Origin of the sequence: Dyella choica, assembly GCF_003977665.1 — a bacterium.
Lineage (GTDB): Bacteria > Pseudomonadota > Gammaproteobacteria > Xanthomonadales > Rhodanobacteraceae > Dyella_B > Dyella_B choica.
In genome coordinates this window covers 287,855-345,525 of sequence record NZ_RYYV01000004.1, presented here as the reverse complement: position 1 = coordinate 345,525, position 57,671 = coordinate 287,855, and the positions used below count along the sequence as shown (strand labels likewise).

The window sequence follows — 57,671 nt, the reverse complement described above, 5'->3', positions numbered from 1 at the left end:
AAAAACGCGTGATATCCGCCATGCGCCTGCGCGACTGCGTGGCGCGAGACATTTCCTGGCTGCTCAATTGCGTGAATCTGGGCGCGGACGACCAACTGGCCGACTACCCGGAGGTGGCGCGCTCGGTGGTGAATTTCGGCATTCCCGATCTCACCGGTGTGGCCGTGGCCGGTGTCGACGCCAAGGCGCTGCAGCGGCAGATCCGCGAGGCCATCCTGGCGTTCGAGCCGCGGCTTACGTCGACCACGCTGCGCGTGATAGTCAATTCCGACCTCAAGCGCATGGATCGCCAATCGCTCACTTTCAACATCGAATCGGAGATGTGGGCGCAGCCGATTCCGCTGAATCTTTATCTCAAGACCGAAGTGGACCTGGAAACAGGCAAGTTCAATGTCTCGGAGAGCTTCGGCTGATGGACCCGCGACTGCTGCGCTACTACAACCGCGAGCTGCAACACGTCCGGGAAATGGGCGCCGAATTCGCGCGCGAATACCCCAAGATCGCCGGCCGTCTCGGCATGGAAGGCTTTGAATGCGCGGACCCTTACGTGGAGCGCCTGCTGGAAGGCTTCGCCTTTCTGGCGGCTCGCATCCAGCTGAAGCTCGACGCGCAATATCCGGTGTTCACGCAACATCTGATGGAAATGATCTACCCGCACTATCTCGCGCCGATTCCATCGATGGCCGTAGTGCAATTGCATCCGGACCAGAAGGAAAGCGCGCTGGCCACCGGCTACACCGTGGCACGCAATACTGCGTTGCGCAGTTTGATCTCCAATGACGACCGCACCGCCTGCGAGTATCGCACCGCCCACGACGTTACTTTGTGGCCGCTGGAACTGGTCGAGGCCAAATATTTCGAAACACCCGCTGCCATTGCCGCAGCGAGCGTGCCGATTCCGCCCGGCAAGACGGTGCGCGCCGCGCTGCGCCTGAAATTCGTCATTACTGCCGGCGCGCAAGCGAACATGCTGGCGATGGACGAGTTGCCGGTGTTCATTGCCGGCGCCGACGAGTTGCCCAAGCGGCTGTACGAGCAACTGCTTGGCAACGCGCAGGGCTTTGTGGTGCGCATGCCCAGCCCAAGCGGCATGCTGGTCGAGCACTTCGACGCTTCGGCCATCCGCGACAAGGGCTTTGCCGACGACGAGGCACTGCTGCCCTATTCCGACCGATCCTTCAGCGGCTATCGCCTGCTGCAGGAATACTTCGCCTGCCCGGAACGCTTCCTGTTCGCCGTGTTTACCGGTTTGAAGCAGGCCCTCTCGCGTTCGCAGGCCACCGAGTTCGATCTCACCGTCTTCTTTGATCGCAGCGTCAGCCGGCTGCACAACGCCCTCGATACCAGCAATTTCCGACTGTTCTGCACGCCGGCCATCAACCTGTTTCCGCGTCGAGCCGATCGCATCCACCTGCAGCAGGGAAAGGCCGAATATCACGTGCTGGCGGACCGCACGCGGCCGATGGACTTTGAAGTGCATAGTCTGAGCCAGGTCGAAGGTTTCGGCGACCGGCAGGAACCGGAACAGCGCTTCCAGCCGTTCTATGGTTGCGACGAGCGCGTATGGCACAGCGGCAGCGCCGCGTTTTACACCATGCGCCGCGAACCGCGCCTGCTCTCAGCACGGCAGAAATTGCACGGTGCGCGTTCCAGCTACGTTGGCAGCGAGATATTCCTTTCGCTGGTGGATGCCAATGATGCACCGTACTCCACCAAATTGCGTCAGGTGGGCATGATGCTGATGTGCACCAACCGCGATCTGCCGTTGCAGATGCCGGTCGGGAAATCGCGCACCGATTTCACGCTGGAGACAGGCGCTCCGATAACGTCCATCCGCTGTGTGGCCGGCCCCACCAAGCCACGCGCGCCGACGGCACATGGTGAAACCGCGTGGCGGCTGCTCAGCCATCTGCAGCTCAACTATGTGTCGCTGCTGGGCGACAGTGGAGAAGAAGGGGCGGCGGCCCTGCGCGAAATGCTGACTTTGTACTGCGATGAATTCGACGCCGGCGCGCGCCGCCAGATCGAAGGCGTAAAGGCAGTCAGCAGCCAGGCCGTGGTAAGGCGTATTCCGGTACCAGGACCGATTACCTACGGGCGCGGCCTGGAAATCACTTTGACGTGTGACGACGGCGCTTTCGAAGGCACGGGGGCCTTCCTGCTCGGTTCGGTGATGCGGCATTTCTTCGCGCGCTACGTTTCGGTGAATTCCTTTACCGAAACGGTGTTGCGCACCCTCGAACGCAATGAGGTGGCCCGATGGACGGCCCGGCTCGGCAAGCGCCAGATCCTGTAGCGCTGGAAAACGCGCTGCGCGAGCGGCCGGAAGCCTTCGAGTTCTTCGAGGCTCTGCGCTGGCTCGAAAGCGCCTATCCCGGCCGGCCGCGCTTGGGGCGCTCCACCAAGCCGGCGGAGGACCCGGTGCGCCTGTGCCAGACGCCCTCGCTGGAATTCGCGCCGCGCACCGTGGACCGCTTCGAACACCGGGCCGACGGCAAGCCGCCGCGCATGTACGGCCTGTTCTTCGGTTTGTTCGGACCCAATGCTCCGCTGCCGTTGCATCTGACCGAATACGCGCTCGATCGCAAGCACAATTCACGCGACGGTACTTTTATTGCATTTGCGGATATCTTCCACCACCGCATGCTGAGCCTGTTCTACCGTGCGTGGGCTGATTCGCAACCGACCATCCAGCTCGACCGACCCGGTGAAGACCGCTACAGCCTTTACATGGGCGCCCTGGTTGGGTTGTCCACACCCAACTTGCAGTCGCGCGATGCCTTGCCGGACCGTTACAAGCATTTCTTTGCCGGACGCCTGCTCGCGCAGGCGCGTAATGGGGAAGGCCTGAAGCACCTGCTGGAGCATTTCTTCGGCATTCCGGTGCGGGTGGTGGAATTCGTCGCTGAATGGATGCGCCTGCCGGATTCGGCGCATTTGCGGATGGGTCAGTCGCGCGAGGTGGCAGGTCTTGGCCTCACGGCGGTGCTCGGCGAGTACGTGTGGGGCGCACAACAACGCTTCCGCCTACGGCTTGGCCCGCTGACGAGAGCGCAGTTCAACAATTTCCTGCCGGGCGGTGAGGCGCTGCGCCAGTTGATGGCGGCGGTTAAAACCTATGTCGGCGAGGAAAAAGCGTGGGACGTGCAACTCGTGCTCAAGCGGGACGAAGTGCCGACTACGCGGATGGGGCAGAGCGGTCGCATGGGCTTGACCACCTGGTTGGGCCAGCGGCAGGAACAGACGGATGCTGATCAGGTCGTATTGAGGCCGGTGGGCTAACGCCGCCGTTTCGATTCATCGTTCGATGTGCGGCAGCGACGTGCTGCCGCCGTGCTAAAGCTTAAGGATCAAGGATATGGCAGAAATCAGTCGCAGCGCTTTGTTCGGCAAGCTCAACAAGCTAGCCTACCGGGGCATTGAAAGCGCCACGGTATTTTGCAAGCTTCGGGGCAATCCTTATGTCGAGCTGGTGCATTGGATCCACCAGATCCTGCAATTGCAGGATTCGGACCTGCATCGCATCGTCAAGCAATTCAACCTCAATCCTTCCAACCTGGCGCGCGACGTCACCGATGCGCTGGACCGCCTGCCACGCGGCTCCAGCACCATCTCGGACCTGTCCGGCGATGTGGAGGAAGCGGTCGAGCGAGCCTGGGTTTTCGCCACGCTGATGTTCGGCGAAGCACAGGTGCGTACCGGCTATCTGATCTTTGGCGTGCTACGGACGCGCAGCCTGCACAACAAACTGATCAACATCTCGCAGGAATTCGAGAAAGTAAAGCCGGAAACCCTGGCGGAAAAATTCGCCGAAGTGGTCAGCGGCTCGCCCGAGGACGGACAGAACGCCAGCGACGGTTTCCGGATCGGCGGCGCTGCGGCCCCGGGTGAAGCCAGTGGCGCCATTGCGCCTGCGCAAATGGGCAAGCAGGAAGCCCTGCGCCAGTTCACGGTTGACCTGACCGAACAGGCACGCAACGGCAAGATCGATCCCATCGTAGGGCGCGACGAAGAAATCCGCCAGGTGGTCGACATTCTGATGCGCCGACGCCAGAACAACCCGATGCTGGTCGGTGAAGCCGGCGTGGGCAAGACCGCGGTGGTGGAAGGCTTTGCCTTGCGCATTGCTTCCGGCGACGTGCCGCCGCAGTTGAAAGACGTACAGCTGCGGACGCTCGACGTCGGCCTGTTGCAGGCCGGCGCGAGCATGAAAGGGGAATTCGAGAACCGCCTGCGCCAGGTGATCGAGGAAGTGCAGTCTTCGCCCAAGCCGATCATTTTGTTCATCGACGAGGCGCATACGCTGGTTGGCGCCGGCGGCGCGGCAGGAACCGGAGATGCTGCCAATCTGCTCAAGCCCGCCTTGGCACGCGGCAACCTGCGCACCGTGGGCGCCACCACCTGGGCCGAATACAAGAAGCACATCGAGAAAGATCCGGCGCTCACCCGCCGCTTCCAGACCGTGCAGGTGGACGAGCCTAGCGAGGAAAAGGGCATCCTGATGATGCGCGGCGTCGCCAGCGTGATGGAGAACCACCATCGCGTGCAGATCCTCGACGAAGCGCTGGAAGCCGCGGTCAAGCTGTCGCATCGCTACATTCCCGCGCGCCAGTTGCCGGACAAGGCGGTGAGCCTGCTCGATACGGCCTGCGCACGCGTCGCCATCAGCCAGCACGCCGTGCCGCCGGAAGTGGACGACACGCGTAAACGCATCCAGGCGCTGGAAACCGAGCTGGGCATCATTGCGCGCGAAAAAGTCGTAGGCGTCAACGTCGCCGAGCGCGAAGCCAATGCCACGGAAAAACTTGCCGAGCAGACGGCCCGCCTGGAAAAACTCGAAGCCAATTGGCAAGCCGAAAAGGCTCTGGTCGAAAAAATCCTCGCCATTCGCGCCCAACTGCGCGGCGATCATTCTCCGGTGGAAGGGACCGGCAGCAAGCTGGAAAAAGCCGCTGCAGCGGAAGCGGAAGCGGCCCATGTACCGGAGGAGCTGAGCGAGACCGAACGGGCGGCCTTGCTGGAGGAACTGCACGGCTTGCAGGCGCAACTTGCGCAACTGCAAGGCGAGCATCCGCTGATCCTGCCCACGGTCGATTACACCGCAGTCGGTTCGGTCGTGGCGGACTGGACCGGTATTCCGGTCGGCCGCATGGTGAAGAGCGAACTGGAAACGGTGATGAACCTGGCCAGGACCATGAGCCAGCGCGTGATCGGCCAGGACCACGCGATGGAAATGATCGCCAAGCGTATCCAGACCTCGCGTGCGGGTCTGGACAACCCCAACAAGCCGATCGGCGTCTTCATGCTCGCCGGCACCTCCGGCGTGGGCAAGACCGAAACCGCACTGGCGCTGGCCGAGGCGCTCTACGGTGGCGAGCAAAACCTCATCACCATCAACATGAGCGAATTCCAGGAGGCGCACACCGTCTCCACGCTCAAGGGCGCGCCTCCCGGTTACGTTGGGTACGGCGAGGGCGGCGTACTCACCGAAGCCGTGCGCCGCAAACCCTATAGCGTGGTGCTGCTGGACGAGGTGGAAAAAGCTCACCCCGACGTGCATGAAATCTTCTTCCAGGTGTTCGACAAGGGCATGATGGAAGATGGCGAAGGCCGCCAGATCAACTTCAAGAACACCTTGATCCTGCTCACCACCAACGCAGGCACCGACCTGATCGCCAGCTTGTGCAAGGATCCGGACCTGATGCCCGAACCGGATGGCATGGCCAAGGCGCTGCGCGAGCCACTGCTCAAAGTCTTCCCGCCCGCACTGCTGGGTCGCCTGGTAACGATTCCCTATTACCCGCTGAGCGAAAAGATGCTCGGTGAAATCGTGAAGCTGCAGCTTGGACGGATCAAGAAGCGCATCGAGGCGCGTTACAAGATTCCGTTCGAATACAACGAGGAAGTAGTGCGGCTGGTGGTGAGCCGTTGTACTGAAAGCGAATCGGGCGGACGCATGATCGATGCGATTCTGACCAATACCATGCTGCCGGACGTGAGTCGCGAATTCCTGATGCGAATGATCGAAGGCAAGGCGGTGGCAGGGGTGAACGTGGGAGTCAAGGGTCAGGACTTCGAGTACGGATTTGCTTGAGTCGTTCCGTGATGCGCACCCTCCCCTGCCGCTCGTAGGGGAGGGGACCGATTAGCGATGGACGCGTTAGTGCTCAAGAAGAGAATGCTGCCCCCATTCTTTCCGGCAAGCGTAGCGACCCAAAGGAGAGAACATGCCAAAGCAAAATAGAGATACCAGCCCCCCGCCCACCAAGCGTGTTCTGCGGGCGCGCAAGAAAGTGGACTACGGGCGGATTGAAAAGACGTACGACCATTGCTCGTTCATTTCGACGAAGAAGCCGAAGGCTCGCATCATCAATATCAATGTGGCCAATGGTCGGATGCGGGCTGCGCCTCCGCTTACATCGTGGCCGTTCCCCGGCATGCATCAGGCCGTTACCTATTACCCCGACTTGAACAATGCCGAGGGTTGGAACACGAGGCGCGGAGACGAAATCTTCATGCCGTTTGCCTGCCTGAACGTGAAAGGCGAGGCCGTGTGGCAAGGTTTGGAACAGGAAGTTGCCGGTCTGAGCGCCGATCCCGCCGCGTGTGCGCACTTCGATCAGATCGCTATCAGCATGCGTGCAAGTCAGAAAAGTTCGGACATTACCGAATGCGTCGGTGAGGCTGCTGCTGCGATCTATGTGCTCGAGCAACACCCTGGTTACAAGATGACCTGGGGCTACTACATCCATTCCGGCACGGGAATAGACCAGATCTGGGAAAAGCCGAATAACGCAGGGGGCACCGACTTTCTGATCGTCGAGGCGAAAGGGCCTGGCGCGAGTGTAAATTCCTCGGTGTTCGTGCCGCCTGGTTACAGTCAGATGGACGAAGGCTGGGTTGCGAACCATCTGTACAGCATGAGCAACAACGGCCGCGCTGCCGGGCAGAGGATAGTCAACGCGTTGGGCCTGCAATTTGTAAATGCCTATCCCAACTTTTCAGGTGCCATCAAGAGCTACTACGGCTTGGCGCAAACGAGCAGGCATAAGCAGTCCGCTTCACGCGTATACGGTACGGTAGTGGAGGCGCAGTGGCTCTCGGACGGCCGCCTTGGCCACAACCATAGTACCTGGGTCCGATATTTCACCTGAAACGTAAATGGGGTCAAACGTAAATGGGGTCAGAGTGCCTTTCTGATTGTTGAGCGGAACGGGTTTTGACAAAACGGAAGGAGGGGTCAGGATGCCAGCCGATGTTGTGGCGGTGTGCCAAGGTCATTGGGAGCGTTGGAAGCATGATTGCAGCGGGTTCGCTCATGCTGTGGCTGACGAGCTGGGTATCTCCCTGGAGGGAAATGCCAACCAGATGGTCGACGCGATGAACGCAGATGGCAGCGGCTGGATAAAACTCGGACACAGCGGCAGTCAAGCGCAGAAATATGCGAATGACGGTTACTTTGTCATCGCCGGTTTGAAAGCGTCCGGGCACGGGCATGTAGCGGTCATCGTGCCTACCACCCAGAACAGCGCCTATCCCATCGGTTACTGGGGACGTTATGGCGGCACCGGGCGGCAGAATACCGCGCTCAATTGGTCCTGGAACCATACGGATCTGCAGCAGGTGGATTATTTCGCCATACGTATCCCGGGAGGCGGGCAGTGATCCGTCTGTCGCATGCTTTGCCAGTGATGGTGCTGCTGCTTCCCGTGCTCGTGCAGGCATGCGATTTCACGCCTGTCCCGATCGTCGGGAGCGTGGGGAAGGTGGGTCAGGTCAGCGTGAGTTTCGGTGAGGCGGATGACGTCAAGCACCCCGCCGCATGGCAGGGCCCATTGCAGATATCCGTGGATGGCGCGCCTCAATGCTCGGTGAGCGAGGACGTATCCATCGTCGAGGAACCAGTGATGTTGGCAGGCGATGTCCTGTACGTGCCGACCTATTCAGGCAGCAACAACCGCCTGTATGCAGTAGACGTGAAGACCTGCAAAGTCATCTGGCGTAGCGTCAATTTTTCGGGAAAGACAGTTTTGAAGCAAGGAAGGTTGGTAGCGGGGAAGAGCGGGATCGCTGTCGACAAGCGTTGCCGGCCGCTGGGTTCCGGCAATAAGTGACAAGTCCGCAGCGCTCCGAGTCGAGGACACATCATGCACTTCAAGCCATGGTTGGTTTATCTGGTGATCGGATTTCTCGGACTGGTCCCGTTGTTGATGGCGCTGCTGGCGGGCGCCGTGGCGAACTGGGCGAAGTGCGAACTGAGTGAGGCCAGTGTTGGTCCCTGCGTGATTGGCGGCCGGGATGTAGGGAAAGTGCTGTACACGATGTTCGTGAGCGGCTGGTTTTCGTTGATAACCTTGCCGGCCGCCCTGTTGGCCATGATGATTTATTCGGTTTACTTGCTGGTGCGGCGCTGAGGAAATCCGGAAAAATTCTGCAGCGAACCGCCGAAATGCGGTTGTATTTGTTTCCACTCCTTCGTTGACGATAAGCGAGAATGCCTATGCAACCCGCAGCCCGCCTCACCGACATGCATACCTGCCCGATGACGACCGGGCCAGTGCCCCACGTTGGCGGCCCGATCGTCTCACCGGGTGCGCCGACCGTATTGATAGGTGGCTTGCCTGTCGCGTGTGTCGGCGACATGGCGGTGTGCGTAGGCCCCCCGGATGCGATCGCCATGGGCTCGCCGAAGGTGCTTGCCGGCGGCAGGCCGGTGGCGCGCCTCGGGGACAGCACGGTCCACGGTGGTGTGATCGTGCTGGGGTGTTTCAAGGTATTGATTGGCTGAAGGCGCGGCCCTGATTGGGCTACTTGCACTCTTGCTACCAGGCTTGTCAGAGGTGGGCGCGATGACTCGATCGTTTTTGTATTTCCGACGGAGCAGATGGCGCGCAAGCTGGCTTGCCCTGGTTCGTACTGTCATGTCTGTCGGTGTAATTTTCCTGTTGTCCGGTTTGTCAGAGGGATGCGCTATGGGTACGTCGGATCGTTGGGTGCTGTTTTCTGAAGTGCATGGCACGGTGTTGAAGGATGGCAAGCCGGTACAAGGGGCCGAGCTGGTGGCAAAAGCCGAGTGGTCGGACAACGACGCGGACAACCCGACCCAGCACACGGTTACCGATGAAAAAGGGCAGTTCTCGTTCCCGGCGCTGGAACGCAAGCGGGGCTTTCTCCATCGTTTTCTTCCGACGCAACCGATGGTGCATCAGACCATCGTGATCAAGTATCAGGGCGTCGAGTACGAGGCCTGGATGCATGGCAAGGCCGACTACGAGCCGAATACCGAGCTTGACGGCAGGCCATTGAATTTTGTGTGTGAATTGACCAGCAAGCCGGAGGCGACGGGTACTCATTACGGCATCTGCAAACCCGTTTGAAGCACGGAACGTTCAAATCATTTAAGGGGATTGACTCATGGCGACGGAACTTTCACCGACCCAGGCTGGCGAAATTGCTACCAGCACCTATGAACTGCGCACTTCCAAAAACATGCGTTCGGCGTGGCTGGTGGCACCCAGCGCAAGGGAATCTTTCGATATCATGGGGGGCACCCGTCTAGCGGGTACGACCGGTACCATAGCCCAGCAGCATTCGGGCTTCGGTTACGTCGCCTGGGGGCAGGGCGGGCGCGAGGGTGAGTGCGTGGTGGCCGTACGCGGTACCGCCACCGGGTACGACTGGCTGACAAATTTGCGTTTCGCCGGCGTGATCGGGCCCAGTGGTTATCTGGTGCACGCGGGATTCTGGCGTGGCGCGCAATCGGTGTTGCCACAAATCAGGGAAGCATTGCGTCACCGCAACCCCCAGACGCTGCACGTCATCGGCCACAGCCTTGGTGGCGCCATGGCGACTTTGCTGGCCGATGCGCTCAGTGACTTAGGCTGCCGCATCCGGCTTTACACCTACGGCGCGCCGCGCTGCGGCGTAGTCGACCATGCCCAATACCTCACCGCCAAGCTTGGCGCCGAGAACATTTATCGCGGCTATCACGACAACGATCCGGTTCCCATGATCCCGGTCTTTCCCTACAGCCACGTACCCTATGGCAGCAATGCCTATCGGCTGAAGGGGCCGGGCCGGCGCATCAACATCGAAGCCCATCTGATGCCGGGATACTTGAAGGACGTGAAGGGCTGCACCTGGTCGTCGCTGCCGGTCATCCTGCCCAAGCACAGCAGTTTCGAGGCGGCCAGCGAATGGCTGAAGGACGCGGCGAAAGACAGTGGCCCGTTCATCATGCTCTCGTCGATGGCGCTGCAGCTGATCCTTTCAGGGCTGGACTGGATCCTGAAACAGCTGATCAAGGTGCCCGAATTGGCCTTGTTTGCCGACGTCACCCTGCTCGACGGCCTTGCACGGCTGCTTTACACCGGTGTCTTGCAGTCGATCCGCATTGCCGAGGCGGTTCGCAACATGCTGGCCGCGGCGATGCGCTTCATGGGGCGCACTTTGGCGCAGGGCGTAAACATCACGGTGGATTTCATCGAGTTCGTGCTTAGCATGCTGTTCCGCTTCATTGCGTCGATGGCCAGGAATGCCGTGGACAAGCTTTGAGACATGGCGCAGACCAGGAAAAAGCGCTTGAGCGGGGATGCGGCTCGCGTTGCCGTCCGGCAGCCAGGCGAGGCAGCGTCTTATCGCCTCGTACTCAGTCAAGCCATGCAATCGCACCAGGCCGGCGACCTGGAGGCGGCCGAGCGCCAGTACCGCGAAGTGCTGGAGCTGCGTGCGGCGCAGCCCGATGCCATGCATTACCTGGGCGTGCTTTGTCATCAGCGCGCACGCAGCGACGAAGGCGTACGCCTGATCGAAGCGGCGTTGAAGATCACGCCGAGGCATCCGGATGCGCACAACAATCTCGGCAACATCCATAAGGAATGCGGTCGGCTGGCCGCTGCGGAACGTTGCTACCGGAAAGCGCTGGAATGCGGGGCGCAGCATTACAACGCGCAGAACAACCTGGCGGTCGTGTTGGAAGCGCAGGAGCGCGTGGAAGAAGCGTTCGAGGCTTATGCCAAACTATTGCGGCAGGCGCCGAAATTTGCGCAGGGGTATTACCTGATGGGACGGTTTCTGCGCAATTACGCGCAGAGCAAGGAGCATGTCGAGCAATCGGTGCAGTGCTTTCGCAAGGCGTACGAACTGGATCGGCACAATTTGCGTGCGCTGGAATCGCTGGGCATGTCGTTGTACACCCTCAATCGCATCAAGGAAGCGGTGCAGGTTTATCGCGATTGGTTGGCGCGCGAGCCGGATCATCCGGTACCTCGCCATATGCTGGCTGCATGTGGCGGCGCCCAGGCTCCGTTGCGCGCGGCTGATGACTACGTGCGCCAGGTCTTCGACGCGTTTGCCGACAGTTTTGACGAGCAATTGTTGAAGAACCTGGGCTATCGCGCGCCGCAAGTCCTTGCGGATGCGTTGGGCGGCATGTTGACCGGCGCGGCGGGAGCGTTCGAAGTCCTGGATGCAGGCTGCGGCACCGGCCTTTGTGAGCCGCTGCTGCGTCCGTATGCGAGGCGGCTGGTGGGGGTGGACCTTTCCGGGGGCATGATCGAAAAGGCGCGCCTGCGTGGCGGCTATGACGAGCTGGAGGTGGCCGAACTCACCGGCTATTTGCAGGCGCATCCAGCTGCGTACGACATCGTGTTTTCGGCCGACACGCTGGAGTATTTCGGCGAACTGCGGGAGGTGCTGGAAGCGGCGCATGCCGCTCTACGCCCGGGCGGCTGGCTGGCTTTCACCGTAGAAGTGGCGCAAGGCGAAGACGACCGTGTGGACCTTGCACCCAGCGGCCGCTACCAGCACACGCATTGCCACGTTGAGCGCGCGTTGTCGTCAGCAGGGTACTCGCAGGTAAGCATCGGTACCGACACGTTGCGCAAGGAAGGCGGGCAACCCGTGGCGGGCTGGGTAGTATTGGCGCAGCGCACAGCGCAGGGCTGAATGATGAGCGGCTGCGTTGGCTGCCGCCATTAGCGAACGCGATCGAGTAGAAGTTGATCAGGTGGGCGGACGAGGCAGCGCGTGCTGCGGGTCGGAGCCATCAGCCCAGGGATGGGCGGGAACTCGTAAAAAATCGGGCCAGGTACGGTTTAGGAGAACAGATCATGGAGATTGTGCACCCTTTGACGGTAAATCCGCTGGATTCGGCGCTGCCGCTGGGCGAAACTTTGCACTGGAGCCGCGGGGGCTTGGGGAGTATGGCCAGGTTCCACCCGCTTCATCACCTGAACCGGTGCGTGGAGCCCCTCGGACATGAGTGCACCATGGAAACGCATAGAGCCGAGCAGGCTCCGAGGAGATTCGCATCATGACCGCCCAGATCAGTATTTCTTCCGCCAAGGTCGAGGGCCTGCTGTTCCGCAGCATGACCGCCGACGAGCGTCTGGGGCGGCTGTTTTCCTTCCGCCTGCAGTTTGAAAGCCAGGACCCCAACATCGACCTGAGCGGCCTGCTGGGTTCGCCCATGACGGTGCAGATCGCGACCGAAGACGGCTACAAACGGTACTTCAACGGCATCGTATGCGAAGCGGCGCAGACCGGTGTGGAAACGATCGACAAACTGATCTATGCCCAGTACAGCGTGCGCCTGGTGCCCAAGCCATGGCTGTTGGGGCAGAAGGTGGATTGCCGCATCTATACCGACATGACGGTGCCGGACATCGTCAAATCGGTGCTGAGCGATGCCGGCTATACCGACGTGAAACTCAGCCTCAGCGGCAATTATGCGCAGCGCGAATACTGCGTACAGTACCGCGAGGATTGCCTCAACTTCATCAGCCGCCTGATGGAGCAGGAAGGCATTTATTACTTCTTCACCCACGACGCAACCAAGCACACCATGGTGCTCGCCGACAGCGTGAGCGCGCATGCGGTGAACAAGGACTTTGCGCGCGTCCCTTTCCTGCCCAGCACCGACAGCGTGATGCGGCGCGAATCGACCATCACCACCTGGGCTTCGTCGCGCGGCATAGACAAGGCCAAGTTCCAGCTTATCGACTACGACCCGATGGCGCCCAAGGCCCAGTTGCTGGCCACCGGCACCAGCGACGGCCACAATACCAGTGACGGCATGGTCGCCTTCGACTTTCCGGGCGCGCACAAGGTCCCCGATGTGGGGCAGCATTTCGCGCAGGTGCGTGCTGAAGCCCTGAGCGTGGCGCGTTCGCACTACACGGCCACCACCGGCGCTTGCAGTGTCGAGATCGGCGGACTGTTCACGCTGAGCGACTATCCGCGCAAACCGCTCAATCGCGAATACCTGATCATCGGCACCACCATTCACCTGGCCGGCGCCAGTCCTGCGTCGGGCAGCAGCGACAATGGGCCGGCGTTCCAATGCAGTTTCGAAGCGATCGAAAGCAGCCAGACCTTCCGCAGCCTGGCCACCGCGGTGAAACCCTCCATCGTGGGCCTGCAGACGGCCGTGGTCTGCGGCAGCAAGACCGACGAAGACATCGTGGTGGACCAGCACGGCCGAGTGCAGGTCACCTTTCACTGGAACAAGCCCGACAAACCCCACGCCAAGAGTTCCTGCCCGGTGCGCGTGGCCACGCCGTGGGCGGGCAAGAACTGGGGCGCCATCAGCATTCCGCGCGTGGGACAGGAAGTGGTGGTGAGCTTCCTGGAGGGCGATCCGGATCGCCCGTTGATCATCGGCAGTGTCTACAACGGCGACAACACCGTGCCGTATGGCCTGCCGGACAACAAGACGCAAAGCGGCATCAAGAGCCGCAGCCTGCTCGGCGGCGCGGCCGATTTCAATGAGCTGCGCTTCGAGGACAAGAAGGGCAGCGAAGATTTCTTCATGCATGCCCAGAAAGACATGCACGAGGAGGTGGAGAACGATCATGTGGTGGCCATCGACCATGATGAAACGGTCACCATCAAGAATGATCGCCACCACACCATCAACAACAACGACACGCTGGACGTGGGCAAGGTTTTCAAGCTTACGGCCGGCACCCAGATCGAACTTGTCACCGGTTCATCGAGTATCATTCTCAAGAGCACGGGCGAAATCCAGATAAACGGCGTAAACATCACCATCACCGGCAATTCGTCGGTCAAGGTGGCAGGCCAGGCGCAGGTGGACATCGGCGCCGGCGCCAGCATGAAGGTGCATTCAGATGGCATGCTGGACATAGAGGGCGGCGCGACGGCCACCTTGAAGGGTCCGGTAGTCAGCGCCACCGGCGACGGCATGATGAAGGTATCCGGCGGCATCATCATGATTGGCTGATGCGCTTGAAGAGCAAAATGGGTTCCCGCTTTCGCGGGAATGGCGGTTGGAAGCGCTCTGGGTGCGGTAACACGGATTGGTGAAAGGGGACGTTGGGATGTCGGTCGTTACGCAGGCTTCGATGCAGATGGGGTTGTCGGCGCTGGCCAGCGCCAGGCTGCGCCCGGAGATGACGCCGCAAGTGGCGGTGCAGACGCTGCTCGATGCCGGCGAGACCCAGGACGCGCTCAAGCTGCTTGCCCGCCTACTGCCCAAGCGCTATGCCGTTGCGTGGCTGCTGCAATGCGCACGTGAGCAGCCGCTGGGCCTGGAAGACAAGGCTGGTGCCTCCCTCGCGGAAAAATGGGTGCGCGAACCCAATGAAGACAATCGCCGCGCCGCCTACGAGTTCGCCAATGCCGGTGGCTACCGCTCGCTGGGCGCGTGGCTGGCTGCGGCCGCGGGCTGGTCGGGCGGAAGCCTGGCGCCGGTTACGCAGGAGCAAGCCGTTCCACCGCCGGAACATCTCACCGCACGCGCCACCGTGGCGGCGATCAATCTGATGGCTGCGCTGGTGAGCGACCAGTTCGAGGCGCGCCGCGGCATTTTCATCGAGCGCGCGATGAGCCTGCTCAATGCCAGCGCCAACGGCAGCGGTCGCTAAGCGGGAGATTCACGTGTCCACGCCACAGACATTGACGCTCGTCGTACAAGGCCAGCAGGCAGCGCAATTCGGCAGCCGCAGTCAACGGACCTTCCACGCCAAGGACGGCAGTATCGGCCGTTCCGAGGATTGCGACTGGGTGCTCAGTGCTTCCGGCGTATCGCGTGTGCATGCGATGGTGCGCTTTCTCAACGGCATCTATTTCATCGAGGATTGCAGCACCAACGGCATGCTGCTCAATGGCTCTCCTCTGCTCAAGGGCGATCCTGCCGCCTTGAAGAGCGGCGATCGCCTGCAGATCGATACTTTCGAGATCGCCGTACGCATGGACCAGGACAGCGAAACCATCGTGCAGCCGAGCCCTCCGGTCTCGTCTCCCATGGCGGTCCCTGCGCCAGCTGCGGCGGCTTTCCACAATGATCCGCTGGATTTCGATTTCCTCAATCCATTGCCGCCCGCGCCGTCGCCGTCGCGCGCCTCAGCGCTGGACAACCTGATTCCGGGCACGCAGCAGGCGATGCCCGCAAGTGCTGATCTGGATCCCTTGAGTTTCCTCGACGAGCCCCTCGGCGTCGCGGCGGCGGAACCGGTGCCTGCGCCAAGCTGGAATCACACGCCCAGCATCAGCGACCACTTCCGCCCACCGACCACGGACGTGCGCAAGCAGGCCAACCGGCTACCGGAAAACTGGGACCTCACCACCGGGGATTTCGCACCGCCGCCGACTGCACCCGCTCCTCCGCCTGCGCCGGAGCCTGTGGTGGCCGCACCGCCACCACCGCCAACGATGCCCCCCGCGCATGCACCTGCTGCGAACGGTGCATTGCCCCCGGATGCCGAACAGATCCTGCGCATCGTGGTGGACGGCGTGATGGATGTGCTACGCGCGCGCGCCGAAATCAAGAACACCTTTCGCCTGCCGGTGACCCTCATCCAGCGCTCGGAGAACAATCCGCTGAAATTCGCGCTCGGCACGGACGAGGCGCTGCAGAAGATCCTGGGGCCGGCCAACCCGGGTTTTCTTTCCGGCACGGCCGCGTTCCAGGATGCCTTCGAAGATATCCGCCTGCATCAGATGGCCATGCTCGCCGGTGTACGCGCCGGCTTCGAGGGCTTGCTGATGCATTTCAACCCGGATCGCTACGAGCAAGAGGTAGATGGCGGCAAGCGCGGCGTGACATTCGGTGCAAAGGGACGGTACTGGGACAAGTACCGCGATAACTTCGAAGGCTTGATGAAGAATCCGGACGATACGTTCCGGCGTTTGTTCGGCGATGAGTTTGCGCGGGCTTACGAAGAGCAACTGGCGCGGCTCAAGGCGAATCGGCGCAATGGGCAACGATAGGGGTTTATGTGCGTGCGGTTTGCGGACTTGCCTCAGCGTCATTCCGGCCCTCGCCAGAATGACGGCAACGCGAGGGCTGCATCCCGCCAGGTTGAAAAGAGCTTGCAAGACGGACTCGATACATGACGCAAAATAACAAAGTGGTGTGGAGCGAAGGGCTGTTTCTGCGGCCGCAGCACTTGCAGCAGCAGGAGCGTTACCTCGAGCGCTTCGTGGAGGTGCGCGCAGGCGCACTGCGCCCTTATGCGTGGGGTTTTCACGAGTTGGAGCTGGAAGCGGACTTGCTTGCCATCGGCAAGCTTGGCATCAAGCGCGCGCGCGGCGTGTTTCCAGACGGAACGCCGTTCTCCATGCCCAACGATGATCCGCTGCCGCCCGCGCTGGAAGTGGATCCGAACTGGCGCGACCAGATCGTCTACCTCACCTTGCCGCTGCGCTCGCCCACGCAAGCCGATAGCGGACGCCCCGAGGCGTCAGCGGAAAAACTGTTCCGCTTTCGCGTGCGCGAAGCCGAAGTGCGCGATGCCTCGGGCAGCATGGATGGGCTCACCGTGCTGGAAGTCGGCGGCATGAGCAGCCGGTTGTTGCCGCAATCGCAACCGATGGAAGGCCTGGCGCAGATCCCGCTGGCGCGCATCGTCGAATGCCGTGCCGACCGCCGCGTGTTGCTGGACGACACCTTCATGCCGACCGGGCAGAGTTGCCAGGCGGTGCCGCGGCTGGTGACCTTTCTCACCGAATTGCTCGGCTTGCTGCACCAGCGCGGCGAGGCGCTGGCCAGCCGCGTGGCGGTCACCGATCGCGGTGGCGCAGCTGAAATCGCCGATTTCCTGCTGCTGCAGGTAGTGAATCGCTATCAACCGCTGATTGCGCATCTGGCCGCCACGCCGATCGCGCACCCGGAGGACCTGTACCGTATCGCCGTGTCGATGGCCGGCGAACTGGCCACCTTTACCGCGCCTGGCAAGCGCGCGCAGGCGTTTCCGGCTTACCGCCACGAATTCCTGCGTGAGAGTTTCGACCCGGTGATCATGGCCTTGCGCAACAGCCTCAGCGCGGTGATGGAGCAGACGGCTACGCCGATACCGTTGCAGCAGCGCAAGTTCGGCGTGTGGGTGGCGGTGGTGCCGGATCTAACCTTGCTCGACACGGCGGCCTTCGTGCTCGCCGCCAAATCCGACATGAAATCGGAAGACTTGCGCCGCCAGCTACCGGCGCAATCGAAGATCGGGCCGGTGGAAAAAATCCGCGACCTGGTGAACCTGCAACTGCCGGGCATCGTGGTCGCGCCTATGCCGGTGGCCCCGCGACAGATTCCGTACAACGCCGGTTTCCTCTATTTCGAATTCGACAAGAACTCCCAGATGTGGCGGATGCTGAAGACGTCCGGCGGCATCGCCTTCCACTTTGGCGAGGAATTCGCAGGGCTTGACCTGCAACTGTGGGCGATCCGAGGCGGAACATGAGCAACGGTCCGAACGAAGACATGCGCGACGCCACCATCGTGCGTCCGCGCGGCACGGCGCCTACGCCTGCACCCGCACCTGCGCCCCCCGCGGCGCGCGCGCCGGCGCCCTATGCGCCGCCGGCGGAAATCAACCAGTTCCTGGAGGGCGGCGCCAATCCACTGGTGCAGGCAGCCAGCCCGCTCTTGCTGCTTGCGGTGCAACTGCGCCACAGCATGTCTTCCCCGGATGCGATGCATTTGCGCGATCAGGCCGTAGCGCAAATCCATCGCTTCGAAAGCCTGGCGCAGTCGGCCAATATTGCGCAGCAGACCATCCTCGCCGCGCGCTACGTCCTGTGCACGATGCTGGACGAAGCCGTGCTCAATTCGCCCTGGGGCGAGCACAGCGGCTGGGCGCAAAAAACGCTGCTGGTCACGTTCCATAGCGAATCCTACGGCGGCGCCAAGTTCTTCCAGATACTCGAAAGGCTGTGCTCGGACTTCGCCAAGCACATCGACCTGATCGAGCTGATGTACATCTGCCTCGCGCTGGGCTTCGCCGGCCGCTACCACATCGAAACGGGCGGACGTGCCAAGCTCGCCGACATCCAGGAAGACCTGTATCGGCGCATCCAGGCGCAGCGGGCCAAGCCGGCGGATGAACTGGCGCCCCATTGGCGCGGCATCGACGATCGGCGCAATCCATTGATCCGCTACGTGCCGCTGTGGGTGGTTGCTGCGTTTGCCGCGGTGATCCTGCTCGGCGCGTTTCTGTTCTTCTATAGCCGCCTCAATGCGGCGTCTTCGCCCATCAGTGCGCAGCTCGCGCAGATCGGCCTGGAGAACGGCACGCCGCCCGACACCGCACGCCAGCCGCATCCGGCACGCAAGAGCCTCAAGCAATTGTTGTCACCGGAAGAACAGGCCGGCCGGCTCACGGTCGACGAAAAGCCGGATGGCCAGGCGCAAGTGCGTCTGGCCGCCACCGGCATGTTCCCTTCCGGCGGCGTAGACGTGAGCGCGGATCAAGTCCCGTTGTTACACAAGATCACTGCCGCGCTCAACCAGGTACAGGGCAGGGTGATCGTGGTGGGGCATACCGACGACCAGCCGGTCCGCTCGTTGAAATACAAGGACAATTTCGAGCTGTCCGGCGCACGTGCACGCAGCGTGGCGCAGATTCTCGGCGACGGATTGGACAATCCGGCACGCATCGAATCCAGCGGAGCGGGATCGTCGCAGCCGATTGCGCTGCTCCCCGACACGTCCGAAAACCGCACGCGTAACCGGCGCGTGGAAATCATGTTCATTCCGGAGGATTGAACCCTGTGAAGATTTTTGCTTTGTTCAAATCCGGTTGGTTCATTGCGCTGGTCGGCATCATTCTGCTGTCGATCCTGATCTGGCTGGGCGGCCCCTATCTGGGCATTGGCGATTCGCAACCCCTGGCCAGCCCGGTGTCGCGACTGGTGCTGATCATCCTGATACTCGCGGTTTGGGCGATCTGGCTGCAGGTGCTGCAGTTGCGTGCGCGCAACAAGGCGAAGCAGATGTCCGGCGACATGGTCTCGCAAGAGACCGGGCCAGCCGGCAACGATCAGGATCAACGCAGTTCGGCTGAGCGCACGCAATTGCAGGGGCGCTTCCAGGAAGCGGTCGACACCCTGCGCAAGAGCAAGCGCGGCAGCAATCTCTACACGCTTCCTTGGTACGTGGTGATTGGCCCGCCGGGTTCCGGCAAGAGCACGCTGCTGCAGAATTCCGGCCTGAACTTCCCGCTGTCGGATCGCTTCGGCAAGCAGGCGCTGCGCGGCGTCGGCGGCACCCGCAATTGCGATTGGTGGTTTACGGATGAAGCGGTGTTCCTCGACACGGCCGGCCGCTACACCATGCAGCAATCCGACCAGGCCGCGGATGCATCGGCGTGGGGCGAGTTCCTGAAGCTGCTGCGCAAATACCGTAAGCGCCGACCGATCAACGGTGTGCTGATCGCGATGAGCATGTCCGATCTGCTCACGCTGGACCAGCATGGCATGCAGGAGCACGTGCAGGCGATTCGCCGCCGCCTGGATGAACTGGCCACCCAGCTGCGCATCGGTGTGCCGGTGTACCTGGTGTTGACCAAGTGCGACCTGATCGCCGGCTTCAGCGAGTTCTTCGACGATCTCAATCCGGAACTGCGCAGCCAGGTATGGGGCATGTCGTTCCCGGTCGATCAGACCATGAACGGTGCGGCGGCCAAGCAATTCGGCAGCGAATTCGAATTGCTGTTGAATCGTCTGCATACGCGCATCCTGAGTCGCCTGCATGCGGAGCGTGATGCCAGCCGCCGCTCGGCCATCCTGTCGTTCCCGCAGCAGCTCGGCGCGCTGCGTGAAACCCTGCGCCAGTTCGTCGAAGGCGTATTCACCGGCTATGCCTATGGGACACCGCCGCTATTGCGTGGTGTGTATCTCACCTCCGGCACCCAGGAAGGAACGCCGATCGACCGCATGATGGCAGCGGTGGCGCGCACGTTCGGTCTCGATGCCGCGCAGGTGCAGGCCCCCGGTGCGCAGCAGCGCACGTTCTTCGTCGAGCGCCTGCTGAAGGACGTACTGTTCCGCGAATCCGGTTTCGCCGGCACCAATCCGAGGCTGGAGCGACAGAAGATCCTGCTGCAGGCTGCCGCCTATCTGGGCGTGCTGGTGGTCAGCGTGCTGCTGCTGGGTGGCTTCGCCGAGAGCTACGGGCGCAATCGCGCCTATCTGTCGCAAGTCGAGGATGCGCTGAAGAACTATCCTGCCAGCAGCGACGTCTCCGGCGCTGCCACGCAAAAGGACTATTTCGCGCGCGTACTGGCACGGCTGGAAGGCATGGCGGGCGTGCAGGATATCGCGCAGCAATACAGGGACGACGTGCCGCTGTCGATGCGCTTCGGCCTGTTTCAGGGGCATGCGGTAGGAAGCGAAGTGCACGATGCCTACGTGCGCGAGCTGAACGGGCTGCTGCTGCCTGGCGTGGCATCGCAATTCCGCACAGGCCTGACCAGCAGCGCGACCGACCCGCAGGCGCTGTATTACTACCTGAAGGGCTATCTGATGCTGGGTGAACCCAAGCATCAGAATGCGGATGAACTGGTCGCGCTCACCAATATCGAGTGGCGCAAGGTTTTCCCTGACGATGCCGTGCTGCAGAAGGCGCTGTCCAAGCACTTCGAGGCGCTGGTCTCCGAACCGGGGCAATTGCGCGCCCTGCATCTGGACGACCAACTGGTGGAGCAGGCGCGCAGCACGCTGCGCACGGCCGATCTTTCCACGCTGATCTACGGCAGCCTCAAGCTCAGCATGGACAGCTCCGATCATTCGCCGCTGCAACTGGACAAGGAGCTGGGCCTGCTCGGCAATGTGTTCCATCGCCGCAGCGGCGCCGCCCTGTCCGAGCCGATCCCCGCGCTGTACACGCAGCCGGTGTTCGCGATGGAAGTGAACAAGGGCATCGAGCAGGCGGTGAAGCAATTCACGCAGGACGACTGGGTGTTCGGCACCGGCAAGATCGATGCCATCCAGCAGGCCAAGCTGGCGCAGCAGGTGCTTGCGCTGTACCAGCAGGACTACATCAGGGCCTGGGACGAACTGCTCAACGATCTGCAGTTGCAAGCCATCACCAATATCCAGGATGCCAGCGCCACCGCCGCAAAACTGTCCGGCCCCAGCTCACCGCTGAAATCGCTGCTCGCACTGGTGCGCGACAACACGCACGACTTGCTGCGCGCACCACCGGCCAGCGACGCCGACAAGGCGGAAAATGCATTGAAGAAGGCCGCGGAAAAGCGTGCCGAGCAACGCGCTGAGCAAACCACGGTGATGCGTGCGCTTGCCAATGCCGGCATCAAGAGTGGCGGCGGGGAAGGGCAGGCCGCTGCCAGCAAGCCCGGCGATGAGATCAGCGCACACTTCGACACGCTCGACAAGCTCACTGAAGGAGCACCTGGCAGTGCGCCGATCGACCACACGCTGAGCGTGCTCGACCAGCTCAGCAAAACCCTGCTGACCATGACCGACTTCAGCAGCGCCGCCGGCCAGCCCAATCCGCAATTGCTGATGGCACAACAGGAAGCCTCGCAACTGCCCCCGCCGGTGTCCGGCTGGGTGGCTGCCCTGACCGGCAAGAGCCAGGCGCTGGTCGCCACCGGTACCAGCGGCGCGCTTGGCGATGCGTTCCAGCAGACGGCCGGCAAGGATTGCGCGGACTTCACCCGTGGACGCTATCCGTTCTCGCCCAACAGCGCCACGGACATTCCGCTGCAGAACTTCGGCGAGCTGTTCGGTTACGGCGGCCGCTTCGACAGCTTCTACAAGCAGACCCTGGACAAGCTGGTCGATGCCAGCGGTGCCGGCTGGAAATGGAAAACCGGCCCCGGCGCCGTAAGCGGATCGCCCGGCATGCTCGCGCAGATGCAGTTGGCCGACACCATCAAGCAGATGTATTTCCGCAACAACGGCAACACGCCCGAGGTGGATTTCACGCTGGTGGCGCCGTCGCTCGACCCGGGCATCGGCAAGCTGGCTGTGACCATCGACGGGCAGAAGTTCGAATACCAACCCGGCAACGCCAGCAGCATGGGCATGAAATGGCCCGGCCCGCAGCCCGGCCACGTGACGATTTCCGCCTGGGATGGCAGCGGCAATCTGCTCAGCACCTTCGATTACCAGGGCGATTGGGCGTTTTTCCATGCGCTGCAGGCCGCCAATCTGCAGCGGCAGTCGGACCTGCGCTATCTGGCCAGCTTCAATTTCGGCGGCCACGTCGCCAAGCTCACCCTGCAGGCGGACAATCTCAAAAATCCCTTCCTCAATACCGCCGTGCAGCGTTTCAGGTGTGGAGGTTAGGCAGGCCATGAGTCCGACAGAGGCAGGATTCTTCGGTAAACTTCCCAGCGCGGGCGACTTCGTGCAGCGGCGGCTGCCCTCGTCCTTCGTCGAGACGTGGGACCAGCATTTCGAACGCGCGGTGGATGCCAGTCGCCAGACCTTGGCGCAGGGCTGGCAGCATGCCTACCGCAGCAGCCCGGTATGGCGCTTCTTGTTGTCGCCCGGGGTATGCACAGCATCTGCCTGGGCCGGCGTGATGGGGCCGGCCGGTGATCGCGTGGGGCGCAGTTTCCCCATGGTGATTGCGCTGCCACTGGATGGTCCGGCGGCAGCCAACCAGGTGTTGCGTGATGGCGATGCATGGTTCGCCGCTATCGAGCACGTGCAGGTCGCCGCACAGGCCGATCCTTCCACCAGTGTGGAAGCGTTCGACGCACAATTGCTTGCACTTGCAGGCATGCCGCTTGTGGAGCCAGCACGGGCTGTGCCCAATGGAGTGGAGAACGTCGGCTGGCAGGATGCCGCGCAATGGCGCATGCCGTTGCCGCGCGCACGCACCGATGGCGATTTCCTTGAGAAGCTATGGATGCGCCTCAGCGAAAGCGGCGATGGCTGGTGTCTGTGGTGGACGCAGGGCGGCGGTCATGTGCCCGCCAGTGCGTTGGTTACTCGCGGCCTGCCGGAGCCCTCCAGTTACGCAGGGTTCCTCGATGCTCAGCACGCAAGCGAAGGCTGGCGGACATTGGGCGCGTTTGACGAAGCGCCGCATCGCCATCAGCATGCGCCGCACGTTACCGTTGCGGCGCCGGTCGTATCGGCACCGTCTCGCCAGCTGCTGCCGGACGACTTGAGCGAACTGTTCGCCGATCTGGTGACGCCGGTGTCGATGTCAGTGGCTACCGGGGGGGCGGAAGCGGACCCCAATGCTTCGAAAAGCCACGGCGCTACGACTACTTACCGCGGCGATATCGCGCTGGCCCTGGTCGCCGCCGACGAGGGCGAGCCCGATGTGCGCCGGCAGGCTGCCGCTACCGCAAACCAGGTGGCGAACGAGCTGCGCGCGGACGACCTGGCCGGCGATCTGAAGATACTGAGCCAGCGCCTGCTGGCTCTGCATCCGCGCCTGCGCGAACGCGGCGAAGACCTGATCAATCCGGTACCGGAGGACGGTTCGGTGATCGCCGTGCACATCACCCGGCGCTGGGCCAATCTGCTGCGCATCGGTACCGCCGCGGCCTGGCATTGGCGCAAGGGTACATTGCAATCGTTGTTCGCCACTGCCGCGGAGCCGGGGGAGGATAACGCGCTCGGCGGCGATTTCGACGATCTGCTGTTTACACGCGCCGCTCCGGTGGCGTCCGGGTTGGGTGGCCCCACCGAGCCGCTGTGCGATGAAGTGGTGTGCGCAGTCGAAGAGGGCGACCGTCTGCTGCTGGTGGTGACGCAGAACCTGGTGCAGTTTGCACCCGATGTCTACGCGCGCGCGCTGGCCATGCCTTCCTGCGGCGAAGCGCGTGCGCGCATCGCCGCAGCCGCGGGGCTGGGCGACGAGCCGGCCCGTTGGCCGCTGGCCGTGATCGAGGTGACTTCATGACGCTACGCTACGAATCCGTCGGCCACACCGACACCGGCAAGGTCCGTGCGCACAACGAGGATGCGATCCTGGTGCGCGAGGACGTTGGCCTGTGGGTAGTGGCGGATGGACTGGGTGGACACTCCGCCGGGGATTACGCCAGCGGCATGATCGTGGAGCGCCTGCGCGAACTGCCGCGCCAGGGTGACGTGTTCGATTTCGTGGAAGCGATCGAGGACAGCCTGGCGCAAGTGAATGCCGATCTGCGCAACGTGGCGCGCGAACGCAATGTCGACGTGATCGGTTCCACCGTGGTGGTGCTGGTGCACGACAAGGATTTCATGCTGTGTGGCTGGGTGGGCGACAGCCGGGCCTATTGCTTTGAGGATGGGCATCTGAAGCAGATCACGCGTGATCACGTGCACGGCGAAAAAAACGACGTCACGCAATTGGGCCAGCCGCAGCCGGCCGGTTCCGGTGTGCTCACGCGCGCCATTGGCGCGGAAGAACAGCTGTTCGTGGATTGGACGGTGACCGGCAGCCGGCCCGGCATGTCCTTCCTGCTGTGCAGCGACGGCGTCAACAAGGAATTGTCCGACCACGAGCTCGACGAGGAATACCGCAGCAATGTCGACCCGCAGATTCTGCTGGCCAGGCTGTTCGAGCTGTCCTTGAACCGCGCTGGACGCGACAACATTTCCGCCGTAGTCGTGCGGCTGCAGGATTGATATGACGTTCCTAGCCGAACTGATCGACGACTTCAACGCGCGACAGCGCAAATTGCCGGAGCTGTTCCAGGCGCTGGGCGAACGCGGGCCGCAACCTGAAGAAGTCTACCGCGACGACCTTGCGTTGCTGACGCGCATGCTCGAAGAGGGCACGCTGCCTCCCGACATCGCCCGCGCGCTGATCGCCAAGCTGCACGCGGTGCAGCAGCCGGTTGCCGTAAGCTCGAACGATGCCACCTTGGTCAAGCCGCCTGTTGCGGCGGAAGCGGAGGTCACGCAAGTCAAACCCGCCCTGGCCGCCGTGTCGGGTGGGATGGACGCCACGGTGGTGAAGCCGGCCTCGGGGCCTTCCGTCATCACTCAGAACACCGGCCATAACACTGGCCATAACACCGGCAATTCCAGCTCCAGCCGCGACACCTGGCAGCGCGTTGCCCAGGCGGAGGGCGGCGAATACGCCACCGTCGGCATGCTGCTGAAAGGCCGTTTCCTGCTCGAACGCGAAATCGGCCGCGGCGGCATGGGCGTGGTCTACCTTGCGCGGGACGAGCGCAAGGTGGAAGCACGCGATCGCGATCCTTACGTCGCCGTGAAAGTGTTGAATGACGAATTTCGTCGTCACCCGGACTCGCTGATCGCGCTGCAGCGCGAAGCGCGCCGCTCGCAATTGCTGGCGCACGACAATATCGTGCGTGTATTCGATTTCGACAAGGACGGGACCATCGTCTTCATGACGATGGAGTATGTCGACGGCCAAGACCTCAAGGCCCTGATCCGTGAACGCTTCAACGGCATGCCGCTGTCCGAGGCACGTGGGCTGATCGAGGGCATGGCCTCCGCGCTCAAACGCGCGCACAGTGCCGGCGTTGTGCACTCGGATTTCAAGCCCGGCAATGTCATGGTCACGCGCGACGGCAGCCCTAAGGTGTTCGATTTTGGTATCGCACGCGCAGGCAAGCATGCCGGCGATGCGTCGGGCGAACAGACCTTGTTCGACGCCGGCACGCTCGGCGCGCTCACGCCGGCCTATGCCAGCCTGGAAATGATCCAGGGCAAGGAACCCACGCCAAGCGACGATATCTACGCGCTGGGTTGTGTGGCCTTCGAACTGCTGACGGGCAAACATCCGTTCGACAAGGACAGTGCGGAGGTGGCGCAGCGCGAAGGCCGCAAGCCTCCTCCGGTACCGGGCCTGACCAAGCGCCAATACAAGACGCTGTGCGATGCGGTCGCGTTCCATGGCGAACGGCGCCTGAAATCCGCTGCCGAGCTGGTCGAGGGCATGCGCGAAATCAGCCTGCGCGAACGCATCGGCCCGCAACTGGCCTATGGTGGCGGTGCGCTGGTGCTATTGGCGGGGGCAGGCTGGGGCCTGAACCATTACCTGCATGCCCGCCAGATCGATCAAATCGTTGCGCGCTTTGCTCCCGCGGCAGCGGACCGTTACGCCAACGAAGACCAGGCCGCGCTAGCCTTGAACACGCTGGGCGATGACGAACGCAAGCGCCTCGTGCTCGACCAGGGCGATACGATCCAGAATTACCTGCTCAGCCGCATCGGCACTTACTGGGATCCGGCGCAGAACCACTACGACTACGCCGCCACGCAGCACGTCTTCCAGTTTCGCGACCAGCTCAAGCTGTATTCGCCGACCCTAGACGCGAAGCGCAGCGCAATCGAACAGCAGAAGAACGACCTGCTCAACACGCTCGATACCCAGCTGACCCAGCGCATCGATGCCGGCGCGATTTTCGAGAACCAGCCCAATAACGCGGTGGAAACCCTGGCGCAGATCCGTGCCATCGATCCGCATAGCGCACTGTTGAAGAATGCCGAGCTCGAACTGAAATACGACATTGCCATCGGTCATGCCCTGAGCGCCAACCACACGGACGAAGCAAAGTCCGATCTCGCACTGGCGACACGCCTGTTTCCCGATTCGGCCCGCTTGAAACAGCGTGAAACGCAGCTCACTGCGCTCAACGGAACGCTTGCAACGACGGCGCCAGGGCAGACCGCCGCTCCGGCCAACCTGCCGCAAGCGCGCAAGACGCTCGCTGCGCTGATCGCCCAGCCGCTGATGAGCACGGATTGGCAGCAGCAAGTCGCCAATGCAATGAGCACGCTGCATAACGACAGCTCGCCCGACACACGCAAGCTGGTGGACGATCTGGCCAATGCCATTGCCACCCAAGCCGGACAGCAGACCGACCCGCTGCAATGGCAGCAGGCCAGCAACCTGGTCAACCTCGGTTTGCAATATGAGCCGCAGTCCAACGCATTGCGTGCTCAGCGCAGCCGCCTCGATACCCTGTTGCAACAGCAGGAGGCGCAGCTCAACCAGGAAAGCATCGCTGCCGAAGTCACGTCGCGCATCGAGTCGGTCAAGCGTGCCACCGCCGCCAACGACATCGGCAAGGCGGAAGAATCGCTGGCGCGCATTCGCAGCTTGCAGCCGGACAACCCGTTCCTTACCCAGGACGGGCCGCAGCTGCTGGCCGGCGCCTATCTCGCCCAAGCTGATACAGCTGTGCAGCGGGGCCGTTATCAGGGTGGATCCGAATTGCTGGCCAAGGCCATCAAGTCGCTTGGCAATCGGGCTGAGCTGCGCAACGCGAAATCGCGTTACGACTTGCTCGCCGCAGTGATGAATGCACGCGGTAAGCCGGTAAGCAGCACCGACTTCGAGCGCATGCAGAAGCAGCTTGCCGATGCGCGCAGGGCCGATCCGGATGGCTTCAAGCAACTGGAATCCGATTTGAAACAACACGGCCAGCTGCAAGGCACGCTGTCTGATCTGCTCGACGGCATGAAGCCGAGCGAAGCCGCTGCAACGGCGCCTGCGGCGACATCTTCCCCCAATAACCCCACCCAAGCCGGTGCCGCCAATCAACCCGCCGCGATCCCGGGTACGTCCGCTACCAAAACGGCGACCAGCGGCAAGGCCGCGCCTGCCGCCACTGGCGCCCTTGCATCGGCCAATATCACCACACCGACGGCACCTGCCGGACCCAGCAGCGACCCCTGCAACCAAGCCGACCTGATCGGCAAGGGCAAGGCCTGCTTTGACGCGCTCGGCCAGCATCGCGGTCCTACGCTGGTGGTCATACCTGGCATCTCCGGCGGCAAACCGTATGCCATGTCACGCGCGGAAATCACCGTGGCGGAATTCAACCGCTACTGCAGCGCCACCGGGCAATGCTCGGCCAAGTCAGGGGACGATCCGGATTCCGGCGGCTTGCCCGTCGCCAACATCAGTCTGGCCCAGGCCAAGGCCTATGTGGCGTGGCTGTCCTCGGCCAGCGGCGGCTACGTCTATCGATTGCCCACGGATGCGGAGTGGACCCATGCAGCCAAAGGCGGCGGCAGCTGGTCACAAGCTTCAGACAGCAACTGCATCCCGCCCACGGCCGGCAATGGCGACGACAACAGCGGGGCACCTATTTCCGCACGCGGGCGCGAAGCCAATCCGTGGGGTTTGGTGAATATGACCGGCAACGTGTGGGAATGGGTCACCAATGGTGGTGGCGTGAGCGTGCGCGGCGGCAGCTACACCAGTTACTGGTCCGATTGCACGGTGAACAGCCACCGCGACGATACCGGTGCCGCACAAAAAGACGTGGGTTTCCGCGTGTTGAGAGAACTGAAATGAGCGAACGGGAACGGCACGTCAACCATAGCCTGCGCGCGCTCGACGAAGCCCATCGGCTGGGTCGGCTCACGCGCGAGGAATACCGCTCCCGCCGGCGCCACTTGCTAGGTGCCTTGCGCGATAGCCATGTGGTTACGGCGCGCAATGCCATCGTGCGGTCGGTGCCGCCACCGCAGGCAGCGGTGTCGTTGGCTGGTGACAACGTGTTGCGCGACGCGTTGTTGTCGCGCCGTATGGTGTGGAAGTGGGCGTTGGTCATCGCGATGGCCGCGGTCCTGCTATGTGCCGGTCTGTGGTACTGGCTGTCGAGGGCAACTTGAGCGAGACGCTGGGGTGGCAATGGCTTCAAGCAAAGCTGCTTGATGCTGAGATGGTTCCTCCGGTCTCCCAGATGGAAGGGTATTCGTGCGAATGCCCATAGCCGTCGTCTGCAGTGTATGCCAAAGATGGGCGCTGTCGCGCGCCGATGTATTGCGTAAGCATGCCCGGACTGCCACACTTTAGGAAAGGAATGTCTGTTCGGTGCCAGCGCTATGGCCCAGTGCGAGTTCACTACGACGCACGGGTTGCGCGCCTGGGCTGTTTGCCAAGGGGTAGGCGATGAAATTTTTGTGGGTGCTCATTTTGCTGGTTCCGGCCCTGGTTCAAGGCGCCGAACAAATAGTGGAATGTCCCGTATCGCTTGACGTGAAAAGCACTGCGTCCGCGCCGTCGGGATGGCAACTTGCCGAATCACCGGAGCCGCACGTACTCGATCATATCGGGCTTTTCCGCGGAAATCCGGCCGATCAGGAATCTTTGGTACCGGAATCTACAGACCAGCAGGGCCGCGCAAAAGACGTGTGGAAATTCGACGCCACCGAAAAAATGTGGGCGGCGTGCTTCTACACCGGCACTTCATTGTTTGTAGCAAAACCGCTGAAGCAGGGAGTTACCCGTTGCGAGGCGCTTTACGGTTCTGCACATAAGGGGGCGCAATCCAGTTTGATTGCAGCGCGCTGCCAGTAGTCTTTCACCGGCGAGTGGCCCGCGGCAGGAACGACCGGATAAAGCAAGAGTAATGCCGCAAACGCGGTCCAGATCTAAATTTGCGACTTGGAACGCGGTATCGAGTAGAGGCATGATAGGCGTTCCAGCCGCGCCCCCCGATGTTCGGGCGAGACGTGGCAGGGGAATCAATGTTTCGAATTTGAGCCTCGCATGTCATCTCGGCGAAGCCCAGGGCCGGTTTAATACGCGGCGGAGCGTCGATGTCGTGAGCTTCGCGGGGCGCGTTTGTATCGGAGCCCGGTCTTGGTCGAGGTGATGGTCGGTCGGGTTCGAGTCAGTAGTTGATGCCGGGCGCAGCCGCAGCAACCTGCGTCCGGCACATGGGTTTTCAGTTATCGCATTTGATCCAAGGGGAGCGCATGGGGCGCTCCCCCACCCACAAGCACCACCGCGTTTCGATTCAGAGGACAAGTATCGTGCGGATTGCATGCATGGCAGCAGCATTGGCTTTGGCATTGGGTAGCAGTTCGGCATGGGGGCAAGGCAGTGCGCCCCAGCCGGGCCAGATCCTGATTAGCGGGGTACCGGCGTCGGCGCCGGAGATCCAGAAGATCATCGACGGGGAATACCAGAAGGCAGCGGGGACAGGTGCGCTGGACCACGCGCAGCTGCAGGCGCTCGCTCAACGGATTACCGCGGCTTTGCACAAGGCCGGTTACCCGCAGGCGCACGCCTATCTGGCCGATCAGTTCGCCGCTTACAGCTTTGGAGGAGGGGCGAAGGCCGCTCCTCAGAATGCCGAGGCGGCCGCCAGCGCGGTGGCGGCATCGGGCAGCGAAAGCGGCAACGCCGCGCTCGCCTCGGCGCCCAGCGCGGCAGGCGTGGTGCCACCGGTGAAGGAGCGCGAAAGCGGCGGCGCAGCCGGGCAGAAGATCGCCGTGCGCGGCTTCCGCATCGACGGTGTGGGAGATCATCCGGATGCGGGCATCACCTATGACAGCATCCATGCACTGGTCAACGAGGAGTATCGCAAGCTGGGCGGCAGTGCCGACCAGCCGGTGATGCTGAGTTTCGCCCAGATGCAGGGCGTGGCCGACAAGGTCACCGCGCGCTACCGCAAGGCCGGCTTCATCGTGGCCGATGCCTTCCTGCCGGCGCAGACCATCGGCAATGACCAGCTCATCCAGATCCAGATTCTGGAAGGCCAGGTCGGGCGCATCGTCGTCAAGGGCAACAAGCGCTATTACGCCGATGTCATCGCAGCGCCTGCGCAGCAATTGAAGAACAAGCCGTTGCAGAACAGCACGGTGGATTCGGCGTTGCTGTACGTGCGCGATCTGCCTGGTGTGACCGTAAACTCCACCTTCCAGCCGGGTCGGCAGACCGGCGATACCGACCTGATCATGGTGGCGCACGAGGCGAAGAGTCCCTTCACCTTTACCACCGGCGCAGACAATTACGGCACGTCGCTTACCGGCCGTTACCGCGCGCTGGCGGGTGTCACCTGGAACAGCCCGCTGGGCATTGGCGACAGCCTGTCCGCCAACGTGGATTACGCGCTTGATCCGAACCAGAACGCCTACGGTTCGCTGGTCTACAACGTGCCGCTGGTGGTCGTGCCCGGGCTGGGCATGACGGCTGGCTTTACGCGTAGCCAGTTGCAGATCAGCTCAGACGGGTTTGGCGCATTGAAGGTGCGTGGTCCGACCACTACGCATTTCGTCGGCAGTGACTGGAAGTTCATCAACACTGACGACATGAAGATGCAGGTCAGCCTGCATGTGATGCGCGAACAGTCCAGGCTGAGCACACAGGGCATGCAGCTGTCGGACGAAAAGTTCAACGTGCTGGATCTTGGCTATGCCATGAATCACACCGACCGCCGTCTCCAGGGCGTGGACTTGTTGCAGGTGAACGTGCGCAAGTCGCTGGCGGACCAGTCGCATGAGCCGGATCTGGTCAGCCCCAACCACGCGCATGATTTCACCCTGGCGAAGGTGTCGTACACGCGCCTGCAGTTCCTGACCCAATCGCAGCGCCTGTACTTCAAACTGAATGGCCAATGGACGCCGGATGCGCTGGTGCCGATGGAACAGTTCGTGATCGGCGGCCCGGACAGCGTACGTTCGTATCCGATTGCCGACGGCCTGACCGATCGGGGCTACTACACCTCACTCGAATACCACGTGGATGCGCCGGGGTTCGGCAACAAGCCGTCGCCGTTCTACGCACGGCCTTGGCGAGAAGTGCTGGAGCTGGAAACTTTCCTTGACTACGCCCGTGGCTTCAACGCAGGGGGAAATCACAGCAGCAGCACGCCGCCGTTGACCTTCAGCGGCTTCGGCATGGGCTTCATTTTCCGCATCCCGCAATTCCACCATTTCGAGTTTCATCTGGATGGCGCGATACCGCTGGGCAGCCAGCAGGCAACGGACCGGCACGGTTACCACGTATACGGACGTATGGGCTTGACGTTCTAAGGAGGCAGTCATGAGCAACAGCATTCGCAAACAGCAGCACACGTCATCCCACTCGAACGGATTGCCGGTCCTGCGACGCAAGTTGCTGCCGGCCAGTCTGGTTTCCCTGCTGGGTCTTTTCGCTTGTGGCGGCGAAGCATGGGCAGGCGGCCACGTGGCTGCGAACGCCACGCCCACAGGCGGTTCGATCGTTGGCGGCAGCGGTTCGATCGCGCAAAACGGCGCCAACACCACGGTTGTGCAGAACTCACAGCTGCTGGCGCTGAACTGGCAGACGTTCAACGTCGGTTCGAACGCCTCGGTCATATTCAAGCAGCCTTCGTTCACCTCGGTGGCGCTCAACCGCATTCTCGACCAGAACGCCAGCCAGATCTTCGGCCACGTCAACGCCAACGGCCAGGTCTTCCTGATCAATACGCACGGCATCATCTTCGGCCGCAGCGCACAGATGAACGTGGGCGGCCTGGTGGCCAGCACGCTGGATCTCACGCCCAGCGATTTCCTTGCCAATCATTTCAACCTGGATGCGCGCGGCGGCAGTGCGGGCATCGTCAATCACGGCACCATCGAGGCGGCCAGCGGTGGCTCGGTCAATCTGATCGGCGGGCAGGTCTCCAACGACGGCCTGATCGTCGCCAACTACGGCCACATCAATCTGGACGGCGCCGATCGTGCCGTGCTGGATTTCGACGGCGACGGCCTGATCAATGTGCAGGTCACCGGCGATCTGCAAAAGCGCCTGAATGCGGATGAGGCCGCGGTCACCAACAAGGGCACGCTGAAGGCAGATGGCGGCACGGTGGTGCTGCAGGCTTCGGCGGCGAAGGATCTGTTCACCGACCTGGTGAACAACACCGGCGTGATCAGCGCAGGTGGCATCAGCACCCGCGGCGGCAAAGTGCAGCTGATCGCCAGCGGCGGCAACGCCGTTACCAGTGGCACCATCGACGTTTCCGGCGCTGAAGGCGGTAGCGTACAGGTGCTGTCGGACCAGAATGTGGGTGTGACCGGCAACATCGATGCCTCCGGCACGCAGGGCGGCGGCAGCATTCGCGTGGGCGGCGGCTATCAAGGTGGGGAAGGACTGCAGACCGCCAATGCCACCTATGTGGCGCCTACCGCGGCGTTGAAAGCCGATGCCACACAGACCGGCAATGGCGGTTCCGTCGTCGTGTGGGGCAACCAGGTCAATAATTTCTACGGCAGCATCAGTGCGCATGGTGGTGCGTTGGGCGGCAATGGCGGCCTGGTCGAGACGTCCTCGCATTATGGGCTGAACGCACAGGGCAGCGTGGATGCGTCGGCGGTTCGCGGCAAGGCGGGTACCTGGCTGCTCGACCCGTATGACGTAACGATCAACAGCGGCTCGACCACCAGCAATATCACTACCTCCGGTAGCAGCACGTACACCGCCAGCGGCAATTCTTCGGTCATCGGCAACAGCGTGATCAACAATGCGTTGACTGGTGGCACCAATGTGTTCGTGTTCACCGGCAGCAGTGGTACACAGAATGGCGACATCAACGTATCCGCGCCGATTACAGCCAGCGGAGCAGGCGTGCTCTATCTGGAAGCGGCTGGCAGCATCCTGGACAACAGCAATATTTCTAGCAACGGCGTCTTTGGGTTGAGTGTCGCCATGTGGGCCGATTACGCCGGCCCGGCAGCGGGTACCACTTATAGCCGTGGCAGCAGTTGTGCCTCCAGCACCGCTTGCGTGGTGCAATTGAATGGCGCAAGCATCAGCACCAATGGCGGTAGTGTAGAAATTGAAACGAACGGTGCCGTCAACCTTACGGCGGGCTCAAGTATCACTACCACTGGTGGCGTCGTTCTCATCGGAAACTCGACCGCAAACGCGGTTAACAACCTCTCCATCGACAGTACCTCCGGCATCGATACCACTCGTGGCTTTTCGAGCGGCAACCTCAGTGTCATCGCCAGTTCGGGCATCAATGCGTTAGGGGCACTGACCATTGCCGGCACCACCTCGCTTTCGGCCGGAGCGGGCGCAATTTCAGCCACCAATGCCGGCAATAATTTCATTGGCGCGATAGCGTTGAGCAACAGCGGCAACAACAACGTTGCGCTCAGCAACAATGTCAATGCGCTGCAACTGGGTAACGTTGCGGTTGGTACCGGTACGCTGACCGTAAGCGGTACCGGCATTACACAGGCCACGGGTACCTCGATTACGCAGGCCGTAGGTGCTGGGGGGGCATCGTTCGACGCGGGTGCGGGCGCCCTTGTGCTTGCCAACGCCGGTAACGATTTTATCGGCCCCGTGACGCTGAGCAATACCGGTAGTAATGACGTTACGCTCAGTAACGGCAGCAATGCGCTGCTGCTTGGTAATGTCAATGTAGGCGCGGGCGCACTGCAAGTTAGCGGCACCGGCATTGCGCAGGCCGTCGGTACGTCGATCACACAGGCTGCAGGTGCCGGAACAGCAACGTTCAGCGCGGGTGCGGCTTCCATTACCCTTGCCAACACCAGCAACGACATCACTGGCTCGGTGGGGCTGAACAACAGTGGCGCCAACAACGTCAGTGTCAACAACGGTGCCAATCTGCTCACTCTGGACAATGTATCGGTGGGCACCGGCACCTTGGCCCTTAGTGGCACGGGTCTCGCGCAGGCGAACTCCACCGCGATTGGGCAGACGACCGGCGCTGGCGCGGTAACGCTCAATGGCGGAGCCGGCGCGATTACCCTCAATAATAGCAGCAATAATTTCGTCGGCACCGTTGGAATCAGCAACACCGGCGCCAACGATGTGATTCTGAGCAACGGCGGCAATCCGTTGATTTTGGGTTCGGTGTCGGTAGGGGGGGCTTTCACGGCGATCAGTTCGAACGCGATCCATCTCACCCAAAATATCAATTCAAGCGGTACGCAGATCTACCAGGGCCCGGTGACGCTCGATGCGGACGCCACGCTGACCGATACCAGTGGTAGTGGCGTGAGCTTTCAGAACACGGTGAATGGCGGGCATAACCTTACCGTCAGCACCACCGGCACGACCCAGTTTGGACAGAGCGTCGGCGCTTCCGCCAACCTGGCCTCGCTCACCGTGGGCACCGGTGGTATTACGCTGAACGGCAACGTCCATAGCATCACCACCACGGGCAGCCAGACCTACAACAGTCTGGTAGCGCTGGGCCATGCGACCACACTCCAGGGCAGTATGGTCAACTTGAATGCGGGTGTCAGCGGCGGCAGCGGTCGTTCACTGACCGTTACCGGCAATGCCAGCCTGGCAGGCACCTCGTCGGCGCTTACCAGTTTGTCGGTCAGCGGCACGACGCAGCTGGCCGGTGCCGTCACCAGTAGCGGAACGCAAACCTACACGGGCGCCGTGACGCTGTCAGGCAACAGCACGCTCAACAGCACTGGATCGGGTGGAGCGATCACGTTCGGTTCCACTGTGGATGGCAATTACAACCTCGGTGTCACAAGTTCGAGCAGCTCGATCAGCTTCAACGGCACGGTGGGCGGCCTAACAGAGTTGGCTTCGCTGACAGCGCATGGCAACAGCGGGGTTACGCTGAGCAGCAATATCGCCACCACTGGCACGCAGATCTATACCGGCGCACTGACCCTGAGCAACGCCAGCACCACCTTGGTCGGCAGTACGGTCACGGTGAACAACGCAATCAATCAATCAACGCGGAATTTGACGATCTCAGGCAATGCCGTGTTGAGCAGCACTGGTACGGAGCATCTGTCTGCTCTGAACGTCACCGGTACCTCCTTGCTGGATGGAAACGTCTCTGCGGGTACTGTCCAAAGCTATGCCGGTCTGGTTACTTTGGGCAGCTCCGTGACCAGCCTTGCCGGTCCAAGCATCACCCTCAATGGTGGCGTGACCGGCGGCAGCGCCAGTGGCATCACCCTTAATGGCAACGCCACGCTTGGCGGAAGTTCCTCGCTTTCCAGCTTGACGGTAACCGGCAACACTCTGTTGCAAGGCAACGTCACTACTAGCGGTGCACAAACCTACACCGGCGCTGTAACCCTGGGCACCAACGCTACGCTTGATAGCACCGGCGGCGATATCAACTTTTCCAGCACGGTTGACAACAACACGACCACGGCTGAGCTGCTGATCACCGACGCTCCAGGCGGCGCTGTGAATTTCGGCGCCGCTGTTGGTTCGAATGCCACCAATGGCGCCCTTGGCGGATTGACCACCCAAAGCAGCACGTTCAGTGATACCGGTACGCTCAAGATTGGCGCGAGTGGCCTGTCCATCACCACCACAGGTGGCAGCATCACGCAGGGTGGGGCGTTTACGGTGGCAGGCTCCAGCGTCTTCAACGCGGGTGGCAACGCCATCAGCTTGACCAGTAGCAACGCGTTCACTGGCACGGTGTCGCTCGCCAACAGCGGCGCAAACGATGTTTCGCTTACCAATGGCGGCCTGCTCACGCTGAGCAACGTCGACGTGGGCAGCGGTGCGTTGACCCTCATCGGCGCCGGCATCGCGCAATCGGGCGGGCATATCGCGCAGGCCTCCGGCGCCGGCACGGCCAGCTTCAATGCTGGCAGCAACGCCTTGACGTTGAACAGCGCCACCAACAGTTTCACCGGCGCGGTGGATCTCATCGGCGCCAACACGCAAATCACCAGCGGCAGTGCGCTGAACCTGGGCGCCAGCACCATCAGCGGTACGCTAGCGGTCAGCAACAGCGGCGCGGTGAGCCAGAGTGGTGCACTGACGGTGACTGGTGCGGCCAGCTTCACACAGACCAATACCATCGCCGGCAGCGGGCAGGACATCGTCCTCAACAACGCCGGCAACGATTTCAAGAGCACCGTTACCTTCGCCGCTTCAGGCGGCGGCGCGCAGATCCACGACCTGTCATTGACCAATTCCGACGCCACGCCCGGCGCGCTGACCCTGCCGGCCAGCAACACCGGCAATCTGACGCTGAATTACACCGCGGCTGTGCTTGCATTGCCGGCAGCCCAGGTCGGCGGCAACCTGACCGCAACCAGCAATGCGGGGATCACGCAGAGCGGTGCGCTATCCGTCACCGGAACCAGCGCATTCAATGCGGGTAGCAGTGCCATCACGCTGAACAATGCAGGCAACAGTTTTGCTGGCGCCGTGGATTTCACCGGCGGCAATACGCAGATAGCCAGCGGTAGCGCACTGAATCTGGGCACGAGCACGATCAGCGGTACACTTGCTGTCAGCAACACCGGCAGCATCACCCAGAGCGGAGCTCTGACGGTAAGCGGTGCCGCCAGCTTCACGCAGAACGGCACGGGGAATGACGTCTTGCTCAACGCAGGCAACGACTTCCAGAACGCCGTGACGATCGCCGGCACCGGGGTCAACAATCTCACCCTCACCAATACCGATCTTGCGTCGAACGCGCCCACCTTGCCGGCCAGCGTCGCCGGCAATCTAACCTTGAACTACGCCGCCACCAGCGGGCTCACGCTGCCGGCTACGGCCGTGGGCGGTACACTGGACGTCACCGCCGCAAACGGCATTCATATCAACGGCAATGAAACGACCGGCGGTGGGCAGACATACCACAGTGCGGTGACGTTGACCACGAATGCCACGCTACAAAGCACGCACAGCGGTGCGATCGATTTCGTCTCCAACGTGACCGGTGCCGGCAATACGCTTACGCTACTGACGGGCGGTGCGGCAACGGTCGGCGGCGCCACGCAGCTCGGGGGCCTGACCAGCACGAGCAGCACCTTCAGCGGCAATGCTTTGACGATCGGCAGCGGTGGCCTGTCGATCACTACCACGGGCGGCGCGATAACGCAGACCGGAGCCTTCAGCGTGGCCGGGGCAAGCACTTTCAACGCCGGCAGCCAGAACATCACGCTGACCGACCCCGGCAACAGTTTTGCCGGTGCGGTGTCGTTGACCGGTGGCACGACCGCGATCAGCCAGAATGCTGCGCTGACCTTGGGCAGTCTGAACACCCAGGCTCTGACAGTCACTAGCCAAGGTGCGCTGAACCTGGGTAGCGGCACGGTCAACGGCGGGCTTACCGCGAACAGCGGCGGGGCGATTACGCAGTCGGGGGCGCTGACGGTGGCCGGTTCGAGCGCCGTCAATGCAGGCAGCAACAACATCACGCTGGCCAGTGCCAACCACTTCGGTGGTGTAGTGGCGCTAACCGGCGGCATTACGCAGATTGCGAACGGTGCAACGCAGCTTACGCTCGGCACGCTTAACACCGGAGCCCTGATCGCGACCAGCGGTGCCAGCTTGAACCTGGGCGCCGGCACCGTGAACGGTGCACTCACGGCAACAGGCAGTGGCTTGATCGCGCAGAATGGCGCGCTCACCGTGAACGGTGCGGCAAGCATTACGCAGAATGGCAGTGGGCAGGACGTTCTGCTCGCCAACACCGGCAACCAGTTCAAGAGCACGGTGGATTTCGCAGGCGCGCAGATCAGCAATCTGTCGTTTGCCAATGCGTTTGCCACTTCCAGCAGTGGCTTGACGCTGCCGGCCAGTATCAGCGGCAACCTTACGCTGGTTTACCCCAACGCGGGCTTGGGCTTGCCGGGAACCTCGGTGGGCGGTGCGTTGAGCATCACCGCGAACAACATCATTATCAGCGGCAACGAAACCACCGGCGGTGGGCAAACCTATAACGGTGCGGTGACACTGGGTAACGATGTCACGCTGCACAGCACAGGCAATGGCGATATCGATTTTGCTTCCGGCGTCAATGGTGCGCATGCGCTTGCGCTCAATACAGGAGGGAATGTCACGCTGGGCGGTGCGGCAAATCTCAATGGCCTGACCAGCACCAGTAACACCTTCAGCGGCAATGCGTTGACGATCGGTAGTGGCGGTTTGTCGATCACCACGACGGGTGGAGCGATTACGCAGACCGGTGCCTTTACCGTCACCGGCAGTAGCGCCTTTAACGCGGGTAACAGCGCGATCACTCTGACAAACGCCGGCAACAACTTTGCCGGAGCCGTGGCATTGACTGGCGGCACCACGCAAATCAGCCAAAGTTCGGCGTTGGCGCTGGGTGCGGTGCACACCGGCTCGCTGACCGTGAATAGCCAGGGCGATCTGAACCTGGGTAGTGGCTCGGTCAGCGGAGATCTCGCCGCGACCAGCGGTGGCGGCACGATCAGCGAGAGCGGTGCGTTGTCGGTGAGCGGTAACAGCGCACTCAACTCAGGTGCCGGAGCTATAACATTGAGCAACGCCGGCAACACGTTCGGCGGAGCGGTCAACCTCACCGGTGGCGCAACGCAAATCACGGATAGCGCTGCACTAAGCCTGGGTACGCTGAATACCGGCGACCTGACGGTGAACAGCAATGGCAGCCTGAATCTCGGCAGCGGTGCTGTAGGCGGCAATCTGGCGGCAGCCAGCAACGGCGGGGCGATAAGTCAAACCGGAGCGCTATCGGTAGCCGGCACCACCACGCTGAACGGCGGCAATGGTTCGGTATCGCTTACCGACGCCGGCAATGTGTTCACAGGTGCAGTCACGGCGACTGGCGCCGGCGTATCGCTGAATGACGCAGGCGACCTCGCTGTTGCATCGCTCACCGACAACGCCAGTGGTGGTGTCAGCCTTACTGCCACCGGCACTCTCAGCGCCTACGGTATCAGTGCGGGCAGCGGCAATATTTCGCTAGCTTCCAATGGTGGGACGTTGTCGACTGGTGGCACGATCAGCGGCGGCAATATCTCGCTCACCGGTCTTAAGGGCATCAGCTCGACCAACACCATCAACGCCAGCGGTACGCTTACGTTGAACAGCTCGCAGGGTGGGATCACCAGTGCGGGCGGCATCACGGCCGGCAACCTTACCGGGTCTTCCGGTGGCGCTACGGCACTCAATGGCAGCAATGCAATCGGGACGCTGGGCAGTTTCAGCGCCAATGGCTTCAGCCTGAGCAATGGCCAGAGCCTGACGGTAAGCGGTCCGGTAAATGGCAACAACAGCCTTGCCTTGGCCGTAAGCGGCGGCGATCTTACGCTGAATGGCAGCGTGAGTGGCACGAACACGGCGCTGAATGCTGCCGGGACGATCAGCGAAGGCAGCGGCGGCAGCGTAACAGCCGGCACCTTGGCCGGCAGTGCAGGTGGCGCGGTCACTTTAAACGGCGTCAACCAGGTCAGCACGCTGGGCAATTTCAGCGCAGCCAGTTTCAGCTTGGTCGACAGACAGGCGTTGACCGTGAGCGGAGCGATCAATGGCGGTGCCAACGCATCGCTGACCACCAACGGTGGCGACCTCACCATTAAAGGCTCGATCAGCGGCACTAACACGGTCCTGCATTCCGCTGGCGGTATCAGCGAAAGCGGCGGCATCACCGCCGGTACACTCAGTGGCAGCGCGGCAGGCGCCGCCACGCTCACAGGCAACAACCAGGTGGGTACGCTAGGCAACTTCAGCGCCAGCGGTTTCAGCTTGAAGGATGGTCAGTCGCTGACGGTCAATGGATCGGTGAACGGCGGCGGTAATTCCACACTGGCCACCACTACCGGCGATATCACTCTTAACGGTGCAGTGACGGGCGATACAGTGGCGCTGTATTCAGCAGGCGCGATCAGCGAAGGCGGTGATGGTGTCAATGCGGGCACGCTCACCGGTAGTTCGGCAGGCGCCACCTCACTCAACGGTTACAATCAGGTTTCCACGCTCGGAAGCTTTACGGCGAACGGCTTCAGCCTTACCGATGCCCGCGCCCTGACCGTGGTCGGTCCGCTCAACGGGGGCAGCAGTCTTGCTCTGACCACCACCGGTGGCAGCCTTGCGATAGATGGCGAAGCAAGCGGTTCTGCCACCAGCCTTAACTCGGCCGGCGCGCTTAGCGAAGGCGGCAGTGGCAGCATTATTGCCGACACGCTTAGCGGCAATGTCGGCGGAGGTACCACGCTTACTGGTTTGAACAAGGTGAATACACTGGGCGATTTCCGCTCGCTGGCTGGCTTCAGCTTCGCGAACGATCAAACGCTCGTCCTGGGTTCGGTCAAGGGTAGTGATTTCGTGGTGAATGCAGGGACCTCGCCGGTGTCGATCGCGGTGACCCACGGCAACCTGTATCAGAGCGATCATAGTTGGACCTACGACGGCACCGGTTCGTGGTCGGCGACCGGCGCCATTGGCACGCAATCCAATCCGATCTACGTGTTGGGCACGACTACGCAGTACATAACGCTGATTGGTACACCACCGGGCTATTTCTATGCCGTGAGTCCGATTGGCACCATTTTGCCGATCGTCGGCGACAGCGTGAACATTCCCACCTCGCTGTTCTCCAGTCGCGCGCAGAACGTCAACAATCACCTGGATTCGTATATCGACGCCAGCGTGATTTCGGCGAACTACCGTTCATTTGGCATCGTGCCCACGGGCATCCTGCTGCCGCAGGACCAGCGCGGTTGCCAGGCAGGTGGCGGCGGTACGGATTGTGCGGATGAGTGAAGGACGGGTTGATGCATAGTGCGCGTGCGGTCGTTTCATGGTGGTGTGGCTTGCTGCTCATCGGAGCGGCAAGCCAAGCGTCGGCGCAAATCGCGCCACGCCTGACCGGCGAGGCGGTCATCGCTCGCCTCGATACCGCCAAGCAGGACCTGGTTGCACGCGCCGGCGTCACGCATGACGATCGCCTCACCGCGGTGAGTGCGCGCCTGGGCGAGATGGCCGACGCGCTGCGTAAATCACTGGGCGACAAGGCGAGCCAGCCGGCCGACATCATGGACGACGGCAGGCGCATTGCTGTATTGCGCGCGGATGCCGCCGTGCAGCGCACGCAAAGCTTCCTCGATGCAGCGCCAAGTTGCCCCGGCAGCGATGCCAAGGCACTGACGGATGCGCTGGCCACTACCGTCGATCAGCTTGCCAAGGCATCGGGTTCTTCAAAAGCGGCGCCTGTGATCAACAGCGTCGAAACCATCGACCATCGTCCCCTGTTTGCGCTGCATCCGGGCAATGCGCCGGTGGCCTTGGCGCTGGTCGGCACGAATCTGGCGGACCCGCAATGCGCCGATCCGCAGATCACGGCGACCGACGACAAGGGCAAGTTGCTCGACAACCAGCCGGTCATCACCGGAGCATTGCCCACGCGGATCGAGTTGAAGTTGCCGGATGGGGCAGGGAACAAGTCGGTCGCCCTGGTATTTCACGTCGTGCCTAAGCGCAAGGGCTTTCTCATGGGCTGCTCCGCCCAGCCGGAAGCCACGACTGCACTGCAGGTGACGTCCCCCTTGCGCGTGTCCGTCAGCTACGACTTGACCACCACCTGCAGCAGCGGTGAACGCAGTCCGGTTTCCGGCAGTTTGCCTGACATCACGGCTTACGGTGCCAGCTCATCACGCCAGGTGGATGCCGCTTGCCCCAATCCCGCGCGTTACGCGATCAGCGCCAAAGTAACGTTCGGTGATGGCAACAGTGCTTCCGTGGGGCCGGTCGAGCAAACGGCCGTGGCCGATATCACCATGGGCCTGCCTGCAGGATTCACGTTGAGCTGGAGTCCATCCACGCGGACGGTGTTCGTGCGCTCGGCGGCGAACGTATGCAAGGGCGTGTACTAGCGTAGGCTGGGACGACAATCCCAGCATCGCGCAGGCGCATGCATGGCAACGCTGGGTTTTGCAACCCAGCCTACGGGTTATTCGTCGGCGCTGCCGGAAATCACCTGCAACTCACTCATCCCACCCGGCGCCAGATCCTTCATCAGATCCACAAAGCTCAATCCCACCAAGCGCTGCGCACGGCGCAGCAGCAGCGGAATAGGGCTGGAAGGCTCGTACCGTGCGTAGTAGTCGCAGATTTCATCCAGCTTGCGAATCACATCCTGCGGATTTTCGATTCGACCGCTGGCTGGGGCTTGCACCGAACCTGATGAGGTCGACGAAGCTTCGGCTTCACCCTCGGTGGAGGCTGCAACAGCCTGCGGCAAACGCTTCGCAAGCTGCGGCTCCAAAAACTTCTTCACCTCGAAGATATCGCTGAGCAACGGCTTCAACTCGGGCCCGGCGGTGCCGACGTACTCATTGAAAATCGCGTCGATGGCCTTGACGTGTTCGAGCGCGGCGCTGATGGCCGCCACATTGCTGGCCAACTGGTCCTCCGGGCAATCCATGCAGCAGGCTTCGATCTGGGCCAGGCCGGGGGGCTCGGCGCCACCCTCTTCACCTTCGGGCATTTTCAACGTGCCGTTGGCGATGCGCAGATCCCGCAGCGCAAACCGTCCCATTCTGGGTGACTGTACGAATGGCGTGCTGCGGAAAAAACGCAGCATGCCCTGCAGGTCGGCAATCGCCGCCACGGCGTTGACCCGCGCGGTGGGGTCGTTATCGTCTTCGGCGTCCAGTTGCGGATGCACGCCCTCCCAGTACTGCTCCAGCAGGCTGCGGATCAATTGCAGGCCGGCGCTCCAGCCCGGTAGCCCCGAGGTACGCATCCAGGCGATGGTCAGATACACCGCCACGCGCAGGTCCTTGGAACGCCCCAGCAGGGCTTCCGCCTGACCGGAGACCTTGTCCCAGTCCGGCTCCTCGGCGGCGATCACGTCCTCGCCGATGGACCGCTCCGCCTTTGGCGCGGCCAGGCGCTCCAGCGTCATGAAGTCAGGGTCATATTCCAGGTTCCCCCCCGTGGGCGATTCGCCATCCAGGGGGGACAACAACGACTCCAGAGCGTGACTGGTCATAGGTGCGCGACGGTCCTTGAGGTGGGAGAATCCTACCGCAATTGGCGGGGCATGCATGCGGTTTTTGATGAGTGGGGCGGTGTCTTCGCGCACGCCTGCAATGGCAGGCCCGAGCACTCCGCAACAGCAGGCATGCGCCCATGACACAGCCAGGCGCTACTATCCTGAAAAGCCTGTGTAACAGTGAAGTTGCATCACTCTTGGCTTTTTTTGCTGGCACTTTTTTGCGTAAGTCCATCGTCACGGTACTTAGCACAGCTACCCGCTCGCCTCGATGCACGCAAGCCGCCCATGCGGCGGATCCAAGCGGTTGTTACTTCCCATTCCATTGGTCAAACAGCTAGGGAGGGGTTATGGAAAATGCCACGAATATCCAGATCAAGGCCTACGCCAACGCCGACAGCACCACGGTCATATGGCGTACGGACAAGGCGATTCCCGGTTGCCTGGGGTTTGCGCTGCACCGCCGGTCTGCCGGCGGCGGCAACGAGGTCGTGATCGAGAACCGCATAGGCTTCCAGAGCGATGCTAGTGCGGCGCCCGGTGAGCATAAGCCCAGCGATATCTGGCCGATCCAGCGGATGATCTGGAGCGATTACACCGCGGAAGGAGCGGGCCATGTGCAGTACCGCGTAGTGGCGAAGATCGGCAAGCCAGGTGCCTTGAAGGACGGTGTAGCCAGCGACTGGTGCGCAGCAGTCGAAGTCGGTACCGGCAAGACCGATGGCTTCAAGGCCTATTTCAACCGCGGGATCGTGCCGTCGCAGTACATGGCGCGCACGGGACAGGCCATCACGCGTGGTAAACCCCAGGATATCGAAAAACCCGGGAATCCCTTACGAGAGGAACTCGGTGGCGTACTGCTTTCCGCCTTGACGGGTTTGATGAAGCAATCCAACGCAAACGGCGAAACCATTTATGCCGCGCTGTATGAATTGAACGACGTCGAACTTATCGATGCGCTGAAAGCATTCGGCAAGCGCGGTCACCTGCTGCTCGGCTCCGGCGCTTACGGCAACAAGAAAGGAAAGAAGGTTACCGACGAAAACGCGGACGTGCGCAAGGCATTGAAGGCTTCCCGCACAATTGCCGTCTACGATCGACTGGTCACCAACCCGCATTTCGCGCACAACAAGTTCGTGGTGTTCTGCGACAAGCATCAGCAACCCGTGCGCGTCTGGACGGGCAGCACCAACTGGACCGTGACCGGCCTGTGTACCCAGGTCAACAACGGGATCCTGGTGGAGAGCCCGGAACTGGCGAGCGCCTATCTAGCGCGCTGGCAGGCCCTGATGCAGGCCAAAAACGCTTACCCCCCTTCGTTGGCCCAGCAGGGCAGCAAACCGGCGCACGCCGTCGTGGGCAAGGCGAAAGCTCCGGCCACCGCCTGGAATGTGCCTTGCAATCAGCTGGTGGATCTGGCCGACGCGCGCCGGCTGATCCAGGGCGCCAGGCAGGGGGTCCTGTTCCTGTTCTTCAATCCGGGACCGAAGGGCACCTTGCTCAACGACATCCTGGCGCTGGATCAGGACAATCTCTACATCCACGGTGTGGTCAATGCCGACCCCGGCGGCGGCAAGGCGCCCATTCTCTCGCTGCACGAGCACGGCAGTCGCGTTGATGCGGATCCGGAGGTGACCCTGCCTGCCAATATCAACGAGTACCTGAGCCCCTGGTTCAAGAATGAGCCAGGCGGGCCGATGGTGATGATCCATTCCAAGGTCGTCGTGGTAGACCCCTTTGGCCCCCATCCGGTGGTGATGACCGGATCGCATAATCTGGGGCCGAAAGCCAGCATGAAGAACGACGATAACCTGCTGATCGTCGAAAACGCGCCGGGCCTGGCGCAGGAATACGCGGTCAACATCATGGGCGTGTTCGACCACTACAAATTCCGCCAGAACCATCATGTCAGCGCGAAATCCGCCAAGCCCAAGAAGGGCGCTGCCAAAGCAACGAAATGGGGTGGACTGCAGGATGATCCTTCGTGGCAGGATGCCTATCTGCAGCCGGCGCACCAGCGTGAGCTGGCGTTCTGGTTCGGCGAATTCCATCCTGCCGCGCCAGGCAGGAGCACTGCGCATGTCCTGCGCCATGGTCATGCGGGGCACGCCGTGGAGGTCGCCGCGCACAGGGGAAAGTCCAGGAGGGCGTCGAAGAAGCGGGCGTGATCTGCTAGCACTCGAACTCGTCGCCCCGGCTTTTGCCGGGGCGACGAACCAGCCCTCAAGCTCCACAGCCCGCTATGCCGGCATAGTTTGAATGGCGAGCCAAGATACCCATTCCGGTGTCGGGGTTGCGTCCCGATCTGCGCATGGTGACAGGCGTGGCGGACCTGCCGGTCAATGGGCATTGACGAAATAACGATCGTTATTTAACATCAAATAACGGTCGTTATTTATGCGGCCGCCGACCGCCGCGCACATCGTGCGGCGGCAACAACTCACAAGGAGTCCGTCATGCCGCTCACTCTGACTCTCACCGAAGGCGTCCTGCCGAAGGGTGCCGAGAAAGCCATGTTTTCCCGCCTCTCCGACTGCATGCTCAAGTGGCACGGCCAGTCCGAGAACCAGGACCTGAAGCGCAATGTGGTCGGTTCCATCCACCTGATCCCGCAGGAGCACACCTTCTCAGGTTCCGTGGAAGGCCCGGTGGTATTCGTCGAATGGAAGGTGCCCGCGTTCATTTTCTCCACACGCGAGATCCAGCAGGGATACATCGAGGAAGCCACCAACATCGTGCACGAGGCTTCCCACGGCAAGCAGCCCAGGGACCGCATCTGGGTCAATGTGGTGCATGCGGTGGATGGTGCGTGGGGTATTGCGGGCCAAGCGCTGACCAATGCCCAGTTGACGGGCGTGGCTTCGGCGTGAACTCGCCGCTTACTTTCCAGCAGTGAATATTCTGCGTGTCATCCCGCTAGTGTCGGCGGGATGGCGCGATCTTTGGCAGGTGCGGTGAAATCCTCGCTCAGACGAGGATCATTGCTTCTTTTTGACAGCGGTCTTCCTCGCCGCGGCCTTTTTCTGCGCAAGCTTGGGATTCGCTTCCGCCGGCAACAATGCTTGGATGGCGCCTTGCGCAATCTTCCGGGACAGGCTTTCACTGGAAACCGCGCGCGCCAGCGTCACCGTGCCGGCAAGCAACGCCAGCGCGGCATAAGCGGATTCCTCGTCCGCCGGCGTAAACGTAGAAGGAGGGCCTGCGGCAATGGACTTGGCAAGCTTGCGCAGTTCGGCTTCGAACTCCGCACGCAAAGGCTCATCCAGGCGCGCGACTTCCGGCGGAAGGCTTTGCAGGGCGCAGCTTTCCGACAGGTCGCAAGTACGCTTTACGCTGAGATAGAAGCGCACAAATTCCGGCCACCATGCCGCGCCGCGTTGTGCTTGCAGGTGAAGCACGGCTTCCTGCAGTTCCACCATGCCCTGCAGCATGGATTCCCTGAACGCTGCCTTCTTGGAATCGAAGTGCACGTAGAACGCGCCGGATGTCATGCCCGCTTCTTTCGCCAGCCCGTCAACGCCGATGCCGCCGTAGCCACCTTTGCGAAAACCGCGGCCGGCGGCATCGATGATGCGTTGCCGGGTTATCTTCTTTTGCTCGTCGCGGGGAATCATGGTTTGCTGTACGGCTTTGAATCGGATGGGTGGCTCCGGTTGCCAGCATAACGTCATTTTCTCGCCGAGCGTAGCTTGCTCGATATCTCTCCCATCGAGAAGAGGGGCAAAGCGACATGTTGATTAAAATGGCTCCCACGCCCCTTCATCGGCGATGCCGTTATCCGCAACCTTGGTGATCGCCTGCGTCCCCACATCAAGCACGTGAACGGAAAAGTACTGGCTGGCCTGCGTGCCCTGGGTGACATAGCGCGTGCGGTTGAGATTGCGTAAACCAATCTTTCGTGGCGACGCGCTCGAAGACAATGGCGCGGCCGTGTGGGGATCAGCGAGCTTCCAGGTTCAGCTTGACTAGGCTCAGCGGTATCAGCTGGGTGACGGGTCCACCCGCTGCCTGCGCTCGATACAGGGTGGTGCCATTGGGGGCGTCAGCCGTGACGTAATAGCGGGCGTGGCAATTTGGGGGCACGCTCTGCGCATTAACGGTTTCTTCTTCATCGGTGCTACACACTTCCCGTTCCATTAAATTCGTCATGGCGGCGGCATGAGTCAGCGATTCGATGCAGTGGTCGTTGGAGCAGGGCAGGCGGGCCCCGCCTTGGCAGAGCGCCTGGGCAAGTCCGGCCGCAAGGTGGCCGTGATCGAGCGCAAGCTGGTAGGCGGCACCTGCGTCAATACCGGATGCATTCCCACCAAGGCGATGGTAGCCAGCGCTTATGTCGCGCAGCTCGGACGCCGCTCGGAAAGCTACGGCGTGAGCACGGGCGAGGTTGGGGTGGATATGGAGGCCATCTGGAAGCGCACTCAGGGCATATCCGGGCATTCGCGCAGCAATGTCGAGAAGTGGTTGGCCGGCATGCCGAATGTTTCCCTGCTGCGTGGGCATGCGGCCTTCGAATCGTCGCGGACGCTGCGTGTGGGCGATACGCTGATCGAAGGCGGTGAAATATTCCTAAATGTCGGCGGGCGTGCAGTGATCCCAGATTTTCCCGGCATCGACAGCGTACCTTATCTCACCAATACGGGCATTTTGGAATTGCGTGAGCTGCCCAGGCACCTGGTGATCGTCGGTGGCAGCTATATCGGGCTGGAGTTCGGGCAGATGTTCCGGCGCTTCGGTGCCGAAGTCAGCATTGTCGAGCGCAGTGATCGCCTGTTGCCGAAGGAAGATCCCGATGTGTCGGCGGCCGTAGTCGACATATTGCAGCGAGAGGGTATTGGGCTGCATCTTGCTGCCGAATGCATCGAATTGCATGGCAAGGCCGGCGATATAAGCATCACGGCCAAATGCGCCAGTCCACGCATGGAGGTACACGGCACACATGTCCTGCTGGCAGTAGGGCGTCGTCCCAATACCGATGCGCTTGGCCTGGACAAGGCCGGGGTGGCCATCAACGAACATGGCTACATCACCGTCGACGATCAGTGCCGCACCAACGTCGAAGGCATATGGGCCCTGGGCGAATGCAATGGCCGAGGCGCCTTTACCCATACCGCTTACAACGATTATGAAATCGTCGCGGCGAATCTGCTGGACGGGGAACCACGGCGTATTTCCGATCGTATCCTGGCATACGCGTTATTCATCGATCCTCCCTTGGGGCGTATCGGGCTCACCGAGCGAGAGGCCTTGAACCAAGGCCATGACGTGCGGGTGGGCGTACGACCCATGTCGCGTGTGGGGCGCGCAATCGAGCGTGGCGAGACCCAGGGTTTCATGAAGGTGGTGGTGGATGGGAGAAGCGAGCAATTGCTCGGCGCGGCCATCCTGGGGGTCAATGGCGACGAGGCTATCCACAGCCTGCTGGACGTGATGTATGCGAAGGCGCGCTATCAAACCGTCACTCACGCCGTGCATATCCATCCCACCGTGGCGGAATTGCTGCCGACGGTCTTGCAGGGTCTCGGCACCGTAAAATGAGTTCTCCGGACTGAAGCGCTGCTGTTCGGCCCTCGTCCAGCGTAAGTTTGCGGCTGTAGTGCGCTATGGAGTCACTCATGAGCTACACCATCGGCAGCTTGGCGAAGGTCGCCGAGGTCCCCATCGAGACGATCCGCTACTACCAGCGGCGCGGATTAGTACCCGAACCGGCCAAGCCGCTGGGAGGCATTCGCCGTTACGATGAAAACCATGTGCGCCGCCTGCGCTTCATCAAGCGTGCGCAGGTGCTCGGTTTCAACCTCGACGAGATAGCCGATCTGCTGGCCTTGGAGGACGGGCGTCTTTGCCATGAGGCGGAGCAGCTGGGTGCAAATAAATTGACGATAGTGCGCGAGCGCATCGCCCAATTGCAGCGTGTCGAACTGGCGTTGACGGCCTTGGTCGATCAGTGCCACTGCAATACTGGCCAGGTGCATTGCCCGCTGATTGCAGCCCTGGAACGGTCGGCGTAGAGGATTCCTGGCCCCTCGCAAGACATTACGGCGAGCAGGGTCTCGAAGAGTGCTCATGCTATGAGGTAGTGCGTCCTGGGTTCCTTTGGCGGATGGTGTGACGCACCATGGATACGCCATGCCAGCATCGTGGTTCGCGTCGGTATTGCGGAAAACGACGTGCGTGCAATCACCTGAAGAACGGCATTGTAATTGATAAAAATACTTTCAAATCGGTCAGAAACACCCAAGAAACATCTTGGCTTTTAAATGTTCGTCTATTGTGCGTGCGTTCGGCATGTGGCATGCAGCATCAATGCGTCCGCCTCTCGGATAGGTGTCGTCTATACATTGGTTATAGATCTGCCTTAAGCGCGAAGATGGTTCTTGTAGCTGGAATAACTTAAGTGAAAGGGATTGGAAAGGCTTTATATGGTGTTGAAAATTTTCAAATCGATGCTGGTAATTTTGTTGGCGTTTGCTTGCTTGGAATGTAGTGCTGGAGTGGATGACTACGGCGGCCGTATTTATTTTGCGCAATACAATCGAGGTGAGGTGCACAATCCGTTTTTGGTCTTTCCAAGCCAGTTCAATTACTATGTTGACCCTTCGCTCAGGAGCGTAACTTTTACCATCGGTGGTCGCTCCTACTCGATCGATGTGCTGGCAGCGACCGAGGCGGCGATGGCAGAGTGGCAGGAAATACTTGGTAATGACCTTGTGTTTACGCCAGCCTCAAGCGAGGCGCAAGCCCTGCTGGTTATTACCGGCAATCAAGTGGAACCATCATCCCCCGGGCTTGCTGAAACGGTTATGGCGAGGAGCGGAAGTTTCTGGTCCGCAGCGCGCAATCCTAGTACGGCCTACTACCTGCGCAACATCGAAACGTCCCTGAATCGGAATCTGGGATGGTTTCGTGCGAACATGGCGCGTGGCACATCCGATGAGGACGTGTTGCGAATGCTAATCCGATTCGTGGCCCTGCACGAAATGGGACACGTCCTGGGTTTTCATCATCCTAGTTCCATGGTGGGCGATGCTTTTGATCGCATTCTCGACTCGTGGTTTGGCAACAGTCAGGTGGTGGTACTGGAAAGCTATCAGAATCCATCCATTCCCTTGATGGAAGCGCAGGCGACAGCCTATTTTCCCGCGCTACGTGAGCGGCTTGGCAGGCCTCTCTTGCCCAGCGACGTGGGCATTTCACCACAGGAACGAGAAGCACTGGCCAAACTGCGCACCCGCGCTCGAACGTGCCCACGACCAAACAATTCTTCTCGGTATGGAGATCATGGAATTCGAGGGCCGGTAAATGCCGATGATTGTGCGCCGTTCAAAATCATCATCCAACAGCCTGCTGGGGCCGCTTTACTCCTGCTCGGCAGCTAGTTATTGGTGCGAATGGTTCGCCATTGCTTTAGTCCTAGCGTTTGCCTTGCTGATTGCCGTGTCTGAGCTAGCGGCTCAGAGCGTGTAGGCAGGGATTGCAATCCATGCGCCGGGACACCGCGTGTAAAGTTGGGATTGTCATCCCGGTGCTACGTTCCACGAAGCGCGGATACCGTGAGGCTCGCACATTTTAAAAATTCAATGTCGAGGAGGCGACCAGAATGCCGGGTGCGAGGGATAGACCAGGGCATTCCTAGTGTCGTTCAGTGCACGACGTTGACACCAAAGATTTGCAGCAGAAGTGTCGCGTTGAGCATCAGCACGGCCGCAACGGCGAGGCATGCGATCACTTGTAGACTGATACGATTGCGATGCGCCCCCATGACATCGCGTCGGCGGGTCAGCCACACCAGGGCCAGCATCGGCAGTGGCAGCGTCAGGCTCAGGATCACTTGGCTCGACAGCAGCGCCTTGGTCGGGCTCATGCCGGATCCCACGACCACAAAGCTGGGGAGCATGGTGATGCCGCGGCGAAGCCAGAGCGGCATCCGGAATTTGACGAAGCCCTGGACGATGACCTGGCCGGCCATGGTGCCGACTACGGAGCTGGAGATGCCCGAGGAGATCAGGGCGACCAGGAACAGGCCTGCGGCTGCCGCGCCCACGGCGGGTCCCAGAGCCCGATAGGCATCCTGGAGCTCCGAGACGTCAGCGTGATGATCATGGAAGGCGCCGGCGGCTACGACGATCATCGCCGCGTTGACCAGGCCCGCCAGGGTCAGCGTGATGCCCACTTCGCGATTGGAGAATGTGAGCAACTTTGTCCGTTCCGCATCGGTTCGTGCCGGAACCCGAGCCTGGGTCAGGCCGGAATGCAGATAAAGCGTATGCGGCATGACCGTGGCGCCGACAATGCCCACCGCGAGATTCAGCGCATTGGCGTCGGGCAATTCATGCGTGGCCAATCCCTTGAACACGCCGCCCCATTGCACCGGGGACAACAGCAGTTCCGCCGCATAAGCCATGCCGATGGCTCCCACCAGCGCCGCGATCGTCAGTTCCAATGGCCGGAAGCCGCGATTGCCAAGCAACAGTATGGCGCAGGTGACGGCCGCCGTAAGAACCAGGCTGGTCATCAGGGGCAAGTGGCACAGCAGTGATACGCCCAGGGCGCCGCCCAGCAGTTCCGCCAAATCCGTCGCCATGGCGGCAACCTCGCTGGCCAGCCACATCGGCAGTACGAGCGTTGCCGGAAGATGCATGCGGGACAATTCGGCCAGGTTATGTCCAGTGACAATACCCAGCTTGGCCGACAGCACCTGAAAGAGTACCGCCACCGCGCTCGCCAAGATCACCACCCACAGCAAGCTGTAGCTATATTGCGCGCCGGCCTGAATATTGGTGACGAAATTGCCGGGATCCATGTAGGCAACCGAAACCACGACACCCGGTCCGACCAGCCCCAGCCAGGCCCGCCAATGACCACGACGTTCGCCGAGCACCGTTCGCACGGAGGCGACGATGCGCTCCGAGCTGGACAACGGGTGAGCGAGGACCAGGGTATTCATTCGCGTTCGGCTTGAGCGGCATCGGTCGCCATGGGTGGTTGGAATCTATCGCCGCCGTCGTGGTGAGTGAATTTGATTTGTTGGATGGCCGCGATAGTCTGCCGCTATGGCACCGCTCTGCCTTCGGCACTGACCTCGCGGAGAAACCCCTCAGGCGCTTGACCGCGGGCGGCAAGCCTTGGCTCTGGCTGGATCGCAGGGCAAGGAATAGGCTGGATACCCTTTCGAATAAGGGCGATTTATGACTGACGATCCTTTCCATTTGCAGAGATTCCTGGATGAGCAGGTAGCCATGTATGAGAGGGTTGTTGCTGAACTTCGCGCGGGCCGCAAAACCAGTCATTGGATGTGGTTTATTTTTCCCCAGATCGAAGGCCTTGGATTCAGCTCGACGTCCCGATTCTTTGCTATCCATTCGATCGAAGAGGCCAGGGCCTATTTGCGGCACCCCGTCTTGGGGTTGAGGCTGCATGAATGCGCCGAGTTGGTAATCCGGATCGATGGAAAGTCGGCACGCCAAATCTTCGGTAGTCCGGACGAACTGAAGTTTCGTTCGTGCATGACGTTATTTAGCAAAGCGGACCCCATCGACCCGGTGTTCCAGCGGGCGCTGAAAAAATATTTCGATGGCGTGGATGACCCACGTACGCTTGAACGGCTTCGTTTGCATTAGCAGCCGGCTACGGATTCGGGACCCGACAACGGTGAGACAAAAATTTAAAGGTATTTTCACGATGTCATCACGCGAGTCTGTGCTGGTATAGCGACCTCAAAGTCTGTGAAGCTGGCGTCTTGGAGCAGGCAAGGGGAAGCACTGAAACACGGATTTATGGTTGCCCTGATTCGGCAGGGCGTGTCTTGGCTTTCCATCTGGAACAGGCCAGAAAAGGCGCCATGAGTTGAATGCCATGGAGTGGCATGGTGGTCCTTTCAGATTTAAATGCTTCAATTGTCCTATTAATTAAAGTTCAAGTTCGACTTTATGGTTATTTTGTAGGGAGAAAATGCATGTCTGCCATATCGTTCCAGTCTCAGCTATACGAAGTGGTGGTCAATCAGGAAGATCAATATTCGATCTGGCCGGTCGGCAAGATCGTGCCAAATGGTTGGATCTTGGTAGGCAAGCAGGGGACGAAAGAAGCTTGCCTTGACTATATTGGCGACGTATGGACCGACATGCGTCCGCGTTCGCTTCGTGCATCCATGCTCAACTGATCGTAGGCCGTGCACGACAAGACGATGTCGTGCGCGACGAAATGACACAAAGCGAGAGCATTCTGCATCGGCTCAATGATTGGGAGGGGCGTCCTGCTGATAGGGATGCCATGAGCCGGCCCGTGCGAAACATGCGGGGGCGGAAAATATTTCCAATGTCCAGACCTATTGGGTGCCTTGCCAGGATGGCGTGGTTACAAGGCGGTGTATTGGCTTTGCGCGTGCGCGACATGTGAAAACCGTATTGCTTTTCTCCGGGCAAGGCTCCCACCATTTTCAAATGGCGCGGGAGCTGTATGAGCGAGACACGCACTTCCGCGCCACCTTGCGTGACTCGGATCAGGTAGTTCGCGCTCGTTGCGGCGAATCCGTATTGGATGTGCTGTTTGCGGAAGGAAAAAGCCGTAATGAGCCGTTCAATCGCCTTTTGCACAGTCATCCGGCGATCTTCATGGTGGAGTACGCCTTGGCGGCTTCGTTGCTGCATCGTGGCGTGCGAGTTGACATGGTGCTTGGCGCAAGCCTCGGCGCCACGGCCGCCGCTGCTGTGGCAGGGTACATGGATCCGGATCTGGCCTTGCTGGCGGTGGTCGAGCAGGCCATCGCGCTGGAGGCGCATTGCACACGCGGCAGCATGATTGCCGTGGTGGGTGAGCGACAGCGTTATCTCACCCCGGAATTGCTCGCTCTTTGCGAACTGGCGGCCGACAACTTTGCGACGCATTCGGTGTTGTCACTGCCGGAACAGCACGCCGCAGCCGTGATGGCCCATCTGCGCCAGCGCGGCATGGCGTTCCAGCAACTTCCGGTGGCTTTCGCCTTTCACTCGCGCTGGATCGATGCTGCCGGGCAAACTTATCGCACCGTTCTGCAAGACATTGAACGCCGCCAGGGCGAGTTGCCGATGATGTGTTGCGCCACCGGCAAGCTCTTGCGCCGGTTGTCCGCGGATTACTTCTGGACCGCCGTGCGCGAACCCATTCTATTCCAGCAGGCGATCAGCTCGCTCGAATCGCAGGGAAGCCATCGCTATATCGACTTGAGTCCGGACGGCACGTTGGCGACCTTCCTGAAGCATGCGCTTCCGACCGGCTCGGTCTCCCAGGTGCATACCGTCATGTCGCCCTTTGGCAGCGACATGCAACGCCTGGAACGGCTAACTGTCCCTCAACACGCATCCGCATCGACGACATCGGTGCGCGAAAACCAACACGCGCGTTCTTGTACCGATGTATCCGTGGAAACCGAATCCGCGCTGACAAGCACCGTTCGGGAGGGGCGCGGGAGGCAGAAAGCGGCCAAACCGTTCCGTCTGGACGCCGGTTCGCTCGGCAGCCGCATCTTTCGTCATCGCTATGGCTTGCATTATGCCTATATGACGGGTGCGATGTACCGCGGCATCGCCTCGGCCGATCTGGTGATCAGGATGGGCCGGGCCGGGTTGCTCAGCTTCTTCGGCGCGGGCGGGCTCTCGCTGCGGAGAATCGAGGCGGCGATTGTCCGCATTCAGGCGGAACTCAACACCGGTCAGCCCTACGGCATGAACCTGCTGGCGAATTACGACTATCCCGCGCAGGAAATGGCGGTGGTGGAGCTGTATCTCAAATCCGGCATCAGCAATGTCGAAGCGGCAGCGTTCATGCAGATGACACCCGCACTGGTCCGCTTCCGTTTGCAAGGCTTGCGTCAAAGCGCCAAGGGTGACGTCATCTGCTCGCATCGCATCATTGCCAAGGTGTCGCGGCCGGAAGTGGCCAGGGCATTCATGAGCCCGCCGCCAACGCACATCCTGGAACGCCTGCTTGAGCAAGGTCTGGTAACGGCTCAGCAAGCGGAGTGGTCCAGGCGCATTCCGATGAGCCATGACATTTGTGTCGAAGCCGACTCCGGCGGACATACGGACGGCGGCATTGCGGCCGTCATGATGCCGCCGTTGTTGCGCATGCGAGATGAAATGCAGCGTACCCACGCCTATGCCGAACCGATTTGCATGGGTCTCGCCGGCGGCATCGGCGGACCGGAAGCCGCTGCGGCGGCGTTCATGCTTGGTGCGGACTTCGTCGCGACCGGCTCGATCAATCAGTGCACGGTGGAGGCGGGGATGAGCGCGGACGGCAAGTCGATGCTGCAGGAGATCGACATCCACGATACCGAGTATGCGCCGGCCGGCGACATGTTCGAGTTCGGCGCACAGGTGCAGGTGATGAAGAAATCGGTGTTCTTCCCGGCGCGGGCGAACAAGCTGCTGTCGCTCTACCAGCACTATGCGAGCCTGGACGAGATTCCGCTGCGCACGCGCAACCAGTTGGAAGGCAGCTTTTTCAAGCGGAGTTTTGACCAGATCTGGCACGAAACAATGAGCTACTTGCAGTCCGTCAAGCTGGAGCACGAGATCGCCAAGGCCCAGGCCAACACCAAGCACAAGATGGCGCTGGTGTTCCGCTGGTACTTCGCCTACAGCACGCGCATCGCCATCGAGGGCAAGGGCGAGGATCGCGTGAACTACCAGATCCAGACCGGTCCGGCGCTGGGCTCCTTCAACCAATGGGTGAAGGGGACAGAGCTGGAATCCTGGAGCAACCGCCGTGTGGATCACATCGCCCTCAAGCTGATGGACGCGACCGCCGCGCATCTGTCGCGTTCCTTTGCACGTTTCGCCGATAGCTGATTGGTTTGGTGCTTGGCTCGCGCCGGCGCTGCCGGCGGCAAGCTTCGTGAACGAGTACGGCCCGACCGAGGCGATGGTAGGTTGCGGTTTATCGCGGCCCCCAGATCCGGCAAAGCTGCCGCGCCTGAAAAAGGGCGTCATCCTGGGGGTCTCCGCGGGTATCCTCAACTTCGGCAACGCGGCGTTCATCTGGGTGATTGCCGGATTGGGATCGATGGCGCTCGCGGCCAACAGCATCAATCTGACTGTGAGCTACCTGGGTTTCATCCCCGTGCTTGGCCTGCCCATCGGCTGTAGCGTGTTGTGCAGCAACGCCATCGACAAGAACAACTTTGCGCAAATCCCACGAATCGTGCCGATAACATGCTGATCGAGTTGGCCTACATCGTCGTCATCTCGTTTTTCAAGTCGCGACGCCGGGCGCCTTGCTGAGCCCTTTCGGACTGGCGGGCAAGCCGCCGGAAATCCAGCACGCCTCCATCGCGACCGCCCGGGTGCTGTGGGCCTATTCGCTGGCCTTCGCCTTCTCCATGACGGGAGCCTCGGTGCTGCAAAGCTTCGGATTGACCCGCTTCCTGTTCGTCATCCGCCTGGTGGTCATGGGGTGCCTCGGCATTCCAGCCGTATACGCAATCACCACGGTGCCCATGGGACACTTGAACATTCTGCCTGTGTGATGGGTGGTCGGTTCTTCGTTTGAGGCAGTCATCGGCATGTTGTACTTTTGGCGGATCTTTTCTGCGGTGAAAAGGCGCCAGAACGGCATTGTGCTGGCCTATGCGGAGAGTCAGGGCTGATGCCGGTACGTAGGCTGGGATGACCGTCCCAGCTGTGGGGGCGTATGCAGGTTGCCGGGTTTGCGGTCCCGGCCTGCGCGGACAGTAGAGAAGGAAAAGGAGGGGGCATGGTAAGCATGCGGGCAAGCGCCGTCGATCCGGGACGCTGGTTTCGGCGCTATGGCGCGCACACCGGCACGCGTCGCCGCCTGATCTGTTTTCACCACGCCGGTGGCGGCCCTTCGCTGTTCCGGGAATGGCAGCAGCACGTTGCGCCGTATACCGAGGTGTGGGCGGTAGCGATTCCGGGGCGGGAAACGCGTGTTGCCGAACGGCCGCTCTATCGCCTGGATACGTTGGCCATGCTGTTGGCCGATGCGATGCCGTTGGACCTGCCGTTCGCTTTCTTCGGCCATAGCCTGGGCGGCGTCGTTGCC

At 61.4% G+C, this 57,671-nt stretch carries 41 protein-coding genes (2 of these 41 running past the window's edge); 37 read left to right on the top strand and 4 right to left on the bottom strand.

All coding sequences use genetic code 11. The annotated features are described in order from the left end of the window. From tssE to EKH80_RS07430, 26 genes are all read left to right on the top strand, one after another. Positions 1-413: the 3' portion of a type VI secretion system baseplate subunit TssE gene (tssE, locus tag EKH80_RS07555; RefSeq protein WP_126684111.1), read on the top strand. The gene continues 91 nt to the left of window position 1, outside the view; only the last 413 of its 504 coding nucleotides appear in the window; its start codon lies off the left edge, out of view; it ends in the stop codon at positions 411-413. After that, on the top strand, positions 413-2,296 hold the full coding sequence (gene tssF / locus EKH80_RS07550) for a type VI secretion system baseplate subunit TssF (protein WP_126684110.1): 1,884 nt from the start codon (positions 413-415) through the stop codon (positions 2,294-2,296). Before tssE ends, tssF begins: the two co-directional genes overlap by 1 nt. Next, positions 2,260-3,282, top strand: coding sequence for a type VI secretion system baseplate subunit TssG (gene tssG, locus EKH80_RS07545; protein ID WP_126684109.1), 1,023 nt, complete (start codon positions 2,260-2,262; stop codon positions 3,280-3,282). Before tssF ends, tssG begins: the two co-directional genes overlap by 37 nt. Positions 3,283-3,358: 76 nt before the next feature. Then, a complete protein-coding gene (gene tssH / locus EKH80_RS07540) occupies positions 3,359-6,094 on the top strand; it encodes a type VI secretion system ATPase TssH (RefSeq protein ID WP_126684108.1) in 2,736 nt (911 codons plus the stop codon). 133 nt (positions 6,095-6,227) lie between these two features. Continuing rightward, positions 6,228-7,154 carry a hypothetical protein gene (locus tag EKH80_RS07535; RefSeq protein ID WP_126684107.1) on the top strand — a complete coding sequence of 309 codons (927 nt, stop codon included), beginning with the start codon at positions 6,228-6,230 and terminating at the stop codon, positions 7,152-7,154. 91 nt (positions 7,155-7,245) lie between these two features. After that, on the top strand, positions 7,246-7,665 hold the full coding sequence (locus EKH80_RS07530; RefSeq protein WP_126684106.1) for a hypothetical protein: 420 nt from the start codon (positions 7,246-7,248) through the stop codon (positions 7,663-7,665). Positions 7,666-7,691: 26 nt separating this feature from the next. Next, positions 7,692-8,114, top strand: coding sequence for a hypothetical protein (locus tag EKH80_RS07525; RefSeq protein ID WP_126684105.1), 423 nt, complete (start codon positions 7,692-7,694; stop codon positions 8,112-8,114). Positions 8,115-8,147: 33 nt separating this feature from the next. Next, on the top strand, positions 8,148-8,414 hold the full coding sequence (locus EKH80_RS07520; protein ID WP_126684104.1) for a hypothetical protein: 267 nt from the start codon (positions 8,148-8,150) through the stop codon (positions 8,412-8,414). An 80-nt stretch (positions 8,415-8,494) separates the two neighbouring features. After that, on the top strand, positions 8,495-8,788 hold the full coding sequence (locus tag EKH80_RS07515) for a PAAR domain-containing protein (protein WP_230473486.1): 294 nt from the start codon (positions 8,495-8,497) through the stop codon (positions 8,786-8,788). 61 nt (positions 8,789-8,849) lie between these two features. Further along, a complete protein-coding gene (locus tag EKH80_RS07510) occupies positions 8,850-9,377 on the top strand; it encodes a carboxypeptidase-like regulatory domain-containing protein (RefSeq protein WP_230473485.1) in 528 nt (175 codons plus the stop codon). Positions 9,378-9,414: 37 nt separating this feature from the next. Then, the gene (locus tag EKH80_RS07505) at positions 9,415-10,554 is read left to right on the top strand and encodes a lipase family protein (protein WP_126684102.1); all 1,140 of its coding nucleotides are present in this window, start codon (positions 9,415-9,417) and stop codon (positions 10,552-10,554) included. Positions 10,555-10,659: 105 nt separating this feature from the next. After that, positions 10,660-11,946, top strand: coding sequence for a tetratricopeptide repeat protein (locus tag EKH80_RS07500; RefSeq protein ID WP_126684164.1), 1,287 nt, complete (start codon positions 10,660-10,662; stop codon positions 11,944-11,946). A gap of 367 nt (positions 11,947-12,313) precedes the next feature. After that, on the top strand, positions 12,314-14,245 hold the full coding sequence (locus EKH80_RS07495; protein WP_126684101.1) for a type VI secretion system Vgr family protein: 1,932 nt from the start codon (positions 12,314-12,316) through the stop codon (positions 14,243-14,245). A gap of 97 nt (positions 14,246-14,342) precedes the next feature. After that, a complete protein-coding gene (locus tag EKH80_RS07490) occupies positions 14,343-14,888 on the top strand; it encodes a DUF6931 family protein (protein WP_126684100.1) in 546 nt (181 codons plus the stop codon). Further along, positions 14,860-16,233, top strand: coding sequence for a type VI secretion system-associated FHA domain protein TagH (tagH, locus tag EKH80_RS07485; protein WP_425481136.1), 1,374 nt, complete (start codon positions 14,860-14,862; stop codon positions 16,231-16,233). The genes EKH80_RS07490 and tagH overlap by 29 nt, the downstream gene beginning before the upstream one ends. A 122-nt stretch (positions 16,234-16,355) precedes the next feature. Further along, entirely contained in the window at positions 16,356-17,699 is a 1,344-nt protein-coding gene (gene tssK / locus EKH80_RS07480; RefSeq protein WP_126684098.1) for a type VI secretion system baseplate subunit TssK, read from the top strand. Continuing rightward, positions 17,675-19,003 carry a type IVB secretion system protein IcmH/DotU gene (gene icmH, locus EKH80_RS07475; RefSeq protein WP_425481135.1) on the top strand — a complete coding sequence of 443 codons (1,329 nt, stop codon included), beginning with the start codon at positions 17,675-17,677 and terminating at the stop codon, positions 19,001-19,003. The genes tssK and icmH overlap by 25 nt, the downstream gene beginning before the upstream one ends. 5 nt (positions 19,004-19,008) lie before the next feature. Then, a complete protein-coding gene (gene tssM / locus EKH80_RS07470; protein WP_230473484.1) occupies positions 19,009-22,551 on the top strand; it encodes a type VI secretion system membrane subunit TssM in 3,543 nt (1,180 codons plus the stop codon). A 7-nt stretch (positions 22,552-22,558) separates the two neighbouring features. Then, positions 22,559-24,127 carry a type VI secretion system-associated protein TagF gene (tagF, locus tag EKH80_RS24095; RefSeq protein ID WP_230473483.1) on the top strand — a complete coding sequence of 523 codons (1,569 nt, stop codon included), beginning with the start codon at positions 22,559-22,561 and terminating at the stop codon, positions 24,125-24,127. Next, the gene (locus tag EKH80_RS07460) at positions 24,124-24,834 is read left to right on the top strand and encodes a PP2C family protein-serine/threonine phosphatase (protein WP_126684095.1); all 711 of its coding nucleotides are present in this window, start codon (positions 24,124-24,126) and stop codon (positions 24,832-24,834) included. Before tagF ends, EKH80_RS07460 begins: the two co-directional genes overlap by 4 nt. A 1-nt stretch (position 24,835) precedes the next feature. Further along, a complete protein-coding gene (locus tag EKH80_RS07455) occupies positions 24,836-28,486 on the top strand; it encodes a bifunctional serine/threonine-protein kinase/formylglycine-generating enzyme family protein (RefSeq protein ID WP_126684094.1) in 3,651 nt (1,216 codons plus the stop codon). Further along, positions 28,483-28,806 carry a hypothetical protein gene (locus EKH80_RS07450; RefSeq protein ID WP_126684093.1) on the top strand — a complete coding sequence of 108 codons (324 nt, stop codon included), beginning with the start codon at positions 28,483-28,485 and terminating at the stop codon, positions 28,804-28,806. The genes EKH80_RS07455 and EKH80_RS07450 overlap by 4 nt, the downstream gene beginning before the upstream one ends. Before the next feature lie 280 nt (positions 28,807-29,086). Continuing rightward, a complete protein-coding gene (locus tag EKH80_RS07445) occupies positions 29,087-29,494 on the top strand; it encodes an STY0301 family protein (protein ID WP_126684092.1) in 408 nt (135 codons plus the stop codon). Positions 29,495-29,967: 473 nt separating this feature from the next. Next, the gene (locus EKH80_RS07440) at positions 29,968-31,956 is read left to right on the top strand and encodes a ShlB/FhaC/HecB family hemolysin secretion/activation protein (protein ID WP_126684091.1); all 1,989 of its coding nucleotides are present in this window, start codon (positions 29,968-29,970) and stop codon (positions 31,954-31,956) included. A gap of 10 nt (positions 31,957-31,966) precedes the next feature. Beyond that, positions 31,967-41,398: a filamentous hemagglutinin N-terminal domain-containing protein gene (locus EKH80_RS07435; protein ID WP_126684090.1), complete on the top strand. Its 9,432-nt coding sequence runs from the start codon at positions 31,967-31,969 to the stop codon at positions 41,396-41,398. An 11-nt stretch (positions 41,399-41,409) separates the two neighbouring features. Further along, the gene (locus EKH80_RS07430) at positions 41,410-42,507 is read left to right on the top strand and encodes a hypothetical protein (protein WP_126684089.1); all 1,098 of its coding nucleotides are present in this window, start codon (positions 41,410-41,412) and stop codon (positions 42,505-42,507) included. A 77-nt stretch (positions 42,508-42,584) separates the two neighbouring features. Here EKH80_RS07430 and tssA read toward each other — a convergent pair whose 3' ends face one another. Then, positions 42,585-43,628, bottom strand: a complete 1,044-nt coding sequence (gene tssA, locus EKH80_RS07425; protein ID WP_126684088.1) for a type VI secretion system protein TssA — start codon at positions 43,626-43,628, stop codon at positions 42,585-42,587. 353 nt (positions 43,629-43,981) lie between these two features. Here tssA and EKH80_RS07420 point away from each other — a divergent pair, with 353 nt between their 5' ends. Both EKH80_RS07420 and EKH80_RS07415 read left to right on the top strand, forming a co-directional pair. Further along, positions 43,982-45,799: a phospholipase D-like domain-containing protein gene (locus tag EKH80_RS07420; RefSeq protein WP_126684087.1), complete on the top strand. Its 1,818-nt coding sequence runs from the start codon at positions 43,982-43,984 to the stop codon at positions 45,797-45,799. A 288-nt stretch (positions 45,800-46,087) separates the two neighbouring features. Next, positions 46,088-46,501 carry a 4-oxalocrotonate tautomerase gene (locus EKH80_RS07415; protein WP_126684086.1) on the top strand — a complete coding sequence of 138 codons (414 nt, stop codon included), beginning with the start codon at positions 46,088-46,090 and terminating at the stop codon, positions 46,499-46,501. Positions 46,502-46,609: 108 nt separating this feature from the next. Here the strand turns inward: EKH80_RS07415 and EKH80_RS07410 are convergent, their stop codons facing one another. Then, positions 46,610-47,245: a TetR/AcrR family transcriptional regulator gene (locus tag EKH80_RS07410; RefSeq protein WP_126684085.1), complete on the bottom strand. Its 636-nt coding sequence runs from the start codon at positions 47,243-47,245 to the stop codon at positions 46,610-46,612. Between the two features lie 325 nt (positions 47,246-47,570). Beyond that, on the bottom strand, positions 47,571-47,756 hold the full coding sequence (locus EKH80_RS07405; RefSeq protein WP_126684084.1) for a hypothetical protein: 186 nt from the start codon (positions 47,754-47,756) through the stop codon (positions 47,571-47,573). Positions 47,757-47,789: 33 nt separating this feature from the next. Here EKH80_RS07405 and EKH80_RS07400 point away from each other — a divergent pair, with 33 nt between their 5' ends. The 3 genes from EKH80_RS07400 to EKH80_RS07390 all read left to right on the top strand — a co-directional run bounded on the left by EKH80_RS07400 (position 47,790) and on the right by EKH80_RS07390 (position 51,007). Next, positions 47,790-49,166, top strand: coding sequence for an FAD-containing oxidoreductase (locus tag EKH80_RS07400; protein WP_126684083.1), 1,377 nt, complete (start codon positions 47,790-47,792; stop codon positions 49,164-49,166). A 65-nt stretch (positions 49,167-49,231) separates the two neighbouring features. After that, positions 49,232-49,639, top strand: a complete 408-nt coding sequence (locus tag EKH80_RS07395; protein ID WP_126684082.1) for a MerR family transcriptional regulator — start codon at positions 49,232-49,234, stop codon at positions 49,637-49,639. Between the two features lie 411 nt (positions 49,640-50,050). Beyond that, positions 50,051-51,007: a zinc metalloprotease gene (locus EKH80_RS07390; protein WP_126684081.1), complete on the top strand. Its 957-nt coding sequence runs from the start codon at positions 50,051-50,053 to the stop codon at positions 51,005-51,007. A 263-nt stretch (positions 51,008-51,270) separates the two neighbouring features. On the opposite strand, the gene EKH80_RS07385 is transcribed toward EKH80_RS07390, so the two are convergent. Then, positions 51,271-52,575, bottom strand: coding sequence for an Nramp family divalent metal transporter (locus EKH80_RS07385; RefSeq protein WP_126684080.1), 1,305 nt, complete (start codon positions 52,573-52,575; stop codon positions 51,271-51,273). Positions 52,576-52,816: 241 nt separating this feature from the next. Here EKH80_RS07385 and EKH80_RS07380 point away from each other — a divergent pair, with 241 nt between their 5' ends. The 6 genes from EKH80_RS07380 to EKH80_RS07355 all read left to right on the top strand — a co-directional run. Next, a complete protein-coding gene (locus tag EKH80_RS07380; protein WP_126684079.1) occupies positions 52,817-53,248 on the top strand; it encodes a DUF1810 domain-containing protein in 432 nt (143 codons plus the stop codon). 335 nt (positions 53,249-53,583) lie between these two features. After that, positions 53,584-53,790: an MbtH family protein gene (locus EKH80_RS07375; protein WP_126684078.1), complete on the top strand. Its 207-nt coding sequence runs from the start codon at positions 53,584-53,586 to the stop codon at positions 53,788-53,790. A 172-nt stretch (positions 53,791-53,962) separates the two neighbouring features. Then, complete coding sequence (locus EKH80_RS07370; protein ID WP_329955473.1) at positions 53,963-56,458, top strand: PfaD family polyunsaturated fatty acid/polyketide biosynthesis protein; 2,496 nt, start codon at positions 53,963-53,965, stop codon at positions 56,456-56,458. Continuing rightward, on the top strand, positions 56,436-56,828 hold the full coding sequence (locus EKH80_RS07365) for an MATE family efflux transporter (protein WP_126684076.1): 393 nt from the start codon (positions 56,436-56,438) through the stop codon (positions 56,826-56,828). Before EKH80_RS07370 ends, EKH80_RS07365 begins: the two co-directional genes overlap by 23 nt. A 55-nt stretch (positions 56,829-56,883) precedes the next feature. Next, positions 56,884-57,135 (top strand): hypothetical protein, encoded by a 252-nt coding sequence (locus tag EKH80_RS07360; protein ID WP_126684075.1) that lies wholly within the window; start codon positions 56,884-56,886, stop codon positions 57,133-57,135. Between the two features lie 227 nt (positions 57,136-57,362). Next, positions 57,363-57,671: the beginning of a thioesterase II family protein gene (locus tag EKH80_RS07355; protein ID WP_158628786.1), read on the top strand. 483 nt of this gene lie beyond the right edge of the window; only the first 309 of its 792 coding nucleotides appear in the window; it begins with the start codon at positions 57,363-57,365; the stop codon falls past the right edge of the window.

What these genes read in the sequence shown, in the direction of transcription:
- EKH80_RS07390 (WP_126684081.1), top strand. Translation starts at nt 50,051, where the DNA reads ATGGTGTTGAAAATTTTCAAATCGATGCTGGTAATTTTGTTGGCGTTT.
- EKH80_RS07445 (WP_126684092.1), top strand. Translation starts at nt 29,087, where the DNA reads ATGAAATTTTTGTGGGTGCTCATTTTGCTGGTTCCGGCCCTGGTTCAA.
- EKH80_RS07380 (WP_126684079.1), top strand. Translation starts at nt 52,817, where the DNA reads ATGACTGACGATCCTTTCCATTTGCAGAGATTCCTGGATGAGCAGGTA.
- EKH80_RS07530 (WP_126684106.1), top strand. Translation starts at nt 7,246, where the DNA reads ATGCCAGCCGATGTTGTGGCGGTGTGCCAAGGTCATTGGGAGCGTTGG.
- EKH80_RS07400 (WP_126684083.1), top strand. Translation starts at nt 47,790, where the DNA reads ATGAGTCAGCGATTCGATGCAGTGGTCGTTGGAGCAGGGCAGGCGGGC.
- EKH80_RS07415 (WP_126684086.1), top strand. Translation starts at nt 46,088, where the DNA reads ATGCCGCTCACTCTGACTCTCACCGAAGGCGTCCTGCCGAAGGGTGCC.
- EKH80_RS07460 (WP_126684095.1), top strand. Translation starts at nt 24,124, where the DNA reads ATGACGCTACGCTACGAATCCGTCGGCCACACCGACACCGGCAAGGTC.
- EKH80_RS07455 (WP_126684094.1), top strand. Translation starts at nt 24,836, where the DNA reads ATGACGTTCCTAGCCGAACTGATCGACGACTTCAACGCGCGACAGCGC.
- EKH80_RS07385 (WP_126684080.1), bottom strand. Translation starts at nt 52,575, where the DNA reads ATGAATACCCTGGTCCTCGCTCACCCGTTGTCCAGCTCGGAGCGCATC.
- tagH (WP_425481136.1), top strand. Translation starts at nt 14,860, where the DNA reads ATGCCAGCGCCAACGGCAGCGGTCGCTAAGCGGGAGATTCACGTGTCC.
- EKH80_RS07515 (WP_230473486.1), top strand. Translation starts at nt 8,495, where the DNA reads ATGCCTATGCAACCCGCAGCCCGCCTCACCGACATGCATACCTGCCCG.
- EKH80_RS07500 (WP_126684164.1), top strand. Translation starts at nt 10,660, where the DNA reads ATGCAATCGCACCAGGCCGGCGACCTGGAGGCGGCCGAGCGCCAGTAC.
- EKH80_RS07490 (WP_126684100.1), top strand. Translation starts at nt 14,343, where the DNA reads ATGTCGGTCGTTACGCAGGCTTCGATGCAGATGGGGTTGTCGGCGCTG.
- EKH80_RS07420 (WP_126684087.1), top strand. Translation starts at nt 43,982, where the DNA reads ATGGAAAATGCCACGAATATCCAGATCAAGGCCTACGCCAACGCCGAC.
- EKH80_RS07450 (WP_126684093.1), top strand. Translation starts at nt 28,483, where the DNA reads ATGAGCGAACGGGAACGGCACGTCAACCATAGCCTGCGCGCGCTCGAC.
- EKH80_RS07395 (WP_126684082.1), top strand. Translation starts at nt 49,232, where the DNA reads ATGGAGTCACTCATGAGCTACACCATCGGCAGCTTGGCGAAGGTCGCC.
- EKH80_RS07495 (WP_126684101.1), top strand. Translation starts at nt 12,314, where the DNA reads ATGACCGCCCAGATCAGTATTTCTTCCGCCAAGGTCGAGGGCCTGCTG.
- EKH80_RS07510 (WP_230473485.1), top strand. Translation starts at nt 8,850, where the DNA reads ATGACTCGATCGTTTTTGTATTTCCGACGGAGCAGATGGCGCGCAAGC.
- EKH80_RS07525 (WP_126684105.1), top strand. Translation starts at nt 7,692, where the DNA reads ATGGTGCTGCTGCTTCCCGTGCTCGTGCAGGCATGCGATTTCACGCCT.
- tagF (WP_230473483.1), top strand. Translation starts at nt 22,559, where the DNA reads ATGAGTCCGACAGAGGCAGGATTCTTCGGTAAACTTCCCAGCGCGGGC.
- EKH80_RS07435 (WP_126684090.1), top strand. Translation starts at nt 31,967, where the DNA reads ATGAGCAACAGCATTCGCAAACAGCAGCACACGTCATCCCACTCGAAC.
- tssK (WP_126684098.1), top strand. Translation starts at nt 16,356, where the DNA reads ATGACGCAAAATAACAAAGTGGTGTGGAGCGAAGGGCTGTTTCTGCGG.
- EKH80_RS07520 (WP_126684104.1), top strand. Translation starts at nt 8,148, where the DNA reads ATGCACTTCAAGCCATGGTTGGTTTATCTGGTGATCGGATTTCTCGGA.
- EKH80_RS07535 (WP_126684107.1), top strand. Translation starts at nt 6,228, where the DNA reads ATGCCAAAGCAAAATAGAGATACCAGCCCCCCGCCCACCAAGCGTGTT.
- tssF (WP_126684110.1), top strand. Translation starts at nt 413, where the DNA reads ATGGACCCGCGACTGCTGCGCTACTACAACCGCGAGCTGCAACACGTC.
- EKH80_RS07430 (WP_126684089.1), top strand. Translation starts at nt 41,410, where the DNA reads ATGCATAGTGCGCGTGCGGTCGTTTCATGGTGGTGTGGCTTGCTGCTC.
- tssG (WP_126684109.1), top strand. Translation starts at nt 2,260, where the DNA reads ATGGACGGCCCGGCTCGGCAAGCGCCAGATCCTGTAGCGCTGGAAAAC.
- EKH80_RS07440 (WP_126684091.1), top strand. Translation starts at nt 29,968, where the DNA reads ATGGCAGCAGCATTGGCTTTGGCATTGGGTAGCAGTTCGGCATGGGGG.
- EKH80_RS07375 (WP_126684078.1), top strand. Translation starts at nt 53,584, where the DNA reads ATGTCTGCCATATCGTTCCAGTCTCAGCTATACGAAGTGGTGGTCAAT.
- EKH80_RS07410 (WP_126684085.1), bottom strand. Translation starts at nt 47,245, where the DNA reads ATGATTCCCCGCGACGAGCAAAAGAAGATAACCCGGCAACGCATCATC.
- tssH (WP_126684108.1), top strand. Translation starts at nt 3,359, where the DNA reads ATGGCAGAAATCAGTCGCAGCGCTTTGTTCGGCAAGCTCAACAAGCTA.
- tssA (WP_126684088.1), bottom strand. Translation starts at nt 43,628, where the DNA reads ATGACCAGTCACGCTCTGGAGTCGTTGTTGTCCCCCCTGGATGGCGAA.
- EKH80_RS07505 (WP_126684102.1), top strand. Translation starts at nt 9,415, where the DNA reads ATGGCGACGGAACTTTCACCGACCCAGGCTGGCGAAATTGCTACCAGC.